The 57,671-nt window shown below is 57.6% G+C and carries 53 protein-coding genes, 4 tRNA genes and 1 pseudogene (2 of these 58 cut by a window edge); 30 read left to right on the top strand and 28 right to left on the bottom strand.

Annotation, left to right across the window (positions count from 1 at the left end; translation table 11 throughout):
• The 6 genes from IPI58_01135 to IPI58_01160 form a co-directional block, all read left to right on the top strand.
• On the top strand, positions 1-367 hold the 3' portion of the coding sequence (locus IPI58_01135) for a bifunctional enoyl-CoA hydratase/phosphate acetyltransferase (protein QQR69320.1). Its footprint begins 1,058 nt before the window's first position; 367 of the gene's 1,425 nt are visible here — the last part of the coding sequence; the start codon falls outside the window, past its left edge; its stop codon occupies positions 365-367.
• 3 nt (positions 368-370) lie between these two features.
• The gene (locus tag IPI58_01140) at positions 371-943 is read left to right on the top strand and encodes a DUF2628 domain-containing protein (protein ID QQR69321.1); all 573 of its coding nucleotides are present in this window, start codon (positions 371-373) and stop codon (positions 941-943) included.
• 29 nt (positions 944-972) lie between these two features.
• Entirely contained in the window at positions 973-2,172 is a 1,200-nt protein-coding gene (locus IPI58_01145; GenBank protein ID QQR69322.1) for an acetate/propionate family kinase, read from the top strand.
• A gap of 38 nt (positions 2,173-2,210) precedes the next feature.
• Positions 2,211-3,089 (top strand): 3-hydroxybutyryl-CoA dehydrogenase, encoded by an 879-nt coding sequence (locus tag IPI58_01150; GenBank protein ID QQR69323.1) that lies wholly within the window; start codon positions 2,211-2,213, stop codon positions 3,087-3,089.
• 161 nt (positions 3,090-3,250) lie between these two features.
• Positions 3,251-4,021 carry a hypothetical protein gene (locus IPI58_01155; protein QQR69324.1) on the top strand — a complete coding sequence of 257 codons (771 nt, stop codon included), beginning with the start codon at positions 3,251-3,253 and terminating at the stop codon, positions 4,019-4,021.
• Between the two features lie 296 nt (positions 4,022-4,317).
• Entirely contained in the window at positions 4,318-5,715 is a 1,398-nt protein-coding gene (locus IPI58_01160) for a nitronate monooxygenase (protein QQR69325.1), read from the top strand.
• Between the two features lie 13 nt (positions 5,716-5,728).
• Here the strand turns inward: IPI58_01160 and IPI58_01165 are convergent, their stop codons facing one another.
• From IPI58_01165 to IPI58_01175, 3 genes are all read right to left on the bottom strand, one after another.
• Positions 5,729-6,997: an impB/mucB/samB family protein gene (locus IPI58_01165; protein QQR69326.1), complete on the bottom strand. Its 1,269-nt coding sequence runs from the start codon at positions 6,995-6,997 to the stop codon at positions 5,729-5,731.
• Positions 6,998-7,113: 116 nt separating this feature from the next.
• Positions 7,114-7,188: transfer RNA gene (locus IPI58_01170), tRNA-Gly, on the bottom strand.
• 84 nt (positions 7,189-7,272) lie between these two features.
• Positions 7,273-7,860, bottom strand: coding sequence for a DJ-1/PfpI family protein (locus IPI58_01175; GenBank protein ID QQR69327.1), 588 nt, complete (start codon positions 7,858-7,860; stop codon positions 7,273-7,275).
• Positions 7,861-8,382: 522 nt separating this feature from the next.
• On the opposite strand from IPI58_01175, the gene IPI58_01180 reads away from it, so the two are divergent.
• Together IPI58_01180 and dnaE are read left to right on the top strand one after the other, a co-directional pair.
• A complete protein-coding gene (locus IPI58_01180; protein ID QQR69328.1) occupies positions 8,383-9,006 on the top strand; it encodes a hypothetical protein in 624 nt (207 codons plus the stop codon).
• A gap of 26 nt (positions 9,007-9,032) precedes the next feature.
• Positions 9,033-12,527: a DNA polymerase III subunit alpha gene (gene dnaE, locus IPI58_01185; protein ID QQR69329.1), complete on the top strand. Its 3,495-nt coding sequence runs from the start codon at positions 9,033-9,035 to the stop codon at positions 12,525-12,527.
• Here dnaE and IPI58_01190 read toward each other — a convergent pair.
• Entirely contained in the window at positions 12,524-12,982 is a 459-nt protein-coding gene (locus IPI58_01190; protein ID QQR69330.1) for a response regulator, read from the bottom strand. The two genes, dnaE and IPI58_01190, sit on opposite strands and share 4 nt — an antisense overlap.
• A gap of 144 nt (positions 12,983-13,126) precedes the next feature.
• Between IPI58_01190 and IPI58_01195 the strand changes: the two genes are divergently transcribed.
• The 5 genes from IPI58_01195 to IPI58_01215 all read left to right on the top strand — a co-directional run bounded on the left by IPI58_01195 (position 13,127) and on the right by IPI58_01215 (position 20,196).
• Entirely contained in the window at positions 13,127-13,981 is an 855-nt protein-coding gene (locus IPI58_01195; protein ID QQR69331.1) for a ferritin-like domain-containing protein, read from the top strand.
• Positions 13,978-14,808 carry an outer membrane protein assembly factor BamD gene (locus tag IPI58_01200; GenBank protein QQR69332.1) on the top strand — a complete coding sequence of 277 codons (831 nt, stop codon included), beginning with the start codon at positions 13,978-13,980 and terminating at the stop codon, positions 14,806-14,808. Before IPI58_01195 ends, IPI58_01200 begins: the two co-directional genes overlap by 4 nt.
• A gap of 164 nt (positions 14,809-14,972) precedes the next feature.
• Positions 14,973-15,614 carry an NYN domain-containing protein gene (locus tag IPI58_01205; protein ID QQR69333.1) on the top strand — a complete coding sequence of 214 codons (642 nt, stop codon included), beginning with the start codon at positions 14,973-14,975 and terminating at the stop codon, positions 15,612-15,614.
• A gap of 33 nt (positions 15,615-15,647) precedes the next feature.
• Entirely contained in the window at positions 15,648-19,157 is a 3,510-nt protein-coding gene (gene metH / locus IPI58_01210; GenBank protein ID QQR69334.1) for a methionine synthase, read from the top strand.
• Between the two features lie 349 nt (positions 19,158-19,506).
• Positions 19,507-20,196, top strand: coding sequence for a hypothetical protein (locus IPI58_01215; GenBank protein QQR69335.1), 690 nt, complete (start codon positions 19,507-19,509; stop codon positions 20,194-20,196).
• A 265-nt stretch (positions 20,197-20,461) separates the two neighbouring features.
• Here IPI58_01215 and IPI58_01220 read toward each other — a convergent pair whose 3' ends face one another.
• From IPI58_01220 to IPI58_01240, 5 genes are all read right to left on the bottom strand, one after another.
• The gene (locus IPI58_01220; GenBank protein QQR69336.1) at positions 20,462-20,617 is read right to left on the bottom strand and encodes a hypothetical protein; all 156 of its coding nucleotides are present in this window, start codon (positions 20,615-20,617) and stop codon (positions 20,462-20,464) included.
• Between the two features lie 255 nt (positions 20,618-20,872).
• Entirely contained in the window at positions 20,873-22,084 is a 1,212-nt protein-coding gene (locus IPI58_01225; GenBank protein ID QQR69337.1) for a DEAD/DEAH box helicase, read from the bottom strand.
• A 489-nt stretch (positions 22,085-22,573) separates the two neighbouring features.
• Complete coding sequence (gene clpP / locus IPI58_01230) at positions 22,574-23,251, bottom strand: ATP-dependent Clp endopeptidase proteolytic subunit ClpP (GenBank protein ID QQR69338.1); 678 nt, start codon at positions 23,249-23,251, stop codon at positions 22,574-22,576.
• 21 nt (positions 23,252-23,272) lie between these two features.
• On the bottom strand, positions 23,273-24,691 hold the full coding sequence (locus IPI58_01235; GenBank protein QQR69339.1) for a trigger factor: 1,419 nt from the start codon (positions 24,689-24,691) through the stop codon (positions 23,273-23,275).
• Between the two features lie 49 nt (positions 24,692-24,740).
• A tRNA-Leu gene (locus tag IPI58_01240) sits at positions 24,741-24,824 on the bottom strand.
• Positions 24,825-24,946: 122 nt separating this feature from the next.
• Here IPI58_01240 and ppa point away from each other — a divergent pair.
• The 5 genes from ppa (at position 24,947) to IPI58_01265 (ending at position 30,177) form a co-directional block, all read left to right on the top strand.
• Positions 24,947-25,477 (top strand): inorganic diphosphatase, encoded by a 531-nt coding sequence (gene ppa / locus IPI58_01245; GenBank protein ID QQR69340.1) that lies wholly within the window; start codon positions 24,947-24,949, stop codon positions 25,475-25,477.
• Positions 25,478-25,608: 131 nt separating this feature from the next.
• Positions 25,609-27,225, top strand: coding sequence for a tetratricopeptide repeat protein (locus IPI58_01250; GenBank protein ID QQR69341.1), 1,617 nt, complete (start codon positions 25,609-25,611; stop codon positions 27,223-27,225).
• Positions 27,226-27,679: 454 nt separating this feature from the next.
• A complete protein-coding gene (locus IPI58_01255) occupies positions 27,680-28,369 on the top strand; it encodes a hypothetical protein (protein ID QQR69342.1) in 690 nt (229 codons plus the stop codon).
• A 146-nt stretch (positions 28,370-28,515) separates the two neighbouring features.
• Entirely contained in the window at positions 28,516-29,952 is a 1,437-nt protein-coding gene (locus IPI58_01260) for a replicative DNA helicase (GenBank protein QQR69990.1), read from the top strand.
• A 148-nt stretch (positions 29,953-30,100) separates the two neighbouring features.
• A tRNA-Arg gene (locus tag IPI58_01265) sits at positions 30,101-30,177 on the top strand.
• A 194-nt stretch (positions 30,178-30,371) separates the two neighbouring features.
• On the opposite strand, the gene IPI58_01270 is transcribed toward IPI58_01265, so the two are convergent.
• The 3 genes from IPI58_01270 to IPI58_01280 all read right to left on the bottom strand — a co-directional run bounded on the left by IPI58_01270 (position 30,372) and on the right by IPI58_01280 (position 32,180).
• Entirely contained in the window at positions 30,372-30,998 is a 627-nt protein-coding gene (locus IPI58_01270; GenBank protein QQR69991.1) for a dienelactone hydrolase family protein, read from the bottom strand.
• A gap of 75 nt (positions 30,999-31,073) precedes the next feature.
• Positions 31,074-31,826 carry a hypothetical protein gene (locus tag IPI58_01275; GenBank protein QQR69343.1) on the bottom strand — a complete coding sequence of 251 codons (753 nt, stop codon included), beginning with the start codon at positions 31,824-31,826 and terminating at the stop codon, positions 31,074-31,076.
• Positions 31,827-31,856: 30 nt separating this feature from the next.
• Positions 31,857-32,180 carry a hypothetical protein gene (locus IPI58_01280; GenBank protein ID QQR69344.1) on the bottom strand — a complete coding sequence of 108 codons (324 nt, stop codon included), beginning with the start codon at positions 32,178-32,180 and terminating at the stop codon, positions 31,857-31,859.
• 73 nt (positions 32,181-32,253) lie between these two features.
• Here IPI58_01280 and IPI58_01285 point away from each other — a divergent pair, with 73 nt between their 5' ends.
• The 5 genes from IPI58_01285 to metF all read left to right on the top strand — a co-directional run bounded on the left by IPI58_01285 (position 32,254) and on the right by metF (position 36,096).
• Positions 32,254-33,504: a tyrosine--tRNA ligase gene (locus IPI58_01285; protein ID QQR69345.1), complete on the top strand. Its 1,251-nt coding sequence runs from the start codon at positions 32,254-32,256 to the stop codon at positions 33,502-33,504.
• A 50-nt stretch (positions 33,505-33,554) separates the two neighbouring features.
• A complete protein-coding gene (locus tag IPI58_01290) occupies positions 33,555-33,989 on the top strand; it encodes a winged helix DNA-binding protein (GenBank protein QQR69346.1) in 435 nt (144 codons plus the stop codon).
• A 369-nt stretch (positions 33,990-34,358) separates the two neighbouring features.
• The gene (locus tag IPI58_01295; protein ID QQR69347.1) at positions 34,359-34,808 is read left to right on the top strand and encodes a hypothetical protein; all 450 of its coding nucleotides are present in this window, start codon (positions 34,359-34,361) and stop codon (positions 34,806-34,808) included.
• Positions 34,792-35,163 carry a hypothetical protein gene (locus tag IPI58_01300; protein ID QQR69348.1) on the top strand — a complete coding sequence of 124 codons (372 nt, stop codon included), beginning with the start codon at positions 34,792-34,794 and terminating at the stop codon, positions 35,161-35,163. Before IPI58_01295 ends, IPI58_01300 begins: the two co-directional genes overlap by 17 nt.
• Before the next feature lie 45 nt (positions 35,164-35,208).
• Positions 35,209-36,096: a methylenetetrahydrofolate reductase [NAD(P)H] gene (gene metF / locus IPI58_01305; protein QQR69349.1), complete on the top strand. Its 888-nt coding sequence runs from the start codon at positions 35,209-35,211 to the stop codon at positions 36,094-36,096.
• Here the strand turns inward: metF and IPI58_01310 are convergent.
• The 13 genes from IPI58_01310 to IPI58_01370 form a co-directional block, all read right to left on the bottom strand.
• Positions 36,093-36,542, bottom strand: coding sequence for a hypothetical protein (locus tag IPI58_01310; protein QQR69350.1), 450 nt, complete (start codon positions 36,540-36,542; stop codon positions 36,093-36,095). The two genes, metF and IPI58_01310, sit on opposite strands and share 4 nt — an antisense overlap.
• A gap of 59 nt (positions 36,543-36,601) precedes the next feature.
• Positions 36,602-37,444, bottom strand: coding sequence for an N-acetylmuramoyl-L-alanine amidase (locus IPI58_01315; protein ID QQR69351.1), 843 nt, complete (start codon positions 37,442-37,444; stop codon positions 36,602-36,604).
• 170 nt (positions 37,445-37,614) lie between these two features.
• Positions 37,615-38,217, bottom strand: a complete 603-nt coding sequence (locus tag IPI58_01320) for a cob(I)yrinic acid a,c-diamide adenosyltransferase (GenBank protein QQR69352.1) — start codon at positions 38,215-38,217, stop codon at positions 37,615-37,617.
• A 25-nt stretch (positions 38,218-38,242) separates the two neighbouring features.
• Complete coding sequence (locus IPI58_01325) at positions 38,243-38,500, bottom strand: hypothetical protein (protein QQR69353.1); 258 nt, start codon at positions 38,498-38,500, stop codon at positions 38,243-38,245.
• A 39-nt stretch (positions 38,501-38,539) separates the two neighbouring features.
• Entirely contained in the window at positions 38,540-39,841 is a 1,302-nt protein-coding gene (locus IPI58_01330; protein QQR69354.1) for a replication-associated recombination protein A, read from the bottom strand.
• Complete coding sequence (locus tag IPI58_01335; GenBank protein QQR69992.1) at positions 39,838-41,274, bottom strand: Do family serine endopeptidase; 1,437 nt, start codon at positions 41,272-41,274, stop codon at positions 39,838-39,840. Before IPI58_01335 ends, IPI58_01330 begins: the two co-directional genes overlap by 4 nt.
• Before the next feature lie 74 nt (positions 41,275-41,348).
• Positions 41,349-41,897, bottom strand: a complete 549-nt coding sequence (nuoB, locus tag IPI58_01340; GenBank protein QQR69355.1) for an NADH-quinone oxidoreductase subunit NuoB — start codon at positions 41,895-41,897, stop codon at positions 41,349-41,351.
• 24 nt (positions 41,898-41,921) lie between these two features.
• On the bottom strand, positions 41,922-42,518 hold the full coding sequence (locus IPI58_01345; GenBank protein ID QQR69356.1) for a DUF4188 domain-containing protein: 597 nt from the start codon (positions 42,516-42,518) through the stop codon (positions 41,922-41,924).
• Positions 42,519-42,542: 24 nt separating this feature from the next.
• On the bottom strand, positions 42,543-44,096 hold the full coding sequence (locus IPI58_01350) for a nickel-dependent hydrogenase large subunit (protein ID QQR69357.1): 1,554 nt from the start codon (positions 44,094-44,096) through the stop codon (positions 42,543-42,545).
• A 6-nt stretch (positions 44,097-44,102) separates the two neighbouring features.
• Positions 44,103-45,572 carry a hydrogenase 4 subunit F gene (locus IPI58_01355; GenBank protein QQR69993.1) on the bottom strand — a complete coding sequence of 490 codons (1,470 nt, stop codon included), beginning with the start codon at positions 45,570-45,572 and terminating at the stop codon, positions 44,103-44,105.
• A 26-nt stretch (positions 45,573-45,598) separates the two neighbouring features.
• A complete protein-coding gene (locus IPI58_01360; protein ID QQR69358.1) occupies positions 45,599-46,267 on the bottom strand; it encodes a hydrogenase-4 component E in 669 nt (222 codons plus the stop codon).
• On the bottom strand, positions 46,264-47,223 hold the full coding sequence (locus tag IPI58_01365; GenBank protein ID QQR69359.1) for an NADH-quinone oxidoreductase subunit H: 960 nt from the start codon (positions 47,221-47,223) through the stop codon (positions 46,264-46,266). Before IPI58_01365 ends, IPI58_01360 begins: the two co-directional genes overlap by 4 nt.
• The gene (locus tag IPI58_01370) at positions 47,220-49,238 is read right to left on the bottom strand and encodes a hydrogenase 4 subunit B (GenBank protein QQR69360.1); all 2,019 of its coding nucleotides are present in this window, start codon (positions 49,236-49,238) and stop codon (positions 47,220-47,222) included. The genes IPI58_01365 and IPI58_01370 overlap by 4 nt, the downstream gene beginning before the upstream one ends.
• A 494-nt stretch (positions 49,239-49,732) precedes the next feature.
• Between IPI58_01370 and IPI58_01375 the strand changes: the two genes are divergently transcribed.
• The 6 genes from IPI58_01375 to IPI58_01400 all read left to right on the top strand — a co-directional run bounded on the left by IPI58_01375 (position 49,733) and on the right by IPI58_01400 (position 54,890).
• Positions 49,733-50,056 (top strand): YbaB/EbfC family nucleoid-associated protein, encoded by a 324-nt coding sequence (locus IPI58_01375; protein QQR69361.1) that lies wholly within the window; start codon positions 49,733-49,735, stop codon positions 50,054-50,056.
• Positions 50,057-50,107: 51 nt separating this feature from the next.
• Positions 50,108-51,121, top strand: a complete 1,014-nt coding sequence (gene dusB / locus IPI58_01380; protein QQR69362.1) for a tRNA dihydrouridine synthase DusB — start codon at positions 50,108-50,110, stop codon at positions 51,119-51,121.
• Positions 51,122-51,124: 3 nt separating this feature from the next.
• Entirely contained in the window at positions 51,125-51,463 is a 339-nt protein-coding gene (locus IPI58_01385; protein ID QQR69363.1) for a hypothetical protein, read from the top strand.
• A 50-nt stretch (positions 51,464-51,513) separates the two neighbouring features.
• The gene (locus tag IPI58_01390) at positions 51,514-53,364 is read left to right on the top strand and encodes a HAMP domain-containing protein (GenBank protein QQR69364.1); all 1,851 of its coding nucleotides are present in this window, start codon (positions 51,514-51,516) and stop codon (positions 53,362-53,364) included.
• Positions 53,351-54,742 carry a sigma-54-dependent Fis family transcriptional regulator gene (locus tag IPI58_01395; GenBank protein ID QQR69365.1) on the top strand — a complete coding sequence of 464 codons (1,392 nt, stop codon included), beginning with the start codon at positions 53,351-53,353 and terminating at the stop codon, positions 54,740-54,742. The genes IPI58_01390 and IPI58_01395 overlap by 14 nt, the downstream gene beginning before the upstream one ends.
• A gap of 73 nt (positions 54,743-54,815) precedes the next feature.
• A tRNA-Thr gene (locus IPI58_01400) sits at positions 54,816-54,890 on the top strand.
• 331 nt (positions 54,891-55,221) lie between these two features.
• Here IPI58_01400 and IPI58_01405 read toward each other — a convergent pair.
• Positions 55,222-55,476 carry a hypothetical protein gene (locus tag IPI58_01405; GenBank protein ID QQR69366.1) on the bottom strand — a complete coding sequence of 85 codons (255 nt, stop codon included), beginning with the start codon at positions 55,474-55,476 and terminating at the stop codon, positions 55,222-55,224.
• 198 nt (positions 55,477-55,674) lie between these two features.
• Positions 55,675-56,758: pseudogene (locus IPI58_01410) on the bottom strand (IS3 family transposase).
• A gap of 132 nt (positions 56,759-56,890) precedes the next feature.
• On the opposite strand from IPI58_01410, the gene IPI58_01415 reads away from it, so the two are divergent.
• Positions 56,891-57,235 carry a hypothetical protein gene (locus IPI58_01415; protein ID QQR69367.1) on the top strand — a complete coding sequence of 115 codons (345 nt, stop codon included), beginning with the start codon at positions 56,891-56,893 and terminating at the stop codon, positions 57,233-57,235.
• A 204-nt stretch (positions 57,236-57,439) separates the two neighbouring features.
• Here the strand turns inward: IPI58_01415 and IPI58_01420 are convergent, their stop codons facing one another.
• Positions 57,440-57,671, bottom strand: partial view of a hypothetical protein gene (locus tag IPI58_01420; GenBank protein ID QQR69368.1) — the 3' portion only. The gene runs 2,258 nt beyond the window's last position; 232 of the gene's 2,490 nt are visible here — the last part of the coding sequence; its start codon lies off the right edge, out of view; its stop codon occupies positions 57,440-57,442.

Below are 57,671 nucleotides of genomic sequence, written 5' to 3' on the forward strand. Positions count from 1 at the left end.
GCTGTGCAAAATGGCCGATCGTGGACAGATCACCGGCGGCACTTTGGATGGACCTTTGGCCTTTGATAACGCCATCAGCGTGGAAGCTGCCAGGACCAAGGGTATTGTCTCTCCCGTCGCGGGTCATGCCCAGATTCTGCTGGTGCCTACCTTGGAGGCGGGCAACATGGTCGCCAAGCAGCTTAGCTATCTGGCCGAGGCCGACGGCGCGGGCATCGTGCTGGGCGCGCGCGTGCCGATCATCCTGACTAGCCGTGCCGATGGTGTGCGGTCGCGTCTCGACTCATGCGCCATCGCCTTGCTGACCGCGCACGGCCAGCGGGCAAAATTGGAAGCCAAGCGCGAACAGCAGCTGAAAAAGGGCTAAGCGATGAGCGCCGAGCAGCGGTTCAAGGAGTTCATATCCGGGCCGCAGCTCGACGCCTTCATCGGCAAGAAGGTGGATTACTACCGGTGCAGGTGGTGGGTCATGCTTAAAAAAGCCGGCTCCGTCCAGGGCCTGATGTTCAGGCCAAGCTGGAATTGGTCGGCGGTCTTTGCAGGGCCCATCTGGTTCATTTACCGGAAAATGTATGCCCTGACGGCGGCGGTGATCCTTTCGTTTGTCGTGGCGCAAACCCTTGAGGAACTGATGGGGATGGCTTTTCCCGTTCTTCAATGCGCCGTCTTGGTGGCGATGGGCGTGTTGGCGAATGGCTTATATGCCTGGCATGCGGCGAAAAAAATGGAGCTTGTCATCGCCCAAGACGGAGCCTTGACCGATGCGGGTTTGCATCGTTTGGGGGGGACGAGCCTGTTGGCGGCGTTCCTACTCTCGCTTGCTTTGACGGCGCTTGTCGCGTGGGGCGTTGCCGAGGCGCTTTCCAAGTTTCAGACCATGTCGGTCCCGGGGATGTCTGTCCCAGGAATGCCCGATCTTCTTACGGGTCAAATGATCAAATGATGTCCCGCCGCTAACGACAGGAGTCAGCCGTGTCTCATCCGTCTATTCTGGTCATCAATGCCGGTTCTTCCAGCATCAAATTCACGCTCTTCGAGAAAACCGCAAAGGGCGACCTGCCCCTGATCGGCAAGGGCGCGATCGAGGGCATCAACGCGGATGTCTGCACCTTCGTGGGCAAGGACGCCAAAGGCACGGTCTTGTTGGAGCAAAGCTGGAACGAGAAGCGCGACCATGCCGCTTCTTTGTCCTTTCTGCTGCCTTGGATCGAAAAAACTTTCGAGGGCTACGAGATGGTCGCCGCCGGGCATCGCGTGGTGCATGGCGGGACGCAATATGCCGAGCCGGTCAAGATCACCCCGCAGGTGATCGAATATCTGGAAGGGCTGATCCCCCTGGCTCCCTTGCACGAGCCGCACAATCTGGCCGCCATCAAGGCGGTGGCGCAGATGCATCCGAGCTTGCCGCAGGTCGCGTGCTTTGATACCGCCTTCCACCATACGCATATGCCTCTGGCCGACCGTTTCGGCCTGCCGCGCGCCTTGCATGACGAAGGCGTGCATCGCTATGGGTTCCATGGCTTGTCTTATGAGTTCGTCTCGCGCAGCTTGCCCGCCGTTTCGCCGCGTTTGGCTCAAGGCAAGGTGGTGGTGGCGCATCTGGGCAACGGCTCCAGCATGTGCGCCATGGATCAGGGGCGCAGCATCGACAGCACCATGGGCTTTACCGCCGTCGAGGGTCTGATGATGGGCACGCGCACCGGTTCGCTGGATCCTGGCGTGGTGCTGTATCTGTTGCAGAACAAGAAAATGGACGCCAAGGCCATCGAGACTTTGCTGTACAAGCAAAGCGGCCTTTTGGGCGTGTCGGGCATCAGCAGCGATATGCGCACCTTGCTGGAAAGCAAAGACCCACGCGCCGCCGAGGCGATCGACCTGTTTACGTTCTTCATCAACCGCCATATGGGCGCGTTGATGGCGGTTTTGGGCGGCCTGGACGGTCTGGCCTTTACGGCGGGCATCGGTGAGCGCGGCACGTTTATCCGCGCCAAGGTGGCCTCCTTGATCGCGCCATGGACCGGCCTAAAGCTGGATGTGGCCGCCAATGAGGAAGCCTCGCGCAGCGGCCAGCCCACGCGCATCTCGGCTCCCGACAGCCGTTTGGAATGCTGGGTGATCCCGACCAACGAAGAACTGATGATCGCCCGCCATACGGTTGGTATTCTGAAATAGGCCCTGGCCTGCAACACACGAAAGAGGAGAAAAGCGTCATGACGGAGATTCAAACCTTGGGTGTGATCGGCGCCGGACAAATGGGCAGCGGCATCGCGCATGTCGCGGCCGTGGCGGGGTTGAACGTCGTGCTGACCGACGTGTCGCCCGATGTGTTGGCCAAGGCCATGGCAGGACTGGACAAAGCCATGGAAAAGGCGGTGGCCAAGGGCAAATTGACGGCCGAGGCCAAGGCGGCGGCTCTGGCGCGCATCAAGACCGGCACGGATACCGCCTTGCACGGCGCGGCCGATATGGTGGTCGAGGCCGCGACGGAGAACGAGGAGCTGAAGAAAAAGATCTTCGCCGGTTTAACGCCGCATCTGTCACCCAAAGCGATCGTGGCCACCAATACATCCTCTATCTCCATCACCCGCTTGGCGACGGCGACAGATCGCCCCGAGCGTTTCATCGGCCTGCATTTCATGAATCCCGTGCCGATGATGCAGCTGGTGGAAATCATTCGTGGCCTGGCCACCAACGAGGAAACGTTCCAAGCCGCGCAGTCCCTGGTGCAGAAACTGGGCAAGACCAGCGCCAACGCCCAGGACTATCCCGCCTTTATCGTCAACCGCATCCTGCTGCCGATGATCAACGAGGCCGTTTATGCCTTGTGCGAAGGGGTGGGCGACGTGGCCTCGATTGACGCCGCGCTGAAATTGGGCGCCAATCAGCCCATGGGACCGCTGGAGCTGGCCGATTTTATCGGCCTGGATACCTGCCTTGCCATCATGCGCGTTCTGCATCAGGGCTTGGGCGACAGCAAATACCGTCCTTGTCCGCTGCTGGTCAAATATGTGGATGCCGGATGGCTGGGCCGCAAGTCAGGGCGCGGATTCTATGACTATAGTGGTGAGAAACCAGTTCCTGCCAAGTAACGCCTTATCTCGTGCGCATCCCTGCCCTGAATAGGACAGGGATGCGTGTGCCGAACACGCCAAGGCTGTCAGAAATGCAACGCCGGAAGAAATGGACACATCAAATTCTGTCAAGTAATTTATGGGCTTGGAATCATCTCCGGTCACTCTAGAGGTACGATGTGTGCGCTGAAACCGCCCCCCCCCCCGCTCTTTGGGTATTGGTGCCTCAATCTGGCCTTGAATCAGGCATAGCCATCGGGCCGATTCTGTGGGTGGTGGCGATTATAGCCGTCTTGGCCGCTGCCGTTTCGGCGGGGTCGGACTCATTCAATGGCGATACCTCCATTGTCAAAGCTAAGGCTCAAGCAACGGCCATTCTTGCTCAGGCCAATGCAGTGAAACTCGGCGTGGATAGGGTTTTGGGGCGTGGTTGCTCGAATATGGAAATCAGCTTTGAAAACCCTATTGTCAGCGGCTATGCAAACGGGAACGCACCATCGGATAAATCTTGCCATGTCTTTGATATCAATGGCGGAGGTATCTCCTGGGTGGCCCCGCCAGCCAATACTTCAGGATATGCCGAAGGGTATTTCTACACGGCTAATTATAATTTAACAGGAAAGGAGCCAGAAGGTGGTGGGAACCAACCAAATCAAGATTTAGTAATGTTTCTGATCAATATACCTGCGAATGTTTGTGCTGAGATTAACAGAATTCTTTCTTCTAATTCATCGATTCCAACAACAGCAAGTTATTGGAATAACATGACCAGTTTTGTTGGAACAAGAAAATTTGGTCAAAATTTCTATTGGGTAGGATACGGCGGTTCTAGCGGACATCCATCCTCAGGCTGTTTACTATCACCTACAGTTGAATACGGCCCGAATCTCGCAGGAGCTTACACTGAAACAAATCAATACATTTTTTATAATGTGTTGATTAGCAACTAGTCTTACGGATACTCCTGTTCCGAATGGCTAAATTAGAGGCTGTCATTTGACTTCTGTGCATTCACAGGCCGATGGATGGATGGCGGGGTCGGCTATTTTCAGGCACGCTGCAGCCGGTTTATGGTGATGCGACCGAACAACTCGCCCGTTGCGGTGCGGATTCAGTATGGACGAAGATTAAGGAGGGGCGTTTGCGCTGGAATTCACCGTCTTAAGCCTTCCTTCTAGCTTGCCCCGGCTTTTTCCTGTAAAGATTTTGGCAGACAGAACGAAACAGGGATGAGGGGGAAGCCCAGGTGATATCATTGAGGCCGCTGCGCTTGTCAGGTGCCGAGGTCTTGCCGCTGGTTGAAGGCGGCAAAGGCATCTCTGTGTCCAATGGGGAAAGCTCGGGCGCATGGGCGGCGGCTGGGGGCGTGGGGACGTTCTCGGGCGTCAATGCCGACAGCTTTGACGAACAGGGCGGCCTGATTCCTCAAATATACAACGGACGCACCCGCGCCGAGCGGCATGAGGAGCTGTTGGCCTTTTCCGTCAAAGGCGCTTTGGCCCAGGCCACGCGCGCTTGGGAATTGGCCAATGGCCGGGGCCGTATCCATATGAACATCCTGTGGGAAATGGGCGGTGCCGAGCGCATCTTGCGCCAGGTTTTGGATAATGCGCGCGGCATGATCCACGGCGTGACCTGCGGTGCGGGCATGCCGTATCGCGTGGCGGAAATCTGCGCTCAACATGGCGTGTTCTATTATCCCATCGTGTCCTCGGCTCGGGCTTTTCGCGCCTTATGGCTGCGCGCCTATCACAAGTTCCAGGACCTTTTGGGCGCGGTGGTTTATGAAGACCCCTGGCGCGCGGGCGGGCATAACGGCCTATCCAACAGCGAAAACCCCGAATTGCCCGAAGACCCCTTGCCGCGCGTGCGCGCCTTGCGGGCTATGATGCGCGAATTCGGTCTGGGAGAGACGCCGATCATCATGGCCGGCGGCGTGTGGTGTTTGCGCGAATGGGAAGAATGGCTTGATAATCCCGAATTGGGGCCGGTCGCTTTTCAGTTCGGCACACGCCCCTTGCTGACGCGCGAAAGCCCGATCTCGGACGCTTGGAAGCAACGCTTGCTGACCTTGAAGGAAGGCGATGTCTATCTGAATCACTTCTCACCCACGGGGTTCTATTCCTCGGCGGTGCGCAACGAGTTTTTGAAAGACCTGCAGCAGCGTTCCGAACGTCAGATCGCCTATACGCTGGAATCCGTGGGCGCGCATGATTGCGAGTTCAGCACCGGCGCGCGCAGCCATCCCGTGTTTGTGACGCGCCCTGATAGGGCCCGCGCGGATGCTTGGATTGGTCAAGGCTTTACCCGCGCCATGCGTACACCGGACAGCACCTTGATCTTCGTGACGCCCACTCAGGCGCAGCAGATTATGGGCGATCAAACGGCATGTATGGGGTGCCTATCGGCCTGCCATTTCTCGAACTGGTCGCAAGCCGAGTCCGGCACCACGGGCCGCAAACCCGATCCCCGCTCGTTCTGTATCCAAAAGACGTTGCAGAACATCTCTCATGGCGGCGATGTCGAGAACCAATTGATGTTCGCCGGTCACAACGCCTATCGCTTTGGCAGCGATCCTTTCTACTCGAACGGCTTCGTTCCCACAGTCGGGCAGTTGGTGGAAAGGATACAGACGGGGGATTAGGTTTCCTCCGGTCTTACTCCCAAAATTCCGCCTGATCCGGAATGCGGGTAAAGGCGATTTTGGTGCCTTCATAGGCGGGGTGGCGCAAACTGGGGCCGAGAGTCACGGTGTCCTGGCCAAAGCGGCGATTCAGTTGGTCCATGATCTGCGACAAACGCTCGGCGCGCCGGCGGCGCAAGCATACCGGGTCGATATCGGCCAATAGGTCGGGAATCGCGTGGTTGGCCGGTTGCAACCCCAACAGCACCACGCTGACTTTGCGCAGCGGGGAATGGCCGAAATGGCCGGACATGGCTTGCCACATATCTTCCAAGGCTTGCAGAAAAGTCAGATTGTCGGCGGCGTTGTGGGTGGCGGCCTCGGCGCGCCAGCGTCTGCCATCGACAAGCCGCGCGCCCATGTGCAGAAACGATGCGCGATAGCCCAGGCGGCGTAGGCGACCTGCGGCCTTGACGGTCAGGCGACGGGCCACCAGTCGCGCGATCTCCATCGGTCTCTCGGGCGGCCCCAGCACGCGGCTGTGGCTGATGCTGCCCCGTGCGCCGCCGGGGCCGTGGCGCAGATCGTAGCCGTGCAGGGCATACCAAAAATCGCGCCCCACCGCGCTGCCCCATAGGCTGTGCAAGGTCAGTGCCGATGCCGTCCAAAGCTGAGCCATGGTTTCGATTCCTGCCTGGTTCAGCCGATCATGCATGCGCCGTCCGATTCCGGGCAGGTCGTTCAATCTCAGTTCCAGCAGGCGGCCGGGCAGGTCGCCCGGATGCAACGTCACAAGACCATCGGGCTTTTCGATCTCAGTGCCGACCTTGGCCAGAAAGACATTCGATGCGATGCCAATGGAAGCCCGGATGCACGGTCCCAGATTTTCGCGTAAGCCGTTCTTGATGTGATGCGCAATCCGCACAGCCTGATCCGGCGCGCGTTCAGGCCCCAGCAGGGCACAGGCCATTTCGTCAATCGAGGCCACATGATCCACCGGAATATGCCGGTTTACTTCTTCGACTATGCGGTGATGATAAGCGACATAGATTTGGTGCCGTGCGGGACGCAAGATCACGCCCGGACACAGACGCTTAGCTTCCCACACGGGTGTGCCCGTTTTGATGCCATAGGCCTTGGCTTCGTAACTGGCGGCAATGACGCAGGTGCTGTCGGTAGGGGCGGGGATCACGATCACCGGTCGGCCGCGCAGACGGGAATCCTCTTGCTGCTCGACGCTGGCAAAATAGCTGTTCAAATCCAGAAACAGCCACCGCAATTCCTCGGGCCGATCCATGTCCATCCATGCCCTCCTTCTTATAGAGAAGAACAATACAGGAACATATCCGATGAGTCGAGGAATATTGGCCAAAAAAAACGGCCCGTAGCATTTAAGCCCGGGCCGGTTGTTTGTCGAAATGGAGCGGGCGAAGGGATTCGAACCCTCGACCCCAACCTTGGCAAGGTTGTGCTCTACCCCTGAGCTACGCCCGCATCCAAAGCGACGGTCTCTCTTCTAACCCATGGTCGGGTCAGGGTCAACATCTGTTCATTCACATGCGATGAAGTTTTTTTGTCTTAGGCCGCTTCACTGATGGGCAGTTCCTGGGGCGTGGTGGCGATGTCGGTGAACAACGCCAATGTGGCATCCACCCAGGCGTCTACCTGCGCGCCATTGCCGCTGAGCACGGCGCCATCCTGGCAGATATCCTCGGCCACGATCACAATGCCAGACTCCTGCAGCGGGGCATGTTGGGTTTCCGGCGCGCTCAGGCGTAAGCCGCGCGCCTGGCTAAGGCCTGCAAAAAGATGCGTGGCTTCACCCACCACGGAAATCGGTTTGCCCGCATCGATAAAATGGCCCAGAAAGCGGCGTGTGTGCGGGGTTTGCATCAGACGAGCGATGCTGCGCGTGCCGCCCGGGATCAACAGCATATCAAAATCCGAACCCAAGGTTTCGCTGAGCAGCAGATCTACGGCAAAACAGTGGCCCCATGTGATGCCATGCCAACCATTCACCAAGCCTTGCTCGGGCGAGACCGTTCGTGCCCGTGCGCCCGCGCGCACCAGGGCGCGTTGGATTCCCGTCAGTTGACGTTCGTCAAATCCATTGGCCAATAAAATGGCGATGCGCTGGCTTGCCAGCGGCTCTTGCATGGTCGTCATGACTGTCCTCGCTCTGAGTGTGATGAGATGAAAGGTGCAGAACGCCGCGGCAACACAATGCGGTACATCAACAACATAAGATGGCAGATAAAGCCACCTACGCAGCTAAGAACCGCCTCTTTAGATCGAGACTGTCGAAAAGCAACGGAACGATAAAGCCACCATGTGCATGTCTGCATCCTTTCATCTAACAATTTTGTCAGGACTATGGCAAGGCAAGACAACGGTTTCATCATTTTTTGCGACATTTTTTCAAGATCAGATGGCTAAAATGCAACGCATATTAACGATGATAAGAATCGAGTCTGAGATGAATCTGCACACGATACTGAGGATGCACCTTATCTTGCCTCATTGTCGGCAAGGTTCCGTGACAGGTTCCTTCCTGGAGCGGTGATATCGCTCTCATGGCCGGACGGAACAGCATCGACGTTGGAATAAAATCTTCTAGGTAACTAGGTGGAGCGTTGGTTGTTGTTGGTGAAGGTTACGTTCGTAACAACACATTGAAGGAAGAGTATCATGAGAAATCTAGCGCAGGAACGTCTGACTACCCCCGGCATTCAACAATATGCCGATTCAGGATCGCATGTGATGGCTTTCCGAATTATGCAAAAGGCACCCGGCAATCAAGCCTCGCAATTGGGGAAATGTCTTTCTGATCATCTTGGATTCCTGTTGGTATCGACAGAGAATGATATGCCTGATGAGCCAGAGAGAAAAAACCAAAGAAGCGATGATGTCTCCGCCGCCCACGCCGCGTCTACCAGTCGGTTCATCCAGTCTCATGTGATGGTGGATGCTCAGCCAATTCTGTTGAATCCTGATGCCCTATATGTGGTGGGTTATCAGGAACTAGCGCCGGACCAGATCAAGCGTCACTTTGTTTTGAACGCTTCGACATCTTGTGAGAATCAACCAACCCATGCCACGCACCATCCCTTTAGCTCGCAAGATAAATGGGGTGTTGTTCATGTCGCTTATTGTCCGAATACATCCGATACAGGTCCATCGTTGCGATTCATGCAGTTCCTGTGTTCCGAGGCGGCGGCACGTCGGCTTGAGGCAGGAACGGCGGCGGAACCGTCCCTTCCGTTGGCACAGCCCATCACTCTGTGGCAGTCTAGGACCGTGATGCCCCAATGACCTTCATGCCAAAAGGCGTGTAACGCTTGTCTGAGCCTGACTTTATCCATCTGCGCGTGCGTTCGGCCTATTCCTTGGCCGAGGGTGCGATGACTCCCAAGGCCTTGGTCAAATTGACCAAGGCTGCAGGGATGCCTGCGGTGGCCGTGACGGACAGCATGAACATGTTCGGCGCGCTGGAATTTTCCATGGCGGCGGCGGATTCGGGCGTGCAACCCATCATCGGCTGCCTACTGCGCATAGACATGGATGATCTGACCTCTTCGCGCGGGGCGCTTGCATCGGGCGGCGGGAAACCCGGGCAAGGCGGTACCTATGCCTATTTGCCGGTATTGGCGCAGAACGAGACGGGCTATAAAAATCTACTGCATTTGGTCAGCCAGGGATATTTGGAGCATGGCGACGATGCCTTGCCTCATGTGACTTTGGACATGCTGGCCGATGCCAGCGAAGGCGTCTTGGCCATGACCGGAGGGCCGGATGGGCCGCTGGCGCATCACCTGGACCAAAATCGATCCGACGCAGCCGAGGCCGTATTAAGCCGATTGACCCGGATATTCCTGGACAGGCTGTATGTCGAACTACAACGCCACGACATATCCAGTCCCATCGGCCAGCGCGAAGCGCGGCACGAAGCTTGGTTGGTGGCCCAGGCGGATCAACGGGGCTTGCCCCTGCTCGCGACCAATGATTGCCATTTCAGCGCGCCGGATATGTACGAGGCGCATGACGCTTTGTTGTGCATCGCCCAAGGCCGTTATGTCAGCGAGAAGGACAGGCCGCGCTTGACGCCGGATCATGGGTTCAAGAGCGCACAGGAAATGCGCGACTTGTTCACCGATCTTCCCGATGCCTGCGACAACACTTTGGTGGTGGCGCGACGTTGCGCCTTTATGCCGCGCAAGCGCGCGCCCATTCTGCCGCCCTTCCCGAATTCCGAAGGCTTGAACGAGGAAGACGAGCTGCGCCGCCAGGCGCATGAAGGATTGGATGTGCGTTTGGCCGCATTGCCGGCGGGAACAGACTTACAGCCTTACCGCGACAGGTTGGAATTCGAGCTGGGCGTGATCATCCGCATGGGCTTTGCCGGATATTTCTTGATCGTCTCCGACTTTATCCGCTGGGCGAAAAATCAGGGCATCCCCGTGGGTCCGGGGCGCGGTTCGGGCGCGGCGTCGGTGGTGGCATGGTCGCTGTTGATCACCGATCTTGATCCCTTGCGTTTTGGTTTGCTGTTCGAACGCTTCTTGAATCCCGAACGTGTGTCGATGCCTGATTTCGACGTAGACTTCTGCCAAGAGCGGCGCGACGAAGTGATCCGCTATGTGCAAGAACGTTATGGGGCCGAGCGCGTGGCCCAGATCATCACTTTTGGAAAGTTACAGGCGCGGGCCGTGCTGCGCGATGTGGGGCGCGTGTTGCAGATGCCTTACGGCCAGGTGGATAAAATCTGCAAGCAGGTGCCCAACAACCCCGCCGATCCGCCCAAATTGGTCGATGTTCTGGCCAATGATTCCGTTTTGCAGGAAATGAAGCGCACCGATTCCACCGTGGCGCGTTTGTTCGAGATTGCCCAGCAATTGGAAGGCCTGTACCGACACGCTTCGACCCATGCGGCCGGGTTGGTGATCGGCGATAGGCCATTGGAGCAGCTGGTGCCGCTGTATCGCGACCCGCGCGCCGTGTTGCCGGTCACGCAGTTCAACATGAAATATGTCGAGCTGGCCGGGCTGGTGAAGTTTGACTTTCTAGGCCTTAAGACTCTGACGGTTATTCAAAAGACGTTGGCTTTGCTGCGTCAGCGCGGCGTGAACCTGACGCTTGAGCAGATACCATTCGAAGACGAAAAATCTTTCACCATGATGTCCTGCGGCGACACGACCGGCGTGTTTCAGTTGGAAAGCGCTGGAATGCGCGACGTGCTGCGCCGTCTGCGTCCCAATCGGTTCGAGGACATCATTGCCTTGGTGGCCTTATATCGCCCCGGACCGATGGACAACATCCCCAAATACATCAAGGTCAAGATGGGCGAGGAGCCGCCCCATTACCCGCATCCTCTGTTAGAGCCGGTGTTGCTGGAGACATACGGCATCCCGGTCTATCAAGAGCAGGTGATGCAGATCGCGCAGGTCTTGTCCGGTTATTCGCTGGGCGAGGCCGATTTGCTGCGCCGCGCTATGGGCAAGAAAATTGCATCTGAAATGCAGGCCCAACGCGCGCGCTTTGTGGAAGGCGCGGTCGAGCGCGGGGTGGATCGCGCCCAAGCAGAAAGCATCTTCGAGCTGATGGACAAGTTCGCGGGTTATGGATTTAACAAGGCCCATGCCGCCGCTTATGCCTTGATCGCTTGGCACACGGCGTGGCTTAAGGCCAATTATCCGGTCGAATTCATGGCCGCCACCATGACCTATGACATGGGCAACACGGATCGTCTGAGCGTGTTGCGGCAGGAACTGGGCCGTTTGCATATTCCCCTATTGCCGCCGGATATCAACGCTTCGGGCGTCACCTTTACCGTTGAAACGGACGGGCAGGGGCGACAGGCGATTCGTTATGCCCTGGCGGCGATCAAGGGCGTGGGCGCGACCGCCATGCAAAGCTTGGTGGGCGAACGCGACAAAGGCGGGACCTATCACACATTGGCGGATTTCGCCAAGCGCATCGATGCGCACAGCGTGAACAGCAAGATGCTGGATTCTCTGACTCGGTCGGGCGCCTTGGATGGGTTGCATCGGAATCGCGCGCAGGTGATCGCGGGATTGGATCGCATTTTGAATTTTGCCAATCGCAGCGCCCAGGATCGCGCCAGCGGCCAGGGCAATTTGTTCGGCGATGACGACCAAGGGGGCGATAAGCTCAGCTTGCCGCCCGCTTCGGCTTGGGACTCTTTGTCGGCCTTGCAGCATGAATTCGATGCTGTAGGCTTTTATTTGTCCTCGCATCCTTTGGACGCCTATCGCTCGTCGTTGCGGCGACTGAAGGTTCTGGATGCGGCCAGCCTGACGGCGGCGCGTCATCCGCCCAGCGTCTGCCGCATGGCGGGGATCGTGGTGGGTAAGCGCGAGCGCACCGCGCGTTCGGGCAATCGGTTTGCCTTTGTCCAATTGTCGGACGCGACGGGATTGTTCGAGGTCACGGTGTTTTCTGAGGTTTTGTCCTCCACGCGCGATTGGTTGGAGGCGGGAACACCTTTGCTATTATCGGTCGAGGTCCAAGCCTCCCCCGAAGGCGGCGAAGGCGGCGCGGGAAGACGCCTGACCGCCCAATCCATCGAGTTACTCGACCAAGCCGCCGCGCGGCTGGGTGAGGATATGTGTCTGCGACTGCTGACACCCGCCGCCGCCGCGTGTTTGGCTCAGGCCCTTAAGACTCATGCCAAACCTGGCCGAGGGAAGCTAAGCTTGCTCATCACCCTAGATGACGGCGCGCAAGCCGAGATCGACTTGCCCGGTCGCTATCAGCTGGGGCCTGTCTTGCAATCGACGCTGTTGGCCGTGGAGGGTGTGGGGGATGCGGCTTAAATCGGTTGCGGACGCTTTTGGCCGAGGAACTCATCAATCGTTCCAATAAAATGCTTAATGGATATGGGTTTGGACATATATCCATCGCATCCGGCACTGCGGGCGCGTTCCTCGTCGCCTTTCATGGCGAAGGCCGTAACGGTGATGACGGGAATGTGCTTGATGCTGGCATCGGCCTTGATCATGCCGATAAGCTCAAGCCCCGATACTTCTGGCAGTTGAATATCCATCAGGATCAAATCGGGATGATGACGACGGGCGAGCCTAATGCCTTCCATGCCACTGCGCGTGTGTAAAGTGCCGTAGCCGTGGGCCTCTAGCAGATCATTGAAAAGTTTTAAGTTCAGTTCATTGTCTTCGATAATCAGGATATGCGGCGTGTGTGAGGAGTTGTCCTTTGCAGACGTTGGAGTTGAACTCAATTTAGGACTGTTGCTTGGTTGCGTTATGTTCATGATCTGGGTTATCCCCTTCCTTGAACCCTATGCCAGCACAGGAGTGTTGACGGAAGGTAAATGCCCGGCCTAACTGTCAGACTGTCTTCGTGCCAGATGTCGGGATGTCGTCCACCGGTGACGCAAAAGAAGGAAAGTTACCTAATGAGTCAATCACTTGCGGTAGGCTCAGAAGAGCATAAAACGCTGTTCTGTCGAATGTTGCTGGATACGTTCGATCCATATCGACCGGCGGTGATCGCTTGGCCGAATCTGGATGACGATGCTTTGGCGCGTTTGACGGCACTGCCATTTTGGGATGTGGCGGTCGAGACCGAAGGATTCGCCTCGGCCCGGGTCAAGGCTTATGCCGAGGCCCTCAGCGATCCGCTACTCAAAGAAGCCGTCAGCCTGAATGCCTTCGAGGAATCGCGGCATAAGCAGGTGCTGGAGCATATGCTGATCTTTTATAATATCCCGCTCAGGGAAGGGCCGGATTATGTGACGGATGGCGATGCCGAATGGGCGTTCATGCGTACCGGCTATGGCGAATGCTTTGACAGCTTCTTTGCGTTTGGCTTGTTCGAACTGGCGCGGCGTTCCGGATTTTTTCCAACCGAATTGGTCGAAGTGTTCGAGCCGGTGATCCGCGAGGAAGGCCGTCATATCCTGTTCTTCGTCAACTGGGTTTCATGGCGTGCCGCCAGCCTGCCATGGCATAAGCGCGTATTTTTCCGCGCACGGTGCCTGGCGGCCCTGTTGGTCAATGCGGTGGGGCGCGTCAGCTTGGCCGGTGGATTGGGCGGCGGCAAGAACAATCAAGGCAACGACAATTTTGTCGTCAGTGGCGGCCAGAATCTTTCGGTCGATATCAGCTTGCGCGAGTTTCTGGATGTCTGTGTGGCGGAAAACGACAAGCGTTTGTCGCCCTATGATCCGCGCTTGCAAAGGCCGATGCTGATGCCCCGTTTGATCAAGTTCGTCCGTTTCTTTATCCCCAGGAAAGGGGCGCATGCATGAGACGCTTTCATGATTGGATCACTCGCGCCCTTGTGGTGGGCGTGATTCTGCTGGCTGGCGCTTGCTCTTCCGACAAAGAGGAACCCTATGTCGAAAAGCCGCCTGAGCGTCTCTATGCCGAGGCCGTGGCCGACATGGAAAGCGGCGATTATAAAGAAGCGGCCCGTTTGTTTAGCGAAGTCGAACGCCAACATCCCTATTCCCAATGGTCGCCCCGCGCCCAGGTCATGACGGCATTCATGCAGTATCAGGCCATGGAATATGACAAGTCCGTGGACGCGCTGGACCGCTTCATCCAAACGCATCCGGGGCATTCTTCCATCGCCTATGCCTATTATCTGCGGGCCTTGTGTTTTTACGAGCGCATTCCCGATGTGCGCCGCGACCAAGGATTTACGGAAAAGGCTCTGACCGCGCTAGACGAGGTGGTGCGTCGCGCCCCCGACACCGAATATGCACGCGATGCGCGGTTGAAAATGGACTTGGCCAATGACCATCTCGCTGGTCGTGAGATGGAAGTCGGGCGTTACTATCTGGGACAGAAAATCCCCTCGGCCGCGCTGGGGCGATTCCGCCGTGTGGTTGAAGTTTTCCAGACCACCAGCCATGTTCCCGAGGCCCTGCACCGTTTGGTTGAGGTGTATTTGTTGCTGGGCCTGACCGACGAAGCCCAGGCCACGGCGGCGGTTCTGGGACATAACTTCCCAGGCAGCACTTGGTATCAGGACAGCTTTGGGCTATTGGACAGTCGTGGTTTGAAGCCTGAAGACAAAAAGGATTCGTGGATCGGCCGCGTTTGGAACAAGATGGCCCGTACCATCGAATAGTGGCGTACGTTTCACTTTTGCTTCGTTCTGCCTATGAATACAATTCATAGGGTGACAGACGTAAAAATTGGACGTACAAAAGTGCGGAGCAAGAAGGGTAAATTCCGTAAGTTTTTGCCCTTCTTGATCTGTAAACCGAAAAACAACAAGGAAAGGTTTCAGGGATGATCTTCTATCGTGAAGAGAGGATTGCCATTTTCATAGACGGTTCGAACCTCTATTCGGCTTCTAAAGGCCTGGGGTTTGATATCGACTATAAGAAGCTCTTGGACGTCTTCTCCAGCCGTGGCCGCCTTGTGCGCGCCTTCTACTACACCGCCTTCATCGAGGATCAGGACTACTCGCCCATTCGGCCCTTGATCGACTGGCTGGATTACAACGGCTTCACGATGGTCACCAAGCCCGCGCGCGAATACACCGACAGCCTTGGCCGTCGTCGCGTCAAAGGCAATATGGATATCGAGCTGACCGTGGACGCCATGGAAATGGCCGACCATGTCGATCATTTCTTGTTGTTCTCGGGCGATGGCGACTTCCGCCGTTTGGTCGAGGCGTTGCAACGCCGTGGCCGTCGCGTCAGCGTGGTCAGCACCATCCGCACCTCGCCGCCGATGGTGGCCGATGAACTGCGTCGTCAGGCCGACAACTTTATCGAGCTGCAAGACCTGGCCCCCAGCATCGCCCGCGCCCAGCGTGAGGTTCCGCCTCCTGCTGCCGGTGTCGCCCCGCCCGCCGGTGCCGCTCCCATCGTAGGTAAGCCCGTTGGTCTGAATGACGACGAGTCTGACGAAGACAACCAAGGTTGATTCTGTCTGATATATCTCGGACAATAGCTCCCTATGTCGCCTCCATCCCTGTTGAACGGCCTTCGCCAGCGCGTCTTGCTGTGCGATGGCGGGTTCGGCAGCCGCATCCAGGCCATGAAACTGGATGTGGAGCGGGATTACGGCGGTAAGGAGAACTGCACCGAGATATTGAACATCACCCGCCCCGATCTGGTGAAGGAGGTTCATGCCTCATACTTCACCGCCGGGGCGGATGTGGTGGAGACGAACAGTTTTGGCGGTTCTCCCATCACTTTAGGTGAGTTTGGTCTTGGGGATCGGGCGGCGGAGATCAACCGCATTGCTGCCCTTATCGCCCGTGAGGCGGCGGATGAAGCCGCCGCCCATGATGGCGATCCACGCTATGTTCTGGGATCTATCGGACCGGGCACCCGCTTGCCCAGTTTAGGGCATATCGCCTATGACGCGCTGGAAGACGCCTTTGCCGTTCAGGCCACGGGGCTTGTCGAAGGCGGCGTCGATGGCATTCTTATCGAAACCTGCCAAGACCTGTTGCAGATTAAAGCGGCCATCAATGGCGCGCGCCGGGCCATCAAGACGGATGGGCGCGATGTGCCGGTGATGGTGCAGGTGACGGTGGAGACTACCGGCAGCATGCTCACCGGCTCGGATATCGCCGCCGCCGCCACTGTGATGCAGGCGATGCGTGTTGATTCCCTGGGATTGAATTGCGCCACGGGGCCGCGTGAAATGGCCGAGCATTTGCGCTGGTTGGCCCAGAATTGGCCGGGTCTGATTTCATGCCAACCCAATGCCGGTTTGCCAGAGTTGGTGGATGGCAAGGCGCATTACCCGCTTTCTCCTGCCGATCTGGCGATGTGGATGGGCCGCTTCCTGGACGAAGACGGCCTGAATATGCTGGGCGGCTGCTGCGGCACCAATATCGAGCATATCGCCGCGTTGGACGCCATGCTGCGCGCGCGGGCCGAGCCAGGACAACGCCGCCCCTTGGTCAAGTCACGCTCCCCGCATGGGGAACCTGCCGTCGCATCGCTCTTTCAGCATATGCCCCTGCGGCAGGAAAACGCCGTATTCTCCATCGGCGAACGCTGCAACGCCAATGGCAGCAAGCAATGGCGGCAATTGCAAGAAAAGCATGATTGGGACGGATGCCTTGACCTGGCGCGTCAGCAGGTGGCCGAAGGCGCGCATGCCCTGGATATTTGCACCGCCTTTGTCGGGCGCGACGAGATGGCCGAGATGGCCGAAGTGGTGCGCCGCTTTGCCACCGCCGTCACCGTGCCTTTGGTCATCGACACCACCGAATTGCCGGTTTTGGAACATGCCTTGCCCCTTTATGGCGGCAAGGCCATCATCAATTCGATCAATTTCGAGGATGGCGAGGCCCCCGCGCGCAAGCGTTTGGAATTGGCGCGGCGTTATGGCTGCGCCGTCATCGCTCTGACCATCGACGAACAAGGCATGGCCCGCACGCCCGAGCGCAAACTGGCCATCGCCCGGCGTCTGCATGATTTGGCCTGCGGCGAATATGGCCTGCCGTCTTCCGATTTGCTGATTGATCCGCTGACCTTCACCATCGCCACCGGTCAAGAAGACGACCGCAAACTGGCCTTGTGGACCTTGGAGGGCATCGAGTTGATCAAGCAGGCTCTGCCGGAATGTCAGATCATGCTGGGTCTATCGAATGTCTCTTTCGGACTGAACCCCGCCGCGCGGCAAATATTGAACTCGGTATTCTTGGACCATGCGCGTGGGCGCGGCATGACGGCGGCGATCATTCATGCCGCCAAGATATTGCCCTTGCACAAAATCGCGCCCGCCGAACGCGAAGCTGCCGAGGCGTTGATATTTGACCGCCGCGCGCCGGGCTTTGATCCTCTTTCGGTCTTCGTGAATCTGTTCGAGGGACGCGCGGCTCTGGGCGAAGAATCGCGTCAGGACTTTTTGGACTTGTCGGTCGAGGAACGCTTGAAGCGGCGCATTGTGGACGGCAACCGCAAGGGACTAGACGACGATTTGCGTCAGGCCATGCAAGCCTGGAAGCCGCTGGATATCGTCAACACATTGCTGCTGGACGGCATGAAGACGGTGGGCGAACTGTTTGGCAGCGGGAAGATGCAGTTGCCTTTCGTGCTGCAATCGGCCGAGACGATGAAGGCCGCCGTGTCCTTTCTGGAACCTTTTATGGAGCGGCAGGAAGACGCGCAGCCGCGCGGCACGATGGTGCTGGCGACGGTCAAGGGCGATGTGCACGACATCGGCAAGAACTTGGTGGATATCATCCTGACCAATAACGGCTATCGCGTGATCAATCTGGGGATCAAGCAACCTTTGGACGCGATGATCCAGGCTTTGAAGGAACACAAGGCCGACGCCATCGGCATGTCGGGTCTATTGGTCAAATCCACCCAGGTGATGAAGGAAAACCTGGAGGAAATGACCCGCCAGGGTCTGAACGTGCCTGTTCTGCTGGGCGGCGCGGCCCTGACCCGCGCCTTTGTCGAGGAGGATTGCGCCCGCGCCTATCCGGGTGGACGTGTGGCCTATGGCGGCGATGCGTTTGATGGTTTGTTCTTGATGGACAAGATCAGCAGCGGCGATTTCGATTCCTATGTCCAGGCGCGCGCGGTGCAGCAACGCGGTCGCGGTCGCCGTCCGGCGGCGGCAACGCCGCACGCGACGCTTTCAGATGCTGACCGCATGGCGGCGCGGGCGCGGCGCGGGCGGATGGGCCAGGACGTGACCGTTCCCGATCCGCCTTTTTGGGGCGCACGGATGATCGAGTCGGTATCTCCCAAGGCGCTTTTGCCTCTGTTGAACGAACGCATGCTGTTTCAGATGCAATGGGGCTATCGCAAGGAAGGCCGCAGTCTGGACGATTATATGGATTGGGCTCGGCGTGAACTGCGCCCGGTTTTGCAGCGCCTGATGACGCAATGCCAGGAACAGAATATCTTGCAACCCGCCGCCCTTTACGGCTATTGGCGCTGCGCGGGAGAAGGCAACGATCTGGTGTTGTTCGAGCCGGACGGCATCACGGAATGCGGACGTTTCACCCTGCCGCGCCAGACGACGGAGGATGGCGATTGTATCGCCGACTTCTTCAAGGACATCGAACAAGGCCCGTCGCAGCGCGACGTGGTGGGCCTGCAAGTTGTGACCATGGGCGCGCGCGCCTCCGACATTGCCCATGATTGGTTCACGCAAAACCGCTATCAAGATTATCTGTATCTGCACGGTCTGTCGGTGGAAATGACCGAGGCCCTGGCCGAGCATGTCCATCACCGCATCCGCAGCGAACTGGGCTTTGCCGATCAGGATGCGCGCGAGACCGAAAAGCTCTTGAACCAAGGCTATCACGGCAGCCGTTATTCCTTTGGCTATCCCGCCTGTCCCGCATTAGAGGATCAGTCGATCATCCTGCGCCTATTGGGGGCCCAGCGCCTGGGCGTCACCTTGTCCGAGGAACACCAACTCCACCCCGAACAAAGCACCTCGGCCTTGGTCGTGCATCACCCCAAGGCGCGGTATTTCGGGGTTTGATCATGGTATTCGCCGCACGGATGCTGCGATCACAAGCAGGATAATAGGAACAGAAAAGACGAAGATAGAAAACCATGTCTTCGACAACAAATGGTCAAGATTCACATTGAAATCACGGCGGGTTTGTCCAGTCGGCATATTTGCGTGGTCGAATAATACGAGATTCTTTCATTCTTGGTGTGCTAAAATACACGCCGCCCTAGCCTTCAGGGGAGCATGGCCTTCCAGCTAGTTTATTCGCCTCTGGCGAGTCCGTATCCCAGCCGGTAGAGCATCTGACTTTTAATCAGAGTGTCGTAGGTGGGCGATGCGTTTAGGCACGGTCTTTCAAGGTGATACGAGGACGGATATGAAAATCATCGACCACAAACTCATGGCCCGAAATGAGCTTATAGATCGTCTGCGACGCACATGCTTGCTAGGGTCGGCTGGAGAAGAGCCTGTTTTGGGGCTTGATGGCCTTGAAATCTACAAACAGGCCGATATCGAGATGTCCATTCTTGATCCGAATGTGCTGTGTCCTACGCAGACATATGTCGAGATACCCATTGTAAATTTAATCAAATCTATTCGGAAACAATTGCTGCAGCATGAGATCGATATATTCAACATGGATGGCGGCGTATGGATAAGAACGGATGAATACCCAGATGAATGGATTCCTGTTGTGCCACCAATCATTGAAAATTCGCAGGCGGATAACGGAATAGATATCATCAGTGATGGGATGCACCGCAGCTATGCGGCACGTATGGAAGGTATGCCGATCAATGTGATCCGCGTAAAAAACCTGCCACCGAACGTTCCCTATTACGCCTATCCACTACCGGATGGTTGGAAGAGTGTTATGCAGGTTCATACAAAACCCGATGAAAAATTGACAAAAACCTTCCGTTGGCCGCATGGCAAACATCGCTGGCTATATCGCGTGTACAACGCGGACGATGTATTGCCTGGCGTTCAAAAGAAAAGAGGGCCTAGTCGCTGTGCGTGGAATGATAACCGCGAGTTACCGCTAATTCCCAATATGTCGCCATAATTTATGGATTCACGATGATCGATAATCCGCCGCTATGAAGTTGAGTTGAAATAAAGCGCGTAGAGTGCATGGTAGTCATTGGACAAGCCCTTCGCCAACGCTTCGTAAACGGCTCTCTCCCCATTGGGCGGATATCTTTCTGCCATTTGACCGGCCCAGCAGCCCCCCGATCTATCGAGACAGCAAACACGCCTCCGTTTGACGCTCGTGCATGTCAACGGCGCATCTTTTTGTTCGATTGAACGGCGGCGTCAGGATGTCTCGGTTATGGGTTCGCTTGCATGGCTTTGACCAAGATCGCCACATTGTGACGGAACATGTGCTGATAAGTCTGCGCGGGGCCTTTTTGATCCGATAAGGAATCCGCATACAGCCTGCCTCCCATCACGGCCCCGGTCTCGTTCGCCAATTGCTGCCTCATGATCTTTGGGGAAGATGCCTGTCGAATCCACAAAGATAACGCCCCACTTGCCGTCGCCACCATTCATCCCATTGCCCTTAACTTCCTGCAAATCACCAAACAGGGCCGAGAATCCATGCGCCGTCTCAGAAAAAAGGCAGGCTGGGACAATGACACTCTCTCGGGCGTATCCTCACCAGATCATGAGGATACGCCCGAGAGTAGCGCAGGCCACCTATATATGGCGACCTATGCGCGATCTATGATCTTGGCATCTTATGCCGCATAGCTTCCCCTGTGCCTTTGGCCGCCGCCGGCTGTTTTGTTTTTCCAAAAGGTCTTGCGGCGGGCTTGGTTGGCAGAAGGATTTCCGCTCTTTGGCGCGCCCTTATGGGCGGACTCTTCGTGGCCGTTCAGCAGGCGGTGAATGGCTTTCCATTTCGTGCCGTCGGCGGGGGTCAGGAAGTTGACGGCAGAGCCTTCCGCTCCGGCGCGCGCCGTGCGGCCGATGCGGTGGATGTAATCCTCGGGCACTTGCGGCATGTCATAGTTGATGACGTGCTCGATATGCGGGATGTCCAGACCTCTGGCCGCGATATCGGTCGCCACGAGGATGCGGTATTTCTTATCGCGGAAGCTTTGGATCACACGGTCGCGGCTGCGCTGTTGCAGATTGCCGTGGATGGCGTCCGAACGATGATCGGACTTGTTCAGCCTGGTTGCCAGTTTGTCGGCACCGTATTTTGTCTTCACGAAAATGATGATCGAGCCTTGGCGCTGCTGAAGCTGTTCAAGCAACTGAGCGTATTTGTCGATATCGCTGGTGTGGATATTGTCCTGCTTGATCTTGGCAACGGGCGCATGGGACAATCCGACCGCGACGCGAACCGGGTTCTTGGTGTATTTGTCCGCGATCTTGATGATCTTCGCGGGCATGGTGGCCGAGAACAACAGCGTCTGACGTTCGGCGGTCATATAGCGCAAGATCTTGTCGATCTGAACGCCAAATCCCATATCGAGCATACGATCCGTTTCGTCCAGAACCAGGAATCGAACGGTGTCCAGCTTCAGGCTGCCGCGATCCAGATGATCGGTGATGCGTCCGGGCGTGCCGACGATCAAGCGGGGCTTTTGTTGCAGCTGATTGAACTGGCGCGGCATCGCGTCGCCGCCGATCAGAAGAGCCGTCTTGATATTCGAGACAGGAATCAGTTGCTGCAAAGCCAACATCACCTGTCCGGCCAGTTCGCGCGTGGGAGTCATGACAAGGGCGCTGGCCGTGGGGTCTTCCATCAGTTTGACGATCAGCGGAATGCCAAAAGCTAAGGTCTTGCCCGTACCCGTTTGGGCGGAGCCCAAAACGTCGCGTCCGGACAGGGCCAGAGGGATGGTTTGCTCTTGAATGGGCGTGGGGGTCAGAAACTCCAACCGTCCCAAAGCCTGCATCAGTTTTGCGGGGAGTCCGAATCCATTGAAATCATCAGCCATGTCGTTTCCTTATAAGGTTGCCTATCCGCGCCCAGGGCAGACGCACGGCATCATGCCGCGCGCCCCGCAAGCGCGTTGTTCCAGTTGTTGTCGTTGAGTTTCTCTTGGGCCGCGAAGCCTTCGACGAAATCTCTTAAACGGCGTGAAAGGAAAAAAGGCATCCCATAAGGGATCTCGTTTCGCGCCTTTCCTAAAAAAGGCCGCGCCGATGGCATCGGCACCATGCACAAGCAAGAGTATTTCTAAACTCAGGACTACCCATACAGGATGTTGGGGATAGATGCAATACAAACACACGAGCGCTTATAAAACGTGTTTAGTGGTATGGATTACGGCCATCATATCTTCGACATGTTACACGCCTGTTAGCTACGGTCTCACAAACCGCGGCCAGCATAGTTCCCAAAGGTCCGATAGAAGTCAGCCCGACGTCTCTCACAAAAAAGAAGAAGCCGCCAATCTGAAAAATCCTGCTTGCGTTTACAGCATTCAGGCCTTGCTATCATCCGAAGCGGGACGTTCGGTGACCACTTCGTCCACCAAGCCATAAGCGCGCGCTTCTTCAGCTGACATGAATTTATCGCGCTCAACAGCACTTTCAATCACGTCCAATTTCTGGCCGGTATGCTTGACGAGGATTTCATTGAGCCGCTGGCGCAGTTTTAGAATCTCACGCGCTTGAATCTCGATATCCGTCGCCTGGCCTTGGGCACCGCCCGAGGGCTGATGGATCATGATCCGGCTATTGGGCAGGGTATAGCGCCGCTTTTCCGCGCCAGCCGCCAACAGCAACGCGCCCATGGACGCCGCCTGACCGATGCACAAGGTGGATACCTGCGGGCGGATATACTGCATCGTGTCATAGATGGCCAACCCCGCCGTGACCACGCCGCCGGGCGAGTTGATATAGATCGAGATGTCCTTATTCGGATTCTCGGCCTCCAGGAACAGCAACTGCGCACAGATCAAACTGGCCATATGGTCTTCGACCTGGCCGGTCAGGAAAATGATGCGTTCCTTCAGCAGGCGGGAATAGATGTCATAGGAACGCTCGCCGCGACTGGTCTGCTCCACCACCATCGGAACCAGGTAATTGGCGCGCTCGATCTCATGCCGAGCGTCGCTGTCGAGACCTGCCAAAGATGCGGTATTGGGCAAAAAAGTCATGCGAGCGTTCCTTCCAAAGGCTTAATGTTCGTGACCGTGGGCGTGGTCATGGCCGTGATCATGGTCATGATCGTGGCTGTGGCCATGCGCGTGGGTATGGACATGCCCATCATCGCCTGATTCGTCCTCTTGAAGCAATTCCGAGACAGGAACTTTCTTGTCCGTAATAGTCGCCAGAGACAGAATGAAATCCACCACCTTTTCCTCGTATAGGGGCGCACGGATCATCTGATCGGCCAATTGCGGATGTTCCCGATAGAACTGCACCGCCTGAGGCACGCCGCCGGGGAAATAGCCCGCCTCGCGCATCAAGGCACTGTTAAACTCGTGCTCGCCCACATGAATCTTGTGGCGCTGGCCCACTTCATCCAGCAACAGCCCCAAACGCACGCGGCGTTCGCCCAGAGTGCGGAATTCGGCACGAAGCGTTTCTTCGCTCTTCCCGGCATCCTCGGGGGAAACCTGGCCCTTTTCGCTGCGCCGCTTCCAATCCTGCCAGATCGACTCGGCCTCGCGTTCCACCATCGTGGGAGGCAGTTCGAAATGATGCTCGGTCGCCAGTTTGTCGAACAAGGCGACTTTCAGCTTTTGCCGCGCGGCGATCTTATAATTCTCACTGATCCTCTCGCGCAGACGTTGGCGCAGCGCTTCCAGGTTCTCCATGCCGTATTCCTGGGCCAAGGCATCGTCAACGGGTTTGACATGCGGTTGACGCAGTTCCTTGATCTCCACATCGAAATCGGCAGGTTTGCCCGCCAAGCTGCGCTCGCGGTAATCCTGCGGGAAGGTCACGCGCACCTGGCGCTTGTCGCCCGGCTGGCTGCCCACCAATTGATCCTCGAACGTGTCCACGAAGGAGTGCGACCCCAGTTCAAGCTGGAAATCATGCGCGTGCATGTCTTCACGCGCCACGCCGTCCACCGAGCCATGAAAATCGATAACCACGATATCGCCTTTGACAGCAGGGCGCGGCTCTATCACCGGCTCGCTGGCGCGTTGGCGTCGGGCCAGCTCGGCCAAAGCCGTATCCACCTCGGCCTCGTCAATCTCGGCCATCATGCGCTCGAAAGACAAGGTGCGGAAATCGATCGGTTCGATCGACGGAATAACCTCGACCTCCATTTCAAAGTCCAGGCCCTTGGTCTCGTCGAAGACGGCGACCTTGGTGCGGGGCTGGGTGGCGGCGCGCAAGCCCTTTTTGCCGAGGGCTTCTTGGCTGCCTTGCACCAGTTTATCTTGCAAGATGTCCTGCATCACCGGCTTGCCATAGCGCGAACGCATCATGCTCATGGGTGCCTTGCCGGGGCGAAAGCCAGGCAAGTTGACCTGATGCGACAGGTCGCCCAGACGCTTTTCCAGCTCAGCCGTGATCTCCGACGCTTCGAAAACCACATGGATACGCCGCACAAGACCCTTGGTCTCCAGTTCCTCGACATGCATGATGTTTCTGCCTTTTCCCTTTGATCGTAAGGTGTTACTTCGTTCAACGTGCGGGCGGGGGGAGTTGAACCCCCAAGACCTTTCGGTCACTGGAACCTAAATCCAGCGCGTCTGCCAATTTCGCCACGCCCGCTTGGTTGAAAGCTCGTAGCATACACAAGACCAAGCCGCAATGATGGCATAGACGCCAGGGGCAAGATCGGCTAATCAGTGGCCTACGTCACCCCTTTCATCACGTGTCAGGAGACCCCAAAAATGGATATCAGCAAGCTTTCCCCCGGTCCCAACCCGCCCCATAGCGTCCATGTCGTGATCGAAGTGCCCGGCGGCAGCGCGCCGGTTAAATACGAGATGGATAAGGAAAGCGGCGCGTTGTTTGTGGACCGGTTTCTATCCACTTCAATGGTCTATCCGGCGGCTTACGGCTTTATCCCCAGCACGCTTTCGGGCGATGGCGATCCGTGCGACGTGTTGGTGCTGACCCCTCAGCCTCTTGTGCATGGCTGCGTCATCAAGTGCCGCCCCATCGGCGCGTTGAAGATGGAGGACGAATCCGGCGTCGATGAAAAGATCCTGGCCGTGCCTGTGGACAAGCTGCATCCGTCTTTTTCCGGGATCAAATCCTATGAAGATGTCCCCGAAATTACCCGCGCAACGATCACCCATTTCTTCGAGCATTACAAAGACCTCGAAAAAGGCAAATGGGTCAAAGTGACCGGCTGGGTCGGCCCCGAAGAAGCGATGACACTGATCACAGAGGCCATTGAACGCGCGAAGAAGTCGTAAGGAAAAGACCGAAAAGGCGGGAGTCATAAAATGACTCCCGCCTTTTATATGAAAGGGTTAGTGCTTCCATACCAATCTTTAACCAATCATCCCTCAGGGTTCGGAAGACACCCGAATGGGAGGGATGATTCATGCGATCCTCGCGCAAGACAATTCCGTGGGCACGACCACAAACCGCCGCTTTGGTGGCGATGTTGGTGGCCAGCAGCTTTTTTCTGACCGCATGTGAGAGCACAAGCAGCAACGGGGATGATCCGGGCCTGCGTGGCAGCAGTCTGCGCATGGCGCGCCGTGCCGCCGCCGATGGCAATACCAGCATGGTGGCCATGTTCGCCGACAAGGCACATATCGAGGAACCCAAGAAACTGGAACCGCTGTTGCTGCTGGGTGATTCCCTCTTGGCGCAGCATGAGCCTGCGGCGGCGGTCGAAGCCTATGGCCGCGCCCTGGCTTTGGCACCGCAAGATGTCCGCGCCCAAGACGGCTATGGCCGCGCCTTGATCGCCCTGGGCCGCGCCAATATGGCGCAAACGATTTTCGAAGGCCTGGTGGCGGCGCATCCCCAAGACGTGCGCGGATTGAACGGATTGGCCGTGGCCTTGGATATGCAAGGCCAGCATACCCAAGCACAAGAACGCTATCGCCAAGCCCTGGCCCTGTCGCCGGGGCAAACATCGACCGCTAATAATCTGGCTCTGTCCTTGATTCTGGATGGCGCGCCCGAAGAGGCCATCGCGTTGTTAGCACCAATCGCCGCCAGCCCCTCGGCTCCTGCTCGGTATCGGCAGAATCTGGCCCTGGCCTATGGCCTGGCCGGACAAGACGCCAAGGCGCGGGAATGGGCGTCCAACGACCTGGACGCCGACAGCGTCAAGCAAAATATGGCTCTATACCGCGCCGCGCGCGATGGCCGCGTGAACCCTCTATCCACCTTGTCCCTGGACAAGGGACAAGGAGTCGAGACCAAACCGGTTAGCCAAGCGGTGACGGTGGCAGCGGCAGACAGTCCTGCGGCGACACTTCCTGTCGAATCTGCCCCTGCACCCGTGACGACACGTGTGCCCGAAGCGGAGAGTGTGTCCGTACCGCCAGTTCCGGATGCCGCGGTGCCCGCCGCAGTCGAGCCTGTGACTGTGGCTTTGCCCCCGCCGGTAACCGAGCCAGCCCCGGTCCCTACGCCTATTGCCGCCCCCCAGGTCCATGAATCATCCTCTGCCCCCAGCAGCGCCGACGAACTGAACCGCGCGGTGAATGAGTCCATGATGCGCGTGTCGTCGCCCGCCCCCTCGGAATCCACCGCCAGTGAATCCGATGAGATTGCCGCCCGCGTGGTAGCCAAGGTCCTGGCTGAAGCGCAAGTCTTGGTTCCCACACCCGACCCCTTGCCTGATGTATCCTTCAATTCTAAACCCATCCCCGTCGAGGCACTGGCCGCCCAGGAAGATATAGCTACAGCCGCGCAGTCTGCCTCGCCATCACCTGAATCCACCACACAAGAGCCGCGCATCCAATTGGCGGCCCTTAAGAAACGCGAGGCCCTGGAAAAAGAGCGCGACCGTCTGATGGCCAAACATCAGAGCGACTGGACGGAATTCTCGCTAGAGATTGTGTCTCCTTACGAGCACGATGCGCCCAACCGCCGCTTTTACCGTTTGCAGCTGATGGGGATATCCAACAGCAAGAAGGCATTTTCCATGTGCAACAAGCTGAATGAGCAAGGCACGGATTGCTTCGTGGTCACTCATTGAGCTGATTTCCCATCGTTTAGACTATGAACCGGGGTTTTTTATGGTCCATGGATTTACCCATTTCTCTTAAGTGGTTTTGCAATTCCTGATTGTTGTTGAGCCTGGATGTGATGGATAACGCGCATGCACCTGTTCGCTTCCCTTGGCGGCCAGAGGATCACGCGCCGGCAAACTCAACCTTCGAAAAATGCAGTCCTTTTCTACCTACCCGCTTCGGGTATGTGTCTAGTTTTTGTTATATTTAACAAGCGCCTACTTATGCGTTCCAGGTTCTTGGCGGCGGATTCTGGGGCTAGGGCTGCCATGCGTAAATCATGGGCCAGATAGCTTAAATCCACCGCGACAAGGCAAATCTCATGGCGTAAACTGTCGTTCGGAGCATCAGAGTTGTTCCGTGAAACCGAGGCCTGCATCCAACCCTCCTTGGATAACGATCGTTAACGAGAGGCCCATCATGAACGCTGTGCGGAAAAATGATATTCCACGAAAGAAGGGGGTGATGCGTCAACTGGGCGGTCATACCCCCTCCCGGCGCGCCGCCATGTCGCAAGTCGTGGAGGCCGAGAACGCCGTTAGTCTGCGAATGATCCCGGGTCTTGCCATGAAACTGGCTGTTGAAGTGGGCTGGCGCGAGGTCAGTGCCGAGCGTCTTGCCGAAGCATCAGGGATTGATGCAGCCAGTATTCGCGCCTTATACCCCGATCGTGGCAGTTTATTGGTGGGATTGGCGCGCTTGGTGGATGCCCAGGTTTTAAGTCAGGACATTCTTTTTGGCGCTCAGGATTTGCTTAAGGACCGCTTGCTTGAGATATTGATCTCGCGTTTCGAGGCCTTGCGGCCCTATCGTCCGGGGCTACGTGAAGTGGCGGAGTGCTGGCGTAAGAACCCGGTGGAATCGGCGGATGAGATGGCTGCCAGCGGAAGGCAGATGTGCCGTTCTCTGATGTGGATGGCATGTGCCGCGCGGGCCGGTGCCAATCCATGCCACATGAAGCGTGTGGCGTTGATCTTGTCGGGGATATGGGTCCTGGCTTTTCGCGTATGGATGCAAGATGACACCCATGACCTCAGCCGCACATTGGCCAGCCTGGATCGCCTGTTGACCCGTTCAGATTCGATGCTGCGCGACGAACCGCGCCTGTAAATGCATCTACCCCCGTTATCCCCGTTATTCACAGGGCGGAAAAACTGGTCCCTGCGCCAGGATCCGGACAAACTAGCAGGATGAGCGAGAGCAACATTCTAACCTTTCTACCGACCGTCCCTCCCACCGAGCCGGGGACGCCGCGCATGCTGCCCCATAATACCGAGGCCGAGCAGGGCCTTTTGGGGGCGTTGATGTTCGATAACCGCGCCTATGAGCGCGTGGCCGAATTTTTGCGGCCAGAGCATTTCTACGACCCCATTCACGGGCGCATCTATCATCACATTGTCACGTTGGTCGATCGCGGCCAACGCGCCGATGCCATCACTCTGCGGCCGTTTTTCGAGCGCGAGCCGGAATTGGTCAATGTGGGCGGCGCCGCCTATCTCAGCCGCCTAGAGGCGGGGGTGGTGGCGGTGGCCAATGCCGCAGATTACGGCAAGATGATCTATGATCTTTTCCTGCGGCGCGAATTGGCCGCCATCGGGGAAGAGATGCTCGAGGAATCTTGCCATCCCGATATCAACCGTCCAGCCACCGATTTGATCGAGGACAAGGAACACAAACTTTACACCCTGGCCAGCACCGGCGAGACGCAAGGTGGGCCTGTATCGTTGGATATCGCTATCCCTGAGTCCATCTCGCTGGCCGAGGCGGCGCATAAGCGCGACTCCCATATCACCGGCGTGACCACAGGCCTGCGTGAGCTGGACCGTTTGTTGGGCGGTTTGCATAGCTCGGATTTGGTGATCCTGGCCGGACGCCCTTCGATGGGTAAGACCGCGCTTGCCACCAATATGGGGTTCGTGGCGGCGCGACGTTTCTACGAAAAAGGCGGCATGGAAGGTGCCCCTGTGGCCTTCTTCTCGCTGGAAATGTCCACCAGCCAGTTGGCGACCCGTATTCTGGCCGATGTATGCCGCGTGCCCTCGCACAAGATCCGCCGGGGCGAAGTGAAGAGCGAGGACTTTGTCACCTTTACTGAGCAGTCCAAGATGCTGCGCCGCGTGCCGTTTTATATCGACGACACACCATCAATATCGGTGGCCGCTTTGCGCACCCGGGCGCGTCGTCTAAAGCGCACATCGGGGCTGGGAATGATCGTCGTCGATTATCTTCAGCTGATGCGCGGTCCAGGAGGACGGCGCGAAGAAAACCGCGTGCAGGAATTATCCGAGATCACGCGCGGCCTGAAATCCATCGCCAAGGAATTGAATGTGCCGGTGCTGGCTTTGTCGCAGTTATCGCGCGCCACCGAAGCCCGCGACGACAAGCGCCCACAACTGTCGGATCTGCGTGAATCCGGCTCGATCGAGCAAGACGCCGATGTGGTGATGTTCGTGTTCCGCGAGGAATATTACCATGAACGCGCCCAGCCGACCCAAGGCGCGAACGAGACGGTCGAGCATTACGAAAAGCGTCATCAAAACTGGCAGGTGCGGGGCGATGCCGTACACAACATTGCCGAGGTCATTGTGGCCAAGCAGCGTCACGGCCCCATCGGCACGGTACGCCTGCATTTCGAAGGGGCTTTCACCCGTTTCTCGGACTTGGCCGAGGACCGCTATTTGCCCGAGGATTAGGCGTTTTTTGCCAGCTCTGACAGACGCGCCGAGCATCTATAAACCCTGTTGCGTCCTGTAAGTGTTTCCATTAAGGTGACCAACGTTCCAAGCGGGAACCCACCGCACACAGCATGCTGTTGATGCCGAAGGCTTCCGCCAAAACCAAGCGCCCGTAGCTCAATTGGATAGAGCATCTGACTACGGATCAGAAGGCTAGGAGTTCGAATCTCTTCGGGCGCACCAATTTCCTTATGTTATATCGAATTCAGACCGAATGGTTGCGGCCATTCAAGCCCATTTGTGCTACTAAAAACCTACCTAAGCGGGTTAGTCATCTCCGGATTACCTTGGTAAACGCGCTGCGTTAAACGGCTGTCGGCATGCGCCAAAAGCATCTCTTCGGCTATCTTCTTTGACAAGAAAGCGTCTGGCGGCCCCTAATTCGCTTGCTTGAACACAGCCTGTAGAAATCTTGCGGCGGACTCGACGCCCAGATTGTCGATACTGTGCGGCAGGTTGGGACAGATAACCAATTCCGTTTGAAAGCCGTTGGCCTCCAGCACCTTTGCCGCGACACGGCTGGCATCCGCCGTTAGGACTTCGTCATCCGCGCCATGGACCAACAGCACAGGCGGACGCGACGCGACGGCGTCTGCCATCAATTCCGGCCCCACCAACATGCCCGAGAATCCGATAATCGCCGCGCAAGCCGATGCGCGGCGTGGGCCGACATACAGCGACATCATCGTGCCTTGGGAAAAACCGATAAGGATGAGGTCTTTGTCTGTTAGCCCTCTTTCCGACAAGGCTTGGTCCAGAAAAGCATCCAGGATCGGCGCGGCCTTTTGCACACCGTCGAGGATAAAGGCGGGGTCCATCCGGCGCAGACTGAACCATTGCCGCCCGAAGGGCAGCATGTCATGCGGCCAGGGCGCGTCGGGAGCGATGAATTCGGCATCAGGAAAAAGGGGGCGGAATGGGTGCGCAAGACCGATCAACCCTTCCCCTGTATCCCCCAGGCCGTGCAACAGAACCACCAGTTGACGTGGCGGCCCACCGTTCATAGGCGGAAAAGCGGGACCTGCCAGGCCAACCGGCTGTGTCTGTTCTGTCACGATACGCTACCTTATCTTCGATCTTTAACGTGTGGCGGCAGGCGGAACAGCCTTAAGCACCAGATTGGCGCTCATGGTCAAACGCTGCGAGGTGGACATGTCCGATCCTGATGGTGCAGGTGCGGCCGCCATCATCGGCGCGCTTTCATCGGAAGCACTCATGGACTTCATCATCATGGCGCGTGCGCCGCGTGCCATCATCGCGCCGCCCGATAGGCCCTCAAAGCCCATCTCGGCGATGCGATAAGAACGGCCTGGCAGGCTGGCGTTGGCGGCCTCCAATTCCTGCTGAGCGCGGGCGTAAAGCTTGCGGCGCAACTCCAGCTTGGTGGCCTCCATTTCCTCCAATGTGGGTGAGAAGTCGATGCCGCCGACGGAAATCTGCATTCCCGCTTTGCTGGCCGATTTGGCGCGATCATGAATGCCTCCCAAAACGCTTTCTTGAAGGCGAGTCTCGTATTGAACATCCCAGCGTTCAAGACCGGTGTTGTCCTGCGACCGGCTAAAGCCCACTGGACGCCATTCGCCCTGAGCCAAGCCTTGCACGGCCTTGCTCATCGCATCGCGCGCGGAACCCGCCTTGCCGCCTTCGACGGCCATGCTGACATTCACCATCACCCGCGCGGTCTTGCTGACCACCCAGCCCTCGACGGAAATCGGCAAGGTGATCTGATCGTCTTGCTTGTCCGCCACGATCACTTCGGCATGGCCCGTCATAGGGGCGGCTGCCAGCAGCATCGCGGACAGAAGAAGCACAGGCATCTTACGTTGAGACATGGTTCGATCCTTCCCGTGGTCGAGTTGAAGTCAGGGCGACTCTGTTGGTTCCATCAGTTCCAGCGCGCGCAGCGCGGTGTTCACACATGCGCTATTCGCGCCGTTTCCATCATTAAATCCGCCGTCCAAAGGCATGCTCGGCGTCGCTTGGCGATAATAGGCCAGGGCGTGATTTCGAAGCGCGACTACCAAATCCTGATCTGGCGCACAGCCTGCGGCGACTCTTTCGATCAAAGACTGTACAGAGCCATTCTCGCGCATGGCGATCTCCGCCAAGGCCTCGCGCAACAGCCGCGCTTCTTCCGGACGCAAACTGGCGTCGAGGAGAAGGGAATATGCGTGGGACTGTGTCATACGATCTATCTTGCCTGTCTTAGGCTTCGCTGCCAAGATATTCCCAGTTTTCCCACAAACTCATGGCAAGAAGATGACCTGTCGATCCGATTTCCTTCGCATCCTGGAACAACGCGGCTATCTGCACCAGGCCACCAACCTTGAAGGGCTGGACGCGCGTCTGGAAAAGGGGCCGATCACGGCTTATTGCGGCTTTGATCCCACGGGCGACTCGTTCCATGTGGGCAATCTGGTGCAGATCATGCAGCTGCGGCGGCTGCAACAAGCGGGGGGCAAGCCCATTTTGCTGCTGGGCGGTGCCACGGCGCGCGTGGGCGATCCGTCCGATAAAAACGCCATGCGTCCCATGCTGACCGAGGAAAGACTGGCGCAGAACATCAGCGGACTGCGCGGCATTTTTGGCCAGTTCTTGCGCTTTGACGACTCGCCCACCGGTGCCGTCATCGTGGACAATGCCGATTGGCTGTTGGGGCTGCATCACTTGGACTTTCTGACGCGCATCGGGCGGCATTTCACCTTAAACCGCCTGATAACCTTCGATTTCATCCGCCGTCGCCTTGAGGCGGAACAACCCATGAGCATTCTGGAAATGGGCTATTCCTTGCTGCAAGCCTATGACTTCGCTCATTTATGGAAAGAAATGGGCTGCGAGTTGCAGTTATGCGGAGCCGATCAATGGGCCAATGCCGTATGCGGAATCGAGCTGGCCCGCAAGCTGCACGATGTGGAGCTGTTCGCCACCACCACCCCGCTGGTAACCACCGCCGACGGCGTAAAAATGGGCAAAACGGCCCAAGGCGCGGTATGGCTGCGCGCGGATCGTTTGGCCCCTTACGATTACTGGCAGTTTTGGCGCAATGTGGACGATCGCGATGTGGGACGCTTTTTGCGATTGTTCACCGATCTGCCTTTGGACGAGATCGCGCGGCTTGAGGCGCTGGGCGGGGCCGAGATTAACGAGGCCAAGAAGATTCTGGCGCGTGAGGCCACCACCATGTGCCACGGCCAGGAAGCCGCACAGGCGGCGGCCGAGACGGCGCGTCAGACCTTCGAACAGGGCGGGGCAGGCGAGGATTTGCCCCGTTTGGCCCTAAGCGCGGCCGAGTTTGGCGATGGCTTGGCCTTGGTGGAAGCCCTGGTTCGCCTGGGTTTGTGCGCATCCAAGGGCGAGGCTCGGCGCTTGGTGTCGGGCGGCGGAGCCTATCTGGGTGGCCAGGCCGTTGCGGATGAGGGGCGTCAGATCGTCAAGGCCGATTTGGACGGCCAAGGGCAAGTCAAGTTGTCCGCTGGGCGCAAACGTCATGGCATCTTGTCTGTGGCGTAGATACAGGCGATCCTTTGGGCAACTCTGGTTGATTCGAGGAGAAATCCGTCATGCAGCACCCGCCTTATTACGATCTTGTCCTGCTGATCGAACGCCTGCACCGGCGCTTTTTAGATCTTTTAAAGGCCGAGCTGTCGCGTCTGGGGATTGAGGACATCACCAATGTGCAGGCCTTGATCCTGTACAATCTGGGCGATGAAGTGCTGACCGTGGGCGATCTGACCACGCGCGGCTATTATCAGGGCACCAATGTCTCGTATAGCGTCGAAAAGATGGTGGAAAACGGCTATCTGCTGCGTGAGCCTTCGCCGCATGACAAGCGTTCGGTGCGGGTGCGCGCCTCCGACAAGGGCACCACCTTGCGTTCGCGCTTGCAGGCATTGATGGAGCGTCAGGCGGTCACCATGACCCCCGCCGGCATTTCCGCCGAAGACATGACCCGCGCCGCCAAAGTCCTGGGAGCCTTGGAACGCGCCTGGGCATAGGGTGCTGTTCACACCGCTGCTGAATCGCAGATTCTTTTCTGGAACCCAGCCCCACCGGCCAGGGCAGGTGATGGACCCTCGTTTCCACGAGGGTGACTCCCGTGGAGGGAGAGATTCTTGTGCGCGTACCCACCATTCACGCGGCGGCTTTGCCGCTTCCTCAATTTTGTGAACAGTGCCTAAGACGTCTCTCCCCATAACGCACGGAATCCCCATGCTCTTTTTCCATGGAATAGAGTGATAGATAAAATTGTTCCGTTATTTAAACGCTTTTTAAAGTCACTGTGTTAGAAAAGGTACTATCGGATGTCCCGATGTAAGTCTATGAAACAATATCATTATTTTCATAGAAAATCTGGGGGAAGGACCATGATCCAGGACTTGAATGAAGAGGAAGAACAAGCGCTTGTGCAGGCTGCATGCAATGCCGTGATTCTGGCGGGGCAGGAAATGGGCGCCGATGGCGACCACTGGCCGCTGATCAAGGCCACCTTGCACGGCATGATCGAGGATTACCGCGATCTGCGCATCGAGCGGGCGGTTTCCAAGGAGATGGAAGATCATCTGGGCACACTGATCAACGATTACGAATCACTGCTGAATTTGTGTCCGCGTGAACTGGCCGAGCAGATTGCGCCCATGATTGCGCAAATGCGTGAAGTCTACGAAGCACGCTTTGTGCCTCCTGAACGCAAGATCATGTCGCTGAAGGCCGATCAAGACAGCGACCTTACCACCAACGCCGATTTCGTTCCTTGGCGCAGCGCTCAGGCGCTGATCCTGTCCCTGACGGAGGATGAACATGAACAAGCCGAGTAACGCGCGCCGATCGCCCGAAGCAAATGCGATCGCGAATATCGCGCGTGTTCCCAACGCCATCAAAGCGGAACTTCAAGTCCTGCGTGATCCTGTGATGCTGGGTGAGATGTCGGGTCTTGTGTTGAAGGTAAGCCGTACGGTTCAGTCACACTGCGCCATGCATCCTATGAGCGCGGAGCAACGCCGCCTGCTCCTTGGACTGGCCGCCAGCAACGAGGAACGTTTTCATGCCGTGCATGATGCCAGCGTGGATACGTCCAAGTTGAGCGATGTCGATTTGCGCAACGCCTTGCAGGACGCTCACCGTCCGGGTAGCGTTTCGGCGCGTCTGTGCCATACCCCGTCTTATCACTGAGTTTGTGACACTTGCCCTTACAGCGTAGGGCGTTAAGCTGGGGGCATGACGACCGCATCCGCCGCTCCAGCCCCTGCGCTGCGCTTTAGCTTTGAGTTCTTTCCGCCCAAGGATGAGGCGGCCGAGGTCGAGTTGCGTCATGTGGCCAAGCGATTGGCGGTGCTGGAACCAGAATTCTTATCCGTGACCTATGGGGCAGGCGGCGGTACGCGCACACGAACCCGCGCGACGGTCGAGACTCTGCAAGCAGAAACAGGTGTGCCGGTGGCGGCGCATTTAACCTGCGTGGGGGCGACTAAGGCGCAGATTCACGCTGTAGCGGACGAATATTGGCAAGCGGGCATCCGGCATATTGTGGCTTTGCGTGGCGATCCTCCGGATTTCAATAAAATGCCGCCAGACAGTCCTGGGCGTGTCTATACACCGCATCCGGACGGCTATGCCTATGCGGTGGATCTGGTGGCGGGGCTGTCGCGGCTGGTTCCTTTTGACTTTAGCGTTGCCGCCTATCCCGAAACGCATCCCGAGGCCGTCAGTCCCGAACAAGACCTGGACAACCTGAAACGTAAATTCGAGGCGGGGGCCAATCGGGCATTGACGCAATTCTTCTTTGATCCGTCCGTGTTCGAGGCGTTCTTGGAACGCGCCGCGAAAATCGGGATCACCGCGCCCATCATCCCCGGCCTTTTGCCCATCACTCACTTTGCCCGCACGCGCCAATTCGCCGCGCAATGCGGGGCCAGCATCCCGCCCTATCTGGCGCAGAGATTCGAAGGCTTGGACGACGACCCAACCCGGCGTCAGGAAGTCGCGCTGCAAGTTTGTTTGGAACAGGCGCGCGCCCTGATGAAACTGGGCATACGCCAATTCCATATTTATACCCTCAACCGCGCGGATTTGACCTTACGTCTGTGCCAGGAGTTGAGGGGCTAACCATCTAAGGCGCAATGAACGGCATAAACGCCCAGCATGAAGACGACATAGCTGGCCAAGCACAATATCACGGAGAGGATATTACAGATTTTTCCAATGAGTAGTTTAATGCATGCCGTCTTTTGATCCTGTGGGAGATGCTTGTCGAACGCCAAATTGGCATTCAGATATTGCGTCGCATAGATCGTGCCCGATGTGAAAGCGGCCAGAAACACGCCCCAGGCGAAGGGCAGCAACGCATCGACCACGGCAGGGGATGCGCCTTTCTGGCCGAGGAAGGCCAACAGGGCCACCGCCGCGCCGCCATTGAGCAAAAAGGCCGATTTAACGGCGTTCTGGCCCGACGTTATCGCAGAACGGAACGTCTCAAGTTGCCACTCGAAAATTTGCCGAATGGTTTCCGGGTCTTTGATCTCTCTATGCGTGGGCATATCCGTCTCCGTCATGTGATCCTCTTTCAAGAAAACTTGTATCGCCTGCCAAGGCGGACCGTAACAAAAAAACATCACGCCGCGAAAGGCGGCCGCGCGAGTAAGTCGGTCAATTCCTTGGCCAGGATGGCGGCGATGCGTTTGCGGCGTTTGGGATTGACCAGAAGTTTTTCGTCGCGCGGGTTGGATAGGAAGCCCACTTCGATCAACAAAGAGGGCACATCCGGCGCGCGCAGCACCGCGAAATTGGCCGAGCGCATGGGATGCTCCAGAATGGGCCATTGCGCCCCGATGCCTTGAACCAGAGATTGCTTGGCCAGTCGTGCCGCGTTGGTGGTGTGACGCGCGGTCAGGTCCATCAGGATATCGGCGACTTCCTCGTCATCCGTGGGCAAGGGAATGCCGCCGATGGCGTCCGCCAGATTTTCCTGACGCGCCAACGCTTTGGCAAAAGAGTCGCTGGCCTTGTTGGAAAGCGTATAGACGGAAAGGCCGCGCGCTTCTGCCGTGGGCGCGCTGTCGGCATGGATGGAAACCAGAATATCCGCGCGCGCCTCGCGTGTGCGTTTGACTCGCTCGGCCAAGGGCAAAAAGATATCCTCGTTGCGCGTCAGTTGTGGAGTCACCGAAGGCGTGGCCGATAATTGTCGGGCCAGTTCGCGGCTGATATCCAGCGCGATGTCTTTTTCATGCGTGCCATGCCGCCCGATCGCGCCGGGGTCCTTGCCGCCATGGCCGGGGTCGATCATCAACAGACGCGGCGGCTGTGGCTTACGCGGAGCGGGCGAAGGCAGAGCGGCGAAGGCGCGCGACGACGGCACGACCAAGGTCATAGCCCCGGTCAACGCCGCGCCTTGCCCCAGGGCCATCAAAAACCGTCGCCGTGAAATTCTGTCCGTCACTGTTCTGTCAACCACCCTATGCATCCAGACGCAACAAGGTTAGGCAAGTCGTCCGCAGGAAGCAAGCTGAGGCTTGTTAGGATTTAGCTATTACTATCGTTAACTCGTCGTTGCCGAATTAATCAGGACCATCTGACTGAGCAGGGCTCATCGCCGCATGCATGATTTGCTAGCATGAACATGCTTCAGCCGATGTCTCTTGTGGATTTTGGCGGACTGTGTCCGGTTCCTTGTCCAGGCTGCCATAAGTCTTCGTCGCCTTTGCTGTCATTCATAAGCCGGGCCAGAACGAATAGAAAATCTGACAATCTGTTCAGATACACAATGCCATTAGGATTGATGGCCTCGTGCTTGTCCAGCGCGACGACACAGCGCTCGGCGCGGCGGACAATGGTGCGGGCCATATGCAGGTGAGTTGCCGCAGGCGTTCCGTGGGGCATCACGAATGAATTGAGATGTGGTAAGGTGGCGTTGACGGCATGGGTTGCGCTCTCCAGTTGCTCCACCTGCTGCCCGGTGACACGCAAGGTAGATTCCTCGCCCTCTGTGGCATAGGGTATGCATAGATCGGCACCCAGATCGAACAGGTCGTTTTGAATATCCGCCAAGATCGAATCTTCCTCAGCACCCGACATGTACAGCCGCGCTACGCCGATGCTGGCATTGGCCTCGTCGACAGTGCCAAGAGCCTCAATGCGTAAACTGGCCTTCGACACACGCTGCCCATCGCCCAGAGAGGTTTGACCGCAATCTCCGCCGCGCGTGGTGATCTGTGTCAAGCGAACCATGGGAGTGTTCTCCTGTGCGGTGAATTTATTGATTCAATGATAACTGGGCGGGATTTTGAGGATTACGTCCGGAAGGCCGAATGCTTTCTGATTTTCGTACCGCGTCATTCGCATTTGTCAGGACCTTCCCCGCAGATTTTCCCAACTCCGTGTCGGATGTCGCGGGCTTTGCATCGGGCAGCTGCGGGTCATTGGCGGCGGGCGTTGAATCGCTTTGATCAGGCGGCATACAGTAGCGTCCAGAAAGAGCGACGACATAGAGCGTCTTTTGCGATAATGGCATTCAGGTGCTCCTTGGTGCGGTGAAAAATAGGAATAAGTTCTATCCCCTATCGTCAGAACTCGCTTTTTGCCTCAACTTGGTCCAATAGTCGAGACGTTTTTGGATTTCTCGCTCAAATCCGCGCTCGGCGGGGCGATAGAAGTTTTGTCGCGCCATCCCATCGGGAAAATAATTTTGTCCCGAGAAACCTTCGGCTGTGTCGTGGTCATAGACATAGCCTTGGCCATAGCCCTCGTTTTTCATCAATTTGGTGGGCGCGTTGAGAATGTGTTTGGGCGGCATGAGAGAGCCATGCGCCTCGGCACTGCGTCTGGCAGCCTTCATGGCCATATAAGTGGCGTTTGATTTCGGAGCGGTGGCCAGGTAAATGACCACCTGGGCCAGGGCCAGTTCGCCTTCGGGGCTTCCCATGCGCTCGAAAGCCTGCCATCCGGCCAGAGAAAGCGTCAAAGCCTGAGGATCGGCCAGACCGATATCCTCGGCGGCAAAGCGCGTTAAACGCCGCGCGATATAGCGCGGGTCCTCGCCACCTTGCAGCATACGCGCCAACCAATACAAGGCGGCATCGGTGTCGGAACCGCGCAAGGATTTGTGCAATGCGCTGATGAGATTGTAATGCCCGTCTTGGGCCTTGTCATAAAGCGGAGCGCGACGTTGAACCAAGCTTGCCAAAGCCGTTCCATCCAGAATGGGGCTGGCCGCATCCGTCACCGTCAAGATTTGTTCGGCCATGCTCAGCGCCGCGCGTCCGTCGCCATCGGCCATGGCCTTGAGCGCTTCGCGGGCTTCCACCGTCAAGGGCAGGGGACGGCCCAAGGCGTTCTCGGCACGTTGCAACAAGCCTTCAAGCGCCGCATCGTCCAACCGGCGCAACACCAAGACCTGACAGCGCGACAGCAACGCGCCCGTCAGCATGAAGGAAGGATTCTCCGTTGTGGCCCCAACCAAAATGACCGTGCCATCCTCGACAAACGGCAAGAAGGAGTCCTGCTGGCCACGATTGAACCGATGAATTTCGTCCACGAACAACAATGTGCCTTCGCCTTGCTCGCGCCGCTGCGCGGCGGTTTCGAACAAGCGGCGCAGATCGGCCACGCCGGAGGTGACGGCTGAAACGGATTCGAAGATGAGATTCACGGCCTGGGCCAAGCGCCGCGCCAGGCTTGTCTTGCCGCATCCAGGCGGTCCCCACAGGATCATCGAGGGGATACGGCCTGCGGACACCATCTGTGTAATGGGCGCGCCTGGCCCTAACACATGATCCTGGCCCAATATGTCCCCAAGCTGCGCAGGGCGCAGACGTTCGGCCAGCGGTGGGGCAGGGGGTGACGCGGGCGTCATCCTCTGACGACAAGATCCAATATCTGACCGTCACGATTTAGCCGGACGCGCCAGTTTCTTTCGCGCTGGGATCGCATTTTCTCCAATGCTTTCGTGTCTTGTACCGGCACACCGTTCACTTCCAGAATCACGTCGCCAGGCTGCAGGCCTACGACCGATGCCGCGCTGCCAGGGGTCACAAGAAAGACGACGACTCCCGTGGCGCTGTCGTCTTTCATATGAAGTTCTTCGACCAGGGCCGGAGATAGATTAGCCACAGAGGCTCCCGACAAAGGGCCGTATCCGCGTGATAGGAGGATCTGATGGCGCGGAGGATCTTCAGGTGCGGATATAAGAGGGAACGTCACCGTCATGCTCTTGCCTTGACGCAATACCTCTAGATTGGCGTTGCCGCCGATGGGTAAGGTGGCGCTGATGAAGCGTAAGGCACCTTCGTTGTCCACCGAACGGCTATTGATGGCCAGAATGACATCTCCCGCCTTCAACCCGGCCTTGATCCCAGGACTGGACGGATGCATCCCGCGCACCAAAATGCCCGCCGGATGCGGCATGCCCAAGGAAGCCGCAATATCCGCCGTCACCGGCTGTGTTTTAAGGCCCAACCAAGGACGCACGACTTGCTGTTTGCCCGAGGCCACGGAACGCAGCATGGCGCGCACCATATCGGCCGGAACGGCAAACCCGATGCCCAAAGAACCGCCGCCATCGCGTGAAGAGAAGATAGCGGTATTGATTCCCGCTAATCGTCCATCGGCTGTCACCAAAGCGCCGCCGGAATTACCAGGATTGATGGCGGCATCGGTTTGGATGAAATAGTCGTCTTGGGTCGCTCCGACGCCCGACCGCGCCATGGCCGAGATGATGCCCATGGTCACCGTTTGCCCGACGCCAAAAGGGTTGCCGATGGCCAGAACCAAATCACCGACTTGGACGGCCTCTTCCGGCTCGGTCAGACGCAACACGGGCAGTTGTTCGCCTTGGGGTGGCGTGATGCGCAAGACGGCCAAATCGGTGCGCTTGTCGCTGGCGACGATCTTGCCCTCGAATTCGCGTCTGTCTGCTAAGACCACGATCACTTCGTCTGCGCCTTCCACCACATGGGCGCTGGTGACAACCAACCCATCCGGCTGCACGATGACGCCCGAACCGAGTGATTGTTGAACCCTCTCACGCGATAGGCCAGGAGGCAGCATGTCGCCGAAGAATTGCTGAATAAAGGCATCGCCAAAAACGGGAACCATACGCCGGCTGACCACCTGGCGGGTATAGATATTGACCACGGCAGGTTGGCTGGCGCGCACGATCGGCGCGAAGGACATCATCATCTGTGGTCGAGAAGTCGGCGCGACAGGTTCTGGCGCCGCGATGGCGCCAGAAGAACCGGGAATCAAGATGCCCGAGGCCAGAATGAGCGAAATGATGAGCCGCAACATCGAACGTCCCTCCAAGATGCCCATGCAGAACACATGACGTTCTATTGTGCCTTCTTCAAGGCGGGACGCAAGGCTCAAGATGCGTTTCGTTTTTTTACAGCTGGAGCGGCACTGGCCTCGACCAGGGCCAGCAATCCTTTCAGCATGTCCATGGGCCGGGGAGGGCATCCGGGGATGGCCAGATCGACGGGGATTACGGCACCAACACTACCTGGTACGACACCGTAACTTCCTGCAAACGCGCCGCAATTGATCCCGCAATCGCCAACCGCGATGACCCATTTGGGATCGGGTGTGGCCTCATATGTCTTGACCAAAGCCTCGCGCATATTGGTAGAAACCGGGCCGGTGACCATCAGCACATCGGCATGACGGGGTGAGGCGACAAAGCCAATACCAAAGCGGGAAAGATCATAGATGGGATTGTTCAAGGCGTGGATTTCCAGCTCACACGCATTGCATGACCCTACATCGACTTCGCGAATTTGCAGACTGCGACCCAGGCGGCGCTGTGTGGCTGTGCGCAAACGTTCGCCCAGCTCCAGGATTTCCTGATCACGCGGCGATGGCCCCTGAATGGTGGCGGGGCGTGTCATGAAGGTCTTAAGGACGGTTTCCAGCATAGTTAAAGCACCATCAGGTTGGTTTTATTGACGCGGACGGACAGCACCCTCGCTCTTGGGGCGTTGGGTGGCTTGTAGAAGAGGAGAGAAGGCGGCCAGGCCATGAGGCGGAACGTTGATATAGATACCCTCGCGCGATCCCTTATATATCTCGCACCAGACACCTACGCCGTCTCCCGCCTTTTGTAGCAGGGCTTCCCAGGCGGCAAAGTCCTCGCTTTCCTGCCATTTCGAGAAACTCTCGATAGAATCCCAAAATTGCCGCAGTCCGATATGAGCCAGCGAAAACATGAAAAGCTCACTGCGTAGCAAGCCACTGGGCTGCTCAGCCATGTTCTCACCCATCATGGCGGACATGCGATAGAAGGGAAGAAAAGCGCCGATCTTGTTCAGGCGCTGCCCCATCAGCACCACAATTCCATCCGGATGCTCGCTGGTATCGGCATGGAAGCGACCGCTTAACATGCCAGAAACGATACGTGGCTTGCCTCGCTTCTTAGCGGCAGCCTGTTTGTCCATCACAGCTTGCTTCTTCTTGCTGCCTACGGACATGGAGGTCGTCGGCTGAGGCTTGGCAACCGGTTTCTTTAAGGCAGCGGGATGTTTGTTATGAGGGGCCATGTTCTGCACCATCCTTGCTGACACTTATAAATCTTGCCCGGAATAGGAGCAATTAAAGGATTTATTGCACACGGGGAAATCCGCGACAATGTTTCCTTCCAACACGGCCTCAAGCAATGGCCATTGCAGCCATGATGGGTCACGGATAAAGACATCGGTGACAAACATGTCCGCATCCAGTTTGACCCAAGTGACGATATCGCCACGGAACCCTTCCACAAGGGCTAGGCCTTCCATGGCCTTAGGCGATGTGGGCCTGGGCGTTTGCAGTTCCATGTCATGAATGCTCGGCAGTCGGGCCAGGATTTGCTCGACAATATCCAGGGAGGACTCGATCTCACGAATGCGTACCCACAGCCGTGACTGGACATCGCCTTCCTTAAAGACAGGAACGTTGAACTCCAGTTTCGGATAAGGCGCATAGGGCAGGTCGCGGCGCACGTCAAAGGCGCGGCCCGATGCGCGGCCGATGAAACCGCCTGCGGCAAAGGACTGCGCTAAATGCGGCTTGAGAATACCGGTGGTCATTGTCCGATCCAGGAAAGAAATCGGCGTGGCCAACATGTCGATGACCGGTGCGAATTTCTGACGCAGGTTTTGCGCCAACTTGACCAAAAGGTCACGGTTGGTATCCGACAGGTCCACCGTGACGCCGCCCGGGATAATGCGATCCATCATCAGGCGGTGACCAAAACATGTGTCGCATGCCGCCAACACGCTTTCGCGTAGAATGCTGCATTGGGCATGCGGGAAAGTGAAGGCCACGTCGTTGGAGATCATGGCCACGTCCCAAAAATGATTGGCCAGACGTTCCAACTCGGCCATCAACGCGCGTAACCAGACGGCGCGCTTGGTCGGCTCGATCTCCCAGGCGGCTTCCACGGCGCGGCAAAAGGCCAAGGCATGCGCCACGGTGCTGTCACCGGAAAGACGCGCGGCCAAACGTACGGCGTCATCCGCCTTACGTCCGCGTATCAGGGACAGGGTACCTTTATGCACCCAGCCCATCTTTTCTTCCATACGGACGACGGTCTCGCCGTTCAGAGTAAAGCGGAAATGTCCCGGCTCGATGATGCCCGCATGCACGGGACCCACGGGAATCTGGTGCAGGCCTTCGCCTTCGACCGGAAGGAACTCATAAGCGGGCATATCGGTCAGACGCGGCGCAGGCTTTGACGCCATCGGCGTGCGATGCGACCATGTGCCGTGATCCAGCCAAGGGCGGGTATCGGGCAAGGACTCGGCCACAAGGCCCCAGAATTCTTGAATGGTCCGCTCTAACCGCATTGCGCCCGGACGCGCCAGGGACAGACACGGGAAACTGACCGAGCCTTGCAGGTCCAAACTGGCCACGGCCAATTCCTTGGCCTTGCTGTCATAGAAAGCGGCGTGAATATGCTGCGTCTCTGCCCATTCGGACAACAGCTCCCATTCAGGATGGGCATGTAAGGATTCGATCAGTGAGAACCAGCCCCGGCGATCCAATTTATGGCGCGGCGCGCCCTGCAAAGAGCCATCATCCGGCCCCAAAGAGCCAAGGCAATCGATCAAGGTCTGGGGAGAAGTGGAAACCGTCATGACACGTTATCCCAATCGAGGAGCAATGGCGCTAAGCCAGGTGTTCAAGAAGCCAGGCATCGCCACGGCCAAGGCCACGGCCAACAGCAGATGCAGCACCGCAGGCCAGATGGCCCAACCCGGCACATGCGCGTGCTTATGCGCATGGTGATCAGGTGCGGGCGGCTCGCCAAAGGCGACCACCTGGGCGAAACCGATCAAGGCGCTGACAGCCAACAACAATCCCAGCAAGAACACCACGGCCAAGGCAGGGGATGCGGCCACGGTGGCCTTGATGATGAGGAACTCGGTATTGAACAACAGAAAGGGAGGCAATCCCGCGATGGCGATGATACCGGCCAGGAACGTCCAACCGATCACCGGATTCGTCCGGACCAACCCGTTCATCGCATCCACCTGATTGCTGCCGCGCGCGATACGCGCCAGCCCCGCGATGCAAAACAAGGCGGATTTGATCAGGCTGTGGCCCAGCATGTGCAGCATGCCCGCGAAATTGGCCGCCGCGCCGCCGATGCCAAAGGCAAATGCCGCGATACCCATATGCTCGATTGAAGAGTAGGCCAGCATGCGCTTGGCGTCGCGGCGGCGATACAAGGCCAAAGCGGCCAAGAAGACCGAGGCTAACCCCATGATGATCAGCAACGGCCCCGGTGCCAACGTATCGGGATTGGCGGCAAAGACCATCTTAAAGCGCAGCAGCACATATAAGGCCACATTCAGCAACAAGCCTGAAAGCATCGCCGAAAGAGGGGAGGGGCCTTCGCTATGCGCGTCCGGCAGCCATGCATGCAGCGGTGCCAAGCCCGCCTTGGTGCCATAGCCGATCAACAAGAACACATAGGCGATATCCAAAAGACGCGGATTGATTCGCGCGGCCAGTGGCTGGATTTGATCCCACGACATGGCCGCCAAACCCTCGCCGCCCACGCTTTGCGTGCCCAGCAGGACCAAGGCCGTGCCGAACAGGGCCAGGACGATTCCAACGCCGCATAGGATAAAGTATTTCCATCCGGCCTCAATCGCCGCCGGCGTGCGCGAGATGGTCAGCACCAGAACCGTGGATAAGGTGGCCACTTCCAAAGCCGCCCAGATCAGGCCGATATTGTTCGCCTGCAAGGCCAACAGCATCGAGGCCAGAAACATCTGATAGAACACATGATAGCGTCTTAGGCGATGCTCGGTCAGTAAACCGGACTCGATCTCATGCTTCATATAGGCATAACTGAACAGAGAGGTCGTGAAAGCCACAAAGGCGGTCAGAACCACAAAGGGCGTGTTCAACGAGTCGAGAATAAAGAACGTACTGGACGGCCCCGGCTCAAGAACCAACAGGATCGAACAGATGAACGTCAGCAGGCAGGACAGGATATTGATCCCCGCTGCCATGCGATACGAGCCGACAAAGAACAAGCCAAAAGCGGCCACCAAAGGCACGGCGGCGACCATAAAGGCTGGATGAGGCATATGCGCCGTCATGCCCAGAATTTGGGAAAGGATATTATTCATTCGCGGTCCCTGCGATAGGCGTCGATGTAACGGATGTCGAGCGTGTCGAAACGCTCGCGGATGTGGAAGAAGAAGATGCCAAAGATGATGAAGCTGAAGAAGACCGCCAGGGCGATCGACAGCTCGATGATCATCGGCATGCCGCCGGCACCGATCACGGCCAGCAACATGCCGTTCTCAATCGAGATAAAGCCGATGACCTGGCACACGGCGTTATGCCGCACGATCATGGTCAAAAAGCCCATCAGCACTAGGGACAGGCCCAACGCCAACATATTGCGTTCCAAAACATTGCTTCCCGCCATGGCCGAGCCAGAGATCAGGATCGACAATGTGACCAGGGCCAGGGCCAAGGCAATCGTCCACCCCATGCGATAGGCCGGTTGTACCTCGCGCCGCACGTCAAGCTTGGTGATATAGACCATCAGCAACAAGGGAACCAAACCGCCTTTAAGCAGCATGGTGATGGCCCCGGTGATAAACAAATCCGGCGCGTTTTTCAGAGCCGCCATCCAAAAGGCCAGGGCGGCGACCATCATCGACTGCACCGAGAATAAGGCCAGCATCGATCCCAAGCGCCGCTGATAGAGCATGGCAAAGCTCATCAACAGCGCCAACGCGCCAAATAAATTCGCGATATTGACGGAATCGGCCAAAGGAATCACGATACGCCTCCGTGATTAAAGAGAAACACGAAACACCCGGCCAACAGGGCAAACAAAATGGCCGCGCCCAGATATTCCGGCACGCGGAAAACGCGCATCTTGGCGATGCTGGACTCCAGCATTGCCACGGCAAAGCCCGCCAGCAATAGCTTGATGATCCAGGCCCCCACGGCGTTCAAGACGGCCAGCGGATCGGCTATGGGGCCGGACACCATGCCATAGGGAAAGAACAACGCGCCGATCAAGCCGATATACAAAACCAGCTTCATCATGCGCGTCACTTCGATCAGCGCCAGATGACGGCCCGAATATTCCAGCACCATGGCCTCATGAACCATGGTCAGCTCAAGATGCGTGGCCGGATTGTCGATCGGCACACGCCCGTTTTCAGCCACGGCCACCATGCTGAGCGACAGGAACAAGAACAGCAGAGAGATTTGCACATGCAGGCCGCCGGCGATCATATGCTCGGCAATATGTCCCGGCATGGTGCTGCCGGTGATCAGCGAGCAAACCAGGATCAGCACGCACAAGGCCGGTTCGGCCAAGCTTGCGATCATCAGGTCGCGGCTGGCACCCAGACCGCCAAAGGCCGTGCCGATGTCCAGGCCAGCCAAGGCCGTCCAGAAACGCGCCATGGCCAATAAGGATAAAACGATCAACAAATCGCCCATGCGATGCGCGGGCAAGTCGGTTGCGATCATCGGCACCATCAAACAAGCCACGAAAATCGCCGCAAAACCTACATAGGGGGCTGCGCGGAATATCCATGACGCGGCATCGGCGACGCAGGCTTCCTTACGCAACAGACGCGCGATATCCCGATAAGGCTGCCATATCGGCGCGCCCCGGCGCGACGTCATGCGCGCCTTCAGCCAGCGGATATAGCCCGTCAACAGCGGTGCCAGCGCCAAGATCAGAATCCCATGCAGGATTTGAGCCGCGATGCTGCTCATGCTCCTAACCCCCATACGATCAACAACAACAGGATCAAGGCTCCGAACATCAGAACCAGATTGGGCCGCAAGGTGATGCGTTCCAGCTTTTCGGCATGATCCGACAACCATGCCACGGCCTGGCCAATCGGGCGATAGATCGCATCCCATACCCGGTCATTCATCTGGAATTCCAACTTCGCGGCAGAGATGTCCGAAGGCGGCGGCATCCGTACCTTTTCATGGCTGTGATAGATCAGGTCATTGAACACGCGGCGCAGGGGTTGTGAAAAACCCGAAGGGCTGTATTGCGCCAACGCGCCCGGATCGCCCTGACCGCAGGCCCAAGGCTGGCCGCCGCGCACGGCGCGGTTGACCCACAGCGCGCGCACCACCGCAAGCATGACCAATGTCGCCACAAAGGCCAGGAACACAGCCAAGGCTATATATGCCCCCATGCTTACTGTGGGCGAACCGGGAGTCACGCCGTCCAGCAGCATCGCCACAACCGGGGCAACAAGCGCCTCGAATTGCGGGGTGGCAAGCCCCAGGACCAAGGTCAGGATCACCGGCAAGGCCAAGGCCAATTTCATCGACACGGTGCCTTCATGCGCCGATGCGGCGGCCTCGCTGCGCGCGCGGCCCAGAAAGATCATGCCGAAAAAGCGTACCATCCCGGCCACGGCCAGGGCGGCCACCAAGGCCAAGAAGGCTGCGGCAAAGACGCCGCCGATTTGCATCGTCCAGGCCGAACTGCGCGCCATCTCGAAGAACACATGGAACAAGCGCCATTCTCCGGGCAAGCCGCCCAGAAAAGGCAGTGCCGCCATCGACGCGCATCCCATCAGCACGAACAAGGCCGTGGTCGGCATGCGGTGGATCAGGCCGCCCAGCTTGTTCATGTCGCGTTCGCCCGTGGCATGCAGCACGGCACCCGCGCCGCAGAACAGCAAGGCTTTGACCGCCGCATGATTGGCCATCAAGATCATCGCGGCCAGCAAAGGCAAGATGGCCGCGCCCGCATGCCCGCCGGCCTTATGGACCAAGGCCATGCCCAAGGCGGCGGCGATCAGGCCCACATTCTCGACCGTCGAAAAGGCCAGCACTTTTTTCCCATCGTTCTGCATCAGAGATTGCAGCACACCCAATCCCGCGCTGAAGAGGCCCATGATCAACAAGGCCCAGCCGCTCCATGCGGGAGCTTGCGGCAGGATGATGAACAGAAAACGAAGCAGGGCATAAAGCGCGATTTTGGTCATCGCGCCGCTCATCAGGGCCGAGACATGGCTTGGCGCGGCCGGATGCGCCAAAGGCAACCAGGCATGCGTGGGAGCCAACCCCGCCTTGGAACCCGCGCCAGCCAGTACCAGCACAACAACGGCGGCGGTAGCCCAGCTGCCCAGCTGTCCCGCGCCATAGGCCAAATCCCCAAAGCTGGGATTCATGGCGAACCCTTCGCCCGGCACCGCGACCGCGATCAATCCGATGGCCAATAGCAGCGCCAAAGTGCCCAGGCTGGCCATGATCAAATAGACCTGCGCCGCGCGGCGGTTTTGCGCTTCGTGATGCTGCACCAGAACCAACAACCACGACGCCAACGACATGGCCTCCCAAGACAGCAAAAAGGCAAAGGCATCGCTGGCCAATAACACCATATTCATGGCCAACAAGAACAAGGGATAGAAGATCAGCAACTGGCCTTTGTTTTTCTCATGCGCGGCATAGCCGATCCCGAACAGGCTGGCGATCACGCCCACGCCATTGACCAGGATCAAAAAGAAAGCCGACAAGGTGTCCATGGCGAAATGGGTGCCGCCGCTGGCCAGACCCAACGGCAAGGTCAGTGTGCAATACCGAGCGAAATCAGGGTCCAAAAGAACCATGCCGGCCATGGCCATCATCAGCGCGCATGCCAAGGCGCACACGCCGTGCGCCATCGCGGAAACAACCTCGGTCCTGCGTGTATCGGAACGGCCTATAAAGCCAAAAAGCGAAGCGACCGCCAGGGCCGTCAAACTCGATGCGAGTGCGTTCATGTGAATCTCTTGTTAAAGCTGTCTTTCAACTGACGCCGGCGCGCACCATAGCCGATTCGCTTGCAACTGAATACAGCCAGGCTATGGCGCACGCCGATCTATGTTAACCAATCTGTCTGGACTTTCCCGAACGGGCAAAGGTTCCAGCTTGATAAAGCCTGCCGCATCCTTTTGGTTATACACTCTATTTTCGATCGTGTGAGTATGTATTCGATACGGTTTCAGGCGCACCGTTCCGGTTGTGCGCTCTTGGGGCTTGTCGATCGGCTCATGCAAAGTTTCACGCTCGGGTCTAATCCAATAGACACTTATGGGACCGAGGCTACTTCATACGGTTGGGGCGGTGCGGAAGAAATGGTCACATTAACGACCCTCGCCTAAAGGCGAGGGTCGTTAATGTGCTGAATTTCAGGGTTGATCGAGAAAAAGTTGAACTCTGGCGTCAAGGTGATAGTTTCGGAACAATGTTCACGTTCATAAAAGGCGGTTGAAGAATGCCATCTCTGACAGACTTGATGAAGCAGGCTCAGGCCATGCAGGACCGTATGCAAGAATCTCAGGCTCGTCTAGCCGAGACCGAGATCATTGGCGAGGCGGGCGGTGGTATGGTTAAGGTCATCTTGACTGGCCGTCACGAGGCCAAGAAGGTCCAAATCGATCCTAAATTGTTCGAGGGTGGCGAGCGCGAGATTCTCGAAGATCTCTTGGTTGCTGCATTTAACGATGCCCATGCTCGAATCGAGGCGCAAACGGCGGGCGAGACGGAAAAAATGCTGGGTGGGCTGAAACTGCCGCCCGGTTTCAAAATGCCCTTTTGATGGTATCAAGCGACTGGCCCATCGCGGGGCCAAGCTGATAGACTGCGTTTCATGATGGTGCCTGCACCCCAATCTTTGCCGCCGATTGTGATCGGGAATGTCGTCATTTCCGACCCGGTCTTGCTTGCGCCCATGGCTGGCGTGACGGATCAACCCTTCCGCCGCCTGGTCAAGCGGTTGGGTGCGGGACTGGTGGTGTCGGAGATGATCGCAAGCCCGGCCTTGGTGCGTCTACATGAACGCACCTTGCGCCGTGGCGACTTCGCGCCCGAGGAAAGTCCCGCCGCCGTTCAGATCGCAGGATGCGAGCCGGAGATGATGGCCCAGGCCGCGCGGATCAACGAGGCGCGCGGAGCGCAGATTCTGGATATCAACTTTGGTTGTCCTGCCAAGAAGATCGTGAACGGTTACGCTGGGTCCGCCTTAATGCGTGATGAAATTCGCGCCGCTCGTATTTTGGAAGCGGTGGTGCAAGCGGTGCGAATTCCCGTGACGTTGAAGATGCGTTTGGGTTGGGACCACAATTCGCTCAATGCGCCGAACCTTGCGCGGATCGCCCAAGAATGCGGCATTCGCATGATCACCGTGCATGGCCGCACACGCTGCCAGTTCTATAACGGTCAAGCCGATTGGAAGGCCATCCGCGCCGTGAAGGAAGCCGTTGGTCTGCCCGTCATCGCCAATGGCGATATCATGACGCCCCAAGATGCCGCTCAGGCTTTGGCCGAATCCGGCGCTAATGGCGTGATGATCGGGCGCGGCGCGCAGGGAAGACCCTGGTTTCTTGGTCAAGTGATGGGATATTTGCGCACCGGCCAAGTTCCGCCTGATCCTACCTTGGCGCAACGCTATGAGTTGTTGATGTGGCATTTCGAAGCGATGCTGAGCCATCATGGCACCGAGACCGGCCTTCGCGCCGCGCGTAAGCATTTGGCGTGGTTCAGCAAAGGTCTCCCCGATTCGGCTCGCTTTCGCGCCGCTGTGACTCGTTTGCCCGAGGCTTCCGCCGTGCGTCAGTTCTTACGCGAATTCTACGAACCGCTTTTGGCGGAAGGGACAGTCTAATCCATGCAGAATCAGGCCTCATTGTGCGACGCCGCTCCACCGCCCCCTGGCCTTGCCGATGTGATCGAAGCGCATATGCGGGCCTATATGAAAGCTCATGATTCCTTGCAACCTTGCGCGGGACTGTATGGCCGTGTGATGTGCGAAGTCGAGCGCCCTTTGTTGCGCGTGGTTCTGGATTCGTGTGCCGGAAATCAAAAACGCGCGGCGGCTATGCTGGGCATCAACCGCAACACCTTGCACCGCCGATTGATAGAGCTGGGCTTGATTGAGGCGACCGAGACGGCACCTGTGCGCAAGCCTTCGCGTCGCGCGGGCGCAACCCGCGGAGGTTCACGGTGAGATCGTGGCCGTTGAACCCGTGGTTGCGGCGAAATATCGAGGCTTTCCGGATGTGGTCTTGGCGCGTGCGCCTGGTGGATACGCTGGCCGTCGCCTTGGCTATTGCCGCTTTGGTGGCGGGGCTGGCCACTTATGCCGCCTTGACCCGTACGCCGCCTTTTGGAGACGACCCGGCCACCGTGACAGTGTTGTTGACCATCGACGTGGTCTTGCTGTTGCTGCTGGGCGTTCTGGTCACGCGCCGTGCCATTGTGTTGTTGATCCGCCGCCGTCGCGGGTTGGCCGGATCGCGGCTGCATTTGCGTGTGGTGTGGATATTCAGTCTGCTGGCGGCGGCACCCGCAGGGTTGATGGCGACCTTCGCGGCCGTGTTCTTGTTTCTTGGCATGCAAACTTGGTTTGACCACCAGGTGCGCACGGCGGTTAGCGAATCTCTGGCCGTGGCCGAGGCGTATCTCCAAGAACATAAGCAAAATATCCGTGGCGACGCGCTGGCCATGGCCAATGACCTGAATCGCCAGGCCGCGCGCCTTAGCTCGGAACCAGCTTTGCTTAGCGAAGCCGTCGAAGCGCAAGGCATGCTGCGCAATCTGACCGAGGTGCTGATCTTCGACGCCAATGGCCGCATCCTGGCGCGATCGGGCCTGACTTTTTCTCTGGAGTTCGAGCCAATCGCCGATGATGCGCTCGAAAAAGCCCGTCAGGGCGACGTGGTTTTGATGGTAGGGGAGGGAGAGAATCGGGTCCGCGCCCTGGTGCAGCTGGATGCTTTTGGCGATACTTTCCTGTTTGTAGGGCGCGCGGTCGAGCCGCGTGTGCTGAGCCATATGAGCCGGACTCAAAGCGCTGTACAAAATTATCAGGCTCTTGAGGGTAAACGTCATGGCCTGCAATTGACGGCATCTCTGATCTTCATTGTCGTGGCCTTGTTGGTGCTGATGGCGGCAATTTGGGCGGGTCTGCATTTTGCCACGCGTTTGATGGCACCGGTCAGCGCGTTGATCGACGCGGCCGAACAGGTACGCGCGGGCAATCTGGAAGTCCGCGTGCCCGAAGACCTATCGGCGGGAGAGGATGAATTGGCCTCTTTGTCGAGATCCTTTAACCGCATGACCGGTCAGTTGGGGGACTTGGTAGCCGCCCAGCGTAAGGCCGCATGGTCTGACGTGGCGCGGCGCATCGCGCACGAGATCAAAAACCCCTTGACCCCCATTCAGCTGTCGGCTGAGCGTTTGCGCCGCCGCTATCTCAAGGAAATCACCAGCGATCCCGAGACCTTCCAAACCTGCATCGACACCATTATCCGTCATGTCGAGGATATCGGGCGGATGGTCGAAGAGTTTTCGGCTTTCGCGCGTATGCCGGCCCCGATGATGCGCCAGCAGGATTTGGCTCCCGTTTTGAAGGAAACGGTATTTTTGTTGTCCTCGGCGCGTCCCAACATCAAAATGAGTCAGACCCTGCCTGACGAGTCCGTCTCGTTATTCTGCGATGGTCGGCAGATCGCCCAGGCATTAACCAATCTTCTCAAGAACGCCTGTGAAGCCATTGATGCGCGGCCCGAAGACCCATCGCCTCCGCTTGGCGAGATTACCGTCACATTAAGCCAAGATGCATATGAGGTGACGCTATCGATTGCCGATAACGGAAAGGGACTGCCTCACGAAGAGCGCGCCCGGTTGACCGAGCCTTATGTGACGACCCGCGCCAAAGGCACGGGACTAGGATTGGCCATTGTCAAAAAAATTGCCGAGGATCATAGTGGGCGCCTGATGATGACGGATCGTGTGCAAGGCCAGCCTTCGTTGGGCGCGCGTGTTGATCTTGTCCTGCCAAAAGGGCAGACTAGGGACGAAAAATTACTGCGGGAGGTGGGGGGCCATGCGAATGTCGGCGCATGATATCTTGATTGTTGATGACGAGACCGATATTCGGCGCAGCATTTCGGGCTTGCTGAAGGATGAAGGCTTGTCTCCCCGTGAAGCCGCCCATTCCGATGAGGCATTGACCCAAATCGCTGCGCGCTGTCCCAGCATGGTTCTTCTGGATATTTGGCTGCAAGGCAGTCGGATGGACGGGTTAGAGCTGTTGCGCCATTTGCGTCAGAACCACCCAGGCGTGCCCGTGGTGATGATCAGCGGGCACGGCAATATTGAAACGGCGGTGGCGGCCATCAAGGACGGTGCCTATGATTTCATCGAAAAGCCGTTTAAGGCCGACAGGCTGTTGCTGGTTGTCAGTCGTGCTATTGAAGCGGCGCAATTGCGCCGCGAGAATGAGGAATTGCGTTTTCGCTCGGGTGTAGTCAGCGCACTGACGGGTGAATCTGAACCCATTCGCCGTGTGCGCCAAGCGATCGAAAAGGTTGCTCCGACTGGCAGCCGCGTGATGCTGGCGGGGCCTGCTGGATCCGGCAAAGAGGTCGCGGCTCGGGCCCTGCACTTGCAATCGCGCCGCGCGAGCGGCCCGTTCGTGGTGGTTAATTGCGCCGTGCTGCGTCCGGACAGGCTGGAGATTGAGCTGTTTGGCACAGAGGCCAATTCCCATGGCGAACGCCGTATCGGCACGTTAGAGCAGGCCCATAACGGCACCTTGCTGTTGGACGAAGTGGCCGACATGCCGCTTGAAACCCAAGGCAAAGTGGTGCGTGTGTTGCAAGAGCAATGCTTTGTGCGCGTGGGTGGCGAGCGGCGCGTGGATGTGGATGTGCGCATCCTGGCCTCCAGCAACCGCGATCTGCAGGCAGAGATGACGGCGGGTCGCTTCCGCCAGGACCTGTATTACCGTTTGAACGTGGTGCCGATGGTTCTGCCGCCATTGACCCAGCGCCGCGAGGATATTCCAACTCTGGCGCGCGAACTGATGATTAGCGCCGCGCAATCGGCTGGCCTGCCTGTACGTGAATTGGCTGCTGATGCCTTGGTTGCCCTACAGGCTTATGATTGGCCTGGCAATGTGCGCCAGATGCGCAATGTGATGGATTGGCTGTTGGTGATGGCCGGTGGCGACCCGCGCGAGGCCGTGCGCGCCGAGATGCTGCCGCCGGAAGTGCGTATGGCTACGCCCGCCGTGCTGCGCTGGGATCACGGCGATGAGATCATGGGACTTCCCTTGCGCGATGCGCGCGAAATGTTTGAACGTGAATATCTGATGGCTCAGGTCACCCGCTTTGGCGGCAATATCTCGCGCACCGCTAGCTTCGTAGGCATGGAACGCTCGGCCCTACACCGCAAGCTAAAAACGCTGGGCGTGCATGGCGGAATGGAAAAACTGAACTGATCTATGCCAAAATCTATCAAAGCCATTGACATCTTGCTCTTGGCAAAGCAAAAGACAGACGTTGATCGACAACGCTGCTGTAGCTCAGGGGTAGAGCACGTCCTTGGTAAGGACGGGGTCGGAGGTTCGATTCCTCTCAGCAGCACCAGTTTTTCTTTTATGTTTCAAAGACTTACGCGCAATATTTTGGTGCCCAAATCGTTTATTTCTGCCCGATTTTTTCCGTGGAAGCATTTTGGAAGCAAGAGGGCGAAAGTCGCTTCCAATTTCTGACAAGTCATTCCGACAAAAAAATCCCATCCGATTGCGATCCAGGCTGATTTTTGCGTCGACAAAAAACTGCGAATCAATCGTATGGCCTGGGGGATGTTGTCCCACTCAAAAATCCCCCCAAAGTTTCACGGCCCGGCCCGATCTCGGTCATCGGATTTGCATACGTCAGTATGTTCTTGATATGTTCGTCATATTCGGATAGCTTTTTAACGCCTTTGGGTTGTGAGTTTCGTCTTTCGGTAAGAACCGCTCTCCATCAGATGGGGCGCTATCTCCAGCAATTCTGTGCCGAGGCGTGATTGCGTTGGACTAGAATCAGGGCGACAGGGCGAAGGTGTCGAGCTGAAAGCAATCTGACTATATATGGCATGTGAACGGCCATAATATTTTGCCCATTCGCGATCTCCGTATGAGAAGTGCCACCATTCTCCATCAAAAGGGGCAAAACCAACACTTGTCATCGCAATCCTGAGCAACTGTTGAGCTGCACCCCGTCGTTTAGACCAGCAAGTGGGGTAAATTAAGGTCCTTGGATTTACCCCTTTTTCTCATGCCGCTTTAGCCATTTCTGGTTGTAGCGGTTGTTGCGCCTGTGGAGATGTGGGCAACGCACTTGCGTTGTCCATCATATCCACAGGCGATTTTGGCGCAAGAGCGAAGTGAACGTGCTCCGGCGTCTGGTACGCCAGCGCCTGATGCGGGCGCTGGGTGTTGTAATACGCGATGTATTGGCCGAGGCTTGCACGCGCTTCCTCGATGGTCGCGTAGTCCTTCAGATAAACCTCCTCGTACTTGACGCTGCGCCAGAAACGCTCGGTGAAGATGTTGTCCTGATAGCTGGCGCGTCCGTCCATGCTGATGCGCGCGCCCGCCTCGCGCAAAGTCTCCGTGAACGCGAAGCTCGTGAACTGACTGCCTTGGTCGGTGTTAAAGATGGACGGCGTTCCTTTGGTCAAAGCCTCGCGCAACGCCTCGACACAGAAGTCACTTTCCATCGTCGCCGACAAACGCCAGCTGACGACATAGCGGCTGTACCAGTCGATCACCGCGATCAGATAGCAATGCCGACGCCCCAACCGGATGTAGGTGATGTCCGTCGCCCATACCTGATTAGGTCCCGTGATCGCCAGATTCTTTAGCAAATACGGGTAAATCGGATGCTTCGGATGCGGCTTGCTCGTGTTCGGCCTGGGGTAAATCGCCTGCAAGCCCAAAAGGCGCATCAGCCGCCGCACGCGCTTGTGATTGACGTCGCGCCCCTCGCGCTGCAACAGCTTCGTCAGTTTCCGATAGCCCAAAAACGGATGCGCCGTGTACATCTCGTCCAGCCGCCGCATCAGTCGCTCGCGGGCCGAGGCTCGTAATACACGCTGGCCCTGTTCAGCGACAGCAAATCGCATTGCCGCCGAACGCTCGTCTCCGGATTGGTTCTCTCAATCATGCTAAGGCGCTCCTTCCTCGTCAGCGCCCCAGTTTTCTGGACAAAAAATCCAGATCCATTTTCAACCTCCCGATTTGCTCGTACAGCGCCGCCTCGGGTTTTTCTTCCGCCTTCTTACGCCCGCGCCGCTGCGCAAACCTCTCGCCCATCGCCTCCAGCGCTTGGCTCTTCCATTCCTTGATCTGCGCCGGATGCACGCTGTGCTCCTGCGCAATCTGCGAAATCGGCGTGTCCCCAGCCAGCGCCGACAACACAACTTTCAGCTTCGTTTCCTTCGTGTGTTTCTTCCGTATCCCAGTCATGTCCGTTCCCTTTCCGTACTCAGTTAGGGACCTTATATCACTGGTCTAATTTTCGGGGGGCAGCTCACTAAGAGTACCAAGATATACGAGTCGATCATCTTCCCGCGCAGCGCGCAGCGTCAGCGTCTGGTGGTGGCCCATGAAGGTGGTCGTTTGAACCAGATCGGCGCGGTGATTGATCTTGACGGGCTGCCCGCACGCTCGGTGTCGCGCGAATACGCCACCATTCTTGAAATCCTGCTCAAACGATTTGGCCGCCCCGGCAACAGTTATGAGCAAGGCGAGTTTGTTGATCCTTTGACCGAAAATATCGCCCTGGGCAAATTTGCCCGTACGTTGGAATGGACCTTGCCTGATGGTGTGCTGCGTCTTGGGTTCCCTCAGCAGATCGATCAGAAACTCCGCCTGGAAGTTCAGAAAGCATCAAGCTTTGGCTCGCCTCGTGACACCTTGTGGGGCATGCCGGGCGTGAATTGATAGGCCTGCTTGTCTGATAAATTTTCTGGGCTATCTGGGTTGATGCCAGCGCCGACTAGATGCTGTGTGAGAAGTTTTTGGCAGGAAAGGGGCGGGTCGCGCTCCCTCAATCAGTCTGTAAAAAAGCTTGCCGCGTGATCGTGGGCCCGATGAGCCAGAGGCGTTGCATCTTCTGAAACGGTATCTTCATAGATCGCCGGAATGTTATTCAAGGCGTATAGATTTAACGCCAAGACCAAGGAGCCTTGTGTCGGCGTTGATGCCAAGATCTTTGGGCATTACCGCATCAGGAAAATCGAAATCTAGGCGCAGCTTATCTCCGGGATGGGCTTCAACTGGTAGTGTGATCTCCTGATCGTTATTGTCGATCGTGAACATAAATTCCTGCATTGGAGCACCATTAAGCGAAAAACGCACACGCTGTGAATGCAGCTTT

It is taken from the genome of Alphaproteobacteria bacterium, from assembly GCA_016699305.1.
Classification (GTDB): domain Bacteria; phylum Pseudomonadota; class Alphaproteobacteria.

What these genes read in the sequence shown, in the direction of transcription:
- IPI58_01140 (QQR69321.1), top strand. Translation starts at nt 371, where the DNA reads ATGAGCGCCGAGCAGCGGTTCAAGGAGTTCATATCCGGGCCGCAGCTC.
- IPI58_01150 (QQR69323.1), top strand. Translation starts at nt 2,211, where the DNA reads ATGACGGAGATTCAAACCTTGGGTGTGATCGGCGCCGGACAAATGGGC.
- IPI58_01165 (QQR69326.1), bottom strand. Translation starts at nt 6,997, where the DNA reads ATGGACATGGATCGGCCCGAGGAATTGCGGTGGCTGTTTCTGGATTTG.
- IPI58_01175 (QQR69327.1), bottom strand. Translation starts at nt 7,860, where the DNA reads ATGACGACCATGCAAGAGCCGCTGGCAAGCCAGCGCATCGCCATTTTA.
- IPI58_01180 (QQR69328.1), top strand. Translation starts at nt 8,383, where the DNA reads ATGAGAAATCTAGCGCAGGAACGTCTGACTACCCCCGGCATTCAACAA.
- IPI58_01190 (QQR69330.1), bottom strand. Translation starts at nt 12,982, where the DNA reads ATGAACATAACGCAACCAAGCAACAGTCCTAAATTGAGTTCAACTCCA.
- IPI58_01195 (QQR69331.1), top strand. Translation starts at nt 13,127, where the DNA reads ATGAGTCAATCACTTGCGGTAGGCTCAGAAGAGCATAAAACGCTGTTC.
- IPI58_01200 (QQR69332.1), top strand. Translation starts at nt 13,978, where the DNA reads ATGAGACGCTTTCATGATTGGATCACTCGCGCCCTTGTGGTGGGCGTG.
- IPI58_01205 (QQR69333.1), top strand. Translation starts at nt 14,973, where the DNA reads ATGATCTTCTATCGTGAAGAGAGGATTGCCATTTTCATAGACGGTTCG.
- metH (QQR69334.1), top strand. Translation starts at nt 15,648, where the DNA reads ATGTCGCCTCCATCCCTGTTGAACGGCCTTCGCCAGCGCGTCTTGCTG.
- IPI58_01215 (QQR69335.1), top strand. Translation starts at nt 19,507, where the DNA reads ATGAAAATCATCGACCACAAACTCATGGCCCGAAATGAGCTTATAGAT.
- IPI58_01220 (QQR69336.1), bottom strand. Translation starts at nt 20,617, where the DNA reads ATGAGGCAGCAATTGGCGAACGAGACCGGGGCCGTGATGGGAGGCAGG.
- IPI58_01225 (QQR69337.1), bottom strand. Translation starts at nt 22,084, where the DNA reads ATGGCTGATGATTTCAATGGATTCGGACTCCCCGCAAAACTGATGCAG.
- clpP (QQR69338.1), bottom strand. Translation starts at nt 23,251, where the DNA reads ATGACTTTTTTGCCCAATACCGCATCTTTGGCAGGTCTCGACAGCGAC.
- IPI58_01235 (QQR69339.1), bottom strand. Translation starts at nt 24,691, where the DNA reads ATGCATGTCGAGGAACTGGAGACCAAGGGTCTTGTGCGGCGTATCCAT.
- ppa (QQR69340.1), top strand. Translation starts at nt 24,947, where the DNA reads ATGGATATCAGCAAGCTTTCCCCCGGTCCCAACCCGCCCCATAGCGTC.
- IPI58_01250 (QQR69341.1), top strand. Translation starts at nt 25,609, where the DNA reads ATGCGATCCTCGCGCAAGACAATTCCGTGGGCACGACCACAAACCGCC.
- IPI58_01255 (QQR69342.1), top strand. Translation starts at nt 27,680, where the DNA reads ATGAACGCTGTGCGGAAAAATGATATTCCACGAAAGAAGGGGGTGATG.
- IPI58_01260 (QQR69990.1), top strand. Translation starts at nt 28,516, where the DNA reads ATGCTGCCCCATAATACCGAGGCCGAGCAGGGCCTTTTGGGGGCGTTG.
- IPI58_01270 (QQR69991.1), bottom strand. Translation starts at nt 30,998, where the DNA reads ATGAACGGTGGGCCGCCACGTCAACTGGTGGTTCTGTTGCACGGCCTG.
- IPI58_01275 (QQR69343.1), bottom strand. Translation starts at nt 31,826, where the DNA reads ATGTCTCAACGTAAGATGCCTGTGCTTCTTCTGTCCGCGATGCTGCTG.
- IPI58_01280 (QQR69344.1), bottom strand. Translation starts at nt 32,180, where the DNA reads ATGACACAGTCCCACGCATATTCCCTTCTCCTCGACGCCAGTTTGCGT.
- IPI58_01285 (QQR69345.1), top strand. Translation starts at nt 32,254, where the DNA reads ATGACCTGTCGATCCGATTTCCTTCGCATCCTGGAACAACGCGGCTAT.
- IPI58_01290 (QQR69346.1), top strand. Translation starts at nt 33,555, where the DNA reads ATGCAGCACCCGCCTTATTACGATCTTGTCCTGCTGATCGAACGCCTG.
- IPI58_01295 (QQR69347.1), top strand. Translation starts at nt 34,359, where the DNA reads ATGATCCAGGACTTGAATGAAGAGGAAGAACAAGCGCTTGTGCAGGCT.
- IPI58_01300 (QQR69348.1), top strand. Translation starts at nt 34,792, where the DNA reads ATGAACAAGCCGAGTAACGCGCGCCGATCGCCCGAAGCAAATGCGATC.
- metF (QQR69349.1), top strand. Translation starts at nt 35,209, where the DNA reads ATGACGACCGCATCCGCCGCTCCAGCCCCTGCGCTGCGCTTTAGCTTT.
- IPI58_01310 (QQR69350.1), bottom strand. Translation starts at nt 36,542, where the DNA reads ATGACGGAGACGGATATGCCCACGCATAGAGAGATCAAAGACCCGGAA.
- IPI58_01320 (QQR69352.1), bottom strand. Translation starts at nt 38,217, where the DNA reads ATGGTTCGCTTGACACAGATCACCACGCGCGGCGGAGATTGCGGTCAA.
- IPI58_01325 (QQR69353.1), bottom strand. Translation starts at nt 38,500, where the DNA reads ATGCCATTATCGCAAAAGACGCTCTATGTCGTCGCTCTTTCTGGACGC.
- IPI58_01330 (QQR69354.1), bottom strand. Translation starts at nt 39,841, where the DNA reads ATGACGCCCGCGTCACCCCCTGCCCCACCGCTGGCCGAACGTCTGCGC.
- IPI58_01335 (QQR69992.1), bottom strand. Translation starts at nt 41,274, where the DNA reads ATGTTGCGGCTCATCATTTCGCTCATTCTGGCCTCGGGCATCTTGATT.
- nuoB (QQR69355.1), bottom strand. Translation starts at nt 41,897, where the DNA reads ATGCTGGAAACCGTCCTTAAGACCTTCATGACACGCCCCGCCACCATT.
- IPI58_01345 (QQR69356.1), bottom strand. Translation starts at nt 42,518, where the DNA reads ATGGCCCCTCATAACAAACATCCCGCTGCCTTAAAGAAACCGGTTGCC.
- IPI58_01350 (QQR69357.1), bottom strand. Translation starts at nt 44,096, where the DNA reads ATGACGGTTTCCACTTCTCCCCAGACCTTGATCGATTGCCTTGGCTCT.
- IPI58_01355 (QQR69993.1), bottom strand. Translation starts at nt 45,572, where the DNA reads ATGACGGCGCATATGCCTCATCCAGCCTTTATGGTCGCCGCCGTGCCT.
- IPI58_01365 (QQR69359.1), bottom strand. Translation starts at nt 47,223, where the DNA reads ATGAGCAGCATCGCGGCTCAAATCCTGCATGGGATTCTGATCTTGGCG.
- IPI58_01370 (QQR69360.1), bottom strand. Translation starts at nt 49,238, where the DNA reads ATGAACGCACTCGCATCGAGTTTGACGGCCCTGGCGGTCGCTTCGCTT.
- IPI58_01375 (QQR69361.1), top strand. Translation starts at nt 49,733, where the DNA reads ATGCCATCTCTGACAGACTTGATGAAGCAGGCTCAGGCCATGCAGGAC.
- dusB (QQR69362.1), top strand. Translation starts at nt 50,108, where the DNA reads ATGATGGTGCCTGCACCCCAATCTTTGCCGCCGATTGTGATCGGGAAT.
- IPI58_01385 (QQR69363.1), top strand. Translation starts at nt 51,125, where the DNA reads ATGCAGAATCAGGCCTCATTGTGCGACGCCGCTCCACCGCCCCCTGGC.
- IPI58_01390 (QQR69364.1), top strand. Translation starts at nt 51,514, where the DNA reads ATGTGGTCTTGGCGCGTGCGCCTGGTGGATACGCTGGCCGTCGCCTTG.
- IPI58_01395 (QQR69365.1), top strand. Translation starts at nt 53,351, where the DNA reads ATGTCGGCGCATGATATCTTGATTGTTGATGACGAGACCGATATTCGG.
- IPI58_01405 (QQR69366.1), bottom strand. Translation starts at nt 55,476, where the DNA reads ATGACAAGTGTTGGTTTTGCCCCTTTTGATGGAGAATGGTGGCACTTC.